This window comes from Alkalihalobacterium sp. TH-98 (assembly GCF_057473385.1).
The window spans coordinates 114482-172152 of sequence record NZ_JBYCKM010000005.1; the positions used below are offsets into that span (position 1 = coordinate 114482).

General features: G+C 36.9%; 65 protein-coding genes and 2 riboswitches (2 of these 67 running past the window's edge). Of the genes, 20 read left to right on the top strand and 45 right to left on the bottom strand.

All coding sequences use genetic code 11. From position 1 onward, the window contains the following. Both AC2VNP_RS02060 and AC2VNP_RS02065 read right to left on the bottom strand, forming a co-directional pair. Positions 1–99, bottom strand: the start of a protein-coding gene (locus AC2VNP_RS02060) for a CapA family protein (RefSeq protein ID WP_486915658.1). The gene continues 1032 nt to the left of window position 1, outside the view; 99 of the gene's 1131 nt are visible here — the first part of the coding sequence; its start codon is at positions 97–99; its stop codon lies beyond the left edge, outside the window. A gap of 272 nt (positions 100–371) precedes the next feature. After that, complete coding sequence (locus AC2VNP_RS02065) at positions 372–950, bottom strand: hypothetical protein (RefSeq protein ID WP_486915660.1); 579 nt, start codon at positions 948–950, stop codon at positions 372–374. A 203-nt stretch (positions 951–1153) separates the two neighbouring features. On the opposite strand from AC2VNP_RS02065, the gene AC2VNP_RS02070 reads away from it, so the two are divergent. From AC2VNP_RS02070 to AC2VNP_RS02080, 3 genes are all read left to right on the top strand, one after another. Beyond that, positions 1154–1591, top strand: a complete 438-nt coding sequence (locus AC2VNP_RS02070; RefSeq protein ID WP_486915662.1) for a MarR family winged helix-turn-helix transcriptional regulator — start codon at positions 1154–1156, stop codon at positions 1589–1591. A 247-nt stretch (positions 1592–1838) separates the two neighbouring features. Then, positions 1839–2465: an FMN-dependent NADH-azoreductase gene (locus AC2VNP_RS02075; RefSeq protein ID WP_486915664.1), complete on the top strand. Its 627-nt coding sequence runs from the start codon at positions 1839–1841 to the stop codon at positions 2463–2465. An 84-nt stretch (positions 2466–2549) separates the two neighbouring features. Beyond that, a complete protein-coding gene (locus AC2VNP_RS02080) occupies positions 2550–3116 on the top strand; it encodes an NAD(P)/FAD-dependent oxidoreductase (protein WP_486915666.1) in 567 nt (188 codons plus the stop codon). A gap of 60 nt (positions 3117–3176) precedes the next feature. Here the strand turns inward: AC2VNP_RS02080 and AC2VNP_RS02085 are convergent, their stop codons facing one another. The 4 genes from AC2VNP_RS02085 to AC2VNP_RS02100 all read right to left on the bottom strand — a co-directional run bounded on the left by AC2VNP_RS02085 (position 3177) and on the right by AC2VNP_RS02100 (position 5455). Further along, positions 3177–3329, bottom strand: a complete 153-nt coding sequence (locus tag AC2VNP_RS02085; protein WP_486915668.1) for a hypothetical protein — start codon at positions 3327–3329, stop codon at positions 3177–3179. A gap of 59 nt (positions 3330–3388) precedes the next feature. Beyond that, a complete protein-coding gene (locus AC2VNP_RS02090) occupies positions 3389–3679 on the bottom strand; it encodes a hypothetical protein (RefSeq protein WP_486915670.1) in 291 nt (96 codons plus the stop codon). Positions 3680–3934: 255 nt separating this feature from the next. After that, entirely contained in the window at positions 3935–4390 is a 456-nt protein-coding gene (locus AC2VNP_RS02095; RefSeq protein ID WP_486915672.1) for a hypothetical protein, read from the bottom strand. Positions 4391–4708: 318 nt separating this feature from the next. Then, positions 4709–5455 carry a class I SAM-dependent methyltransferase gene (locus AC2VNP_RS02100; protein ID WP_486915674.1) on the bottom strand — a complete coding sequence of 249 codons (747 nt, stop codon included), beginning with the start codon at positions 5453–5455 and terminating at the stop codon, positions 4709–4711. A 144-nt stretch (positions 5456–5599) separates the two neighbouring features. Between AC2VNP_RS02100 and AC2VNP_RS02105 the strand changes: the two genes are divergently transcribed. After that, positions 5600–6148, top strand: a complete 549-nt coding sequence (locus AC2VNP_RS02105; RefSeq protein WP_486915675.1) for a CBO0543 family protein — start codon at positions 5600–5602, stop codon at positions 6146–6148. 547 nt (positions 6149–6695) lie between these two features. Here the strand turns inward: AC2VNP_RS02105 and AC2VNP_RS02110 are convergent. Next, a complete protein-coding gene (locus AC2VNP_RS02110; RefSeq protein ID WP_486915677.1) occupies positions 6696–7151 on the bottom strand; it encodes a hypothetical protein in 456 nt (151 codons plus the stop codon). A 297-nt stretch (positions 7152–7448) separates the two neighbouring features. Between AC2VNP_RS02110 and AC2VNP_RS02115 the strand changes: the two genes are divergently transcribed. Beyond that, a complete protein-coding gene (locus tag AC2VNP_RS02115) occupies positions 7449–7616 on the top strand; it encodes a hypothetical protein (protein ID WP_486915679.1) in 168 nt (55 codons plus the stop codon). Between the two features lie 49 nt (positions 7617–7665). Here AC2VNP_RS02115 and AC2VNP_RS02120 read toward each other — a convergent pair whose 3' ends face one another. The 4 genes from AC2VNP_RS02120 to AC2VNP_RS02135 all read right to left on the bottom strand — a co-directional run bounded on the left by AC2VNP_RS02120 (position 7666) and on the right by AC2VNP_RS02135 (position 13063). Further along, on the bottom strand, positions 7666–8250 hold the full coding sequence (locus AC2VNP_RS02120) for a hypothetical protein (protein WP_486915681.1): 585 nt from the start codon (positions 8248–8250) through the stop codon (positions 7666–7668). A 190-nt stretch (positions 8251–8440) separates the two neighbouring features. After that, a riboswitch (cobalamin riboswitch) is annotated at positions 8441–8634 on the bottom strand. Between the two features lie 540 nt (positions 8635–9174). After that, complete coding sequence (locus AC2VNP_RS02125; protein WP_486915683.1) at positions 9175–9651, bottom strand: RrF2 family transcriptional regulator; 477 nt, start codon at positions 9649–9651, stop codon at positions 9175–9177. A 44-nt stretch (positions 9652–9695) separates the two neighbouring features. Then, positions 9696–11471 (bottom strand): SLC13 family permease, encoded by a 1776-nt coding sequence (locus tag AC2VNP_RS02130; RefSeq protein WP_486915685.1) that lies wholly within the window; start codon positions 11469–11471, stop codon positions 9696–9698. Positions 11472–11764: 293 nt separating this feature from the next. Then, on the bottom strand, positions 11765–13063 hold the full coding sequence (locus AC2VNP_RS02135) for an FAD-dependent oxidoreductase (protein WP_486915687.1): 1299 nt from the start codon (positions 13061–13063) through the stop codon (positions 11765–11767). Positions 13064–14344: 1281 nt separating this feature from the next. On the opposite strand from AC2VNP_RS02135, the gene AC2VNP_RS02140 reads away from it, so the two are divergent. Continuing rightward, positions 14345–14839 carry a hypothetical protein gene (locus AC2VNP_RS02140; protein ID WP_486915688.1) on the top strand — a complete coding sequence of 165 codons (495 nt, stop codon included), beginning with the start codon at positions 14345–14347 and terminating at the stop codon, positions 14837–14839. A gap of 145 nt (positions 14840–14984) precedes the next feature. After that, on the top strand, positions 14985–16004 hold the full coding sequence (locus AC2VNP_RS02145; RefSeq protein ID WP_486915690.1) for an ion channel: 1020 nt from the start codon (positions 14985–14987) through the stop codon (positions 16002–16004). Positions 16005–16123: 119 nt separating this feature from the next. Here the strand turns inward: AC2VNP_RS02145 and AC2VNP_RS02150 are convergent, their stop codons facing one another. The 5 genes from AC2VNP_RS02150 to AC2VNP_RS02170 all read right to left on the bottom strand — a co-directional run bounded on the left by AC2VNP_RS02150 (position 16124) and on the right by AC2VNP_RS02170 (position 22565). Then, a complete protein-coding gene (locus AC2VNP_RS02150; protein WP_486915803.1) occupies positions 16124–17470 on the bottom strand; it encodes a TrkH family potassium uptake protein in 1347 nt (448 codons plus the stop codon). 5 nt (positions 17471–17475) lie between these two features. Continuing rightward, a complete protein-coding gene (locus AC2VNP_RS02155; protein ID WP_486915692.1) occupies positions 17476–18132 on the bottom strand; it encodes a potassium channel family protein in 657 nt (218 codons plus the stop codon). Positions 18133–18224: 92 nt separating this feature from the next. Further along, positions 18225–18371: riboswitch (cyclic di-AMP (ydaO/yuaA leader) on the bottom strand. 299 nt (positions 18372–18670) lie between these two features. Further along, entirely contained in the window at positions 18671–20287 is a 1617-nt protein-coding gene (locus AC2VNP_RS02160; RefSeq protein ID WP_486915694.1) for a stalk domain-containing protein, read from the bottom strand. Positions 20288–20552: 265 nt separating this feature from the next. After that, complete coding sequence (locus AC2VNP_RS02165; protein WP_486915696.1) at positions 20553–21206, bottom strand: LptM family lipoprotein; 654 nt, start codon at positions 21204–21206, stop codon at positions 20553–20555. A gap of 132 nt (positions 21207–21338) precedes the next feature. Beyond that, positions 21339–22565 carry a catalase gene (locus AC2VNP_RS02170; protein WP_486915804.1) on the bottom strand — a complete coding sequence of 409 codons (1227 nt, stop codon included), beginning with the start codon at positions 22563–22565 and terminating at the stop codon, positions 21339–21341. A gap of 331 nt (positions 22566–22896) precedes the next feature. On the opposite strand from AC2VNP_RS02170, the gene AC2VNP_RS02175 reads away from it, so the two are divergent. From AC2VNP_RS02175 to AC2VNP_RS02185, 3 genes are all read left to right on the top strand, one after another. Further along, entirely contained in the window at positions 22897–23820 is a 924-nt protein-coding gene (locus AC2VNP_RS02175) for a S66 peptidase family protein (protein WP_486915698.1), read from the top strand. Positions 23821–24004: 184 nt separating this feature from the next. Continuing rightward, entirely contained in the window at positions 24005–24490 is a 486-nt protein-coding gene (locus AC2VNP_RS02180) for a YsnF/AvaK domain-containing protein (protein WP_486915700.1), read from the top strand. A 92-nt stretch (positions 24491–24582) separates the two neighbouring features. Beyond that, the gene (locus tag AC2VNP_RS02185) at positions 24583–25095 is read left to right on the top strand and encodes a YsnF/AvaK domain-containing protein (protein WP_486915702.1); all 513 of its coding nucleotides are present in this window, start codon (positions 24583–24585) and stop codon (positions 25093–25095) included. 127 nt (positions 25096–25222) lie between these two features. Here AC2VNP_RS02185 and AC2VNP_RS02190 read toward each other — a convergent pair whose 3' ends face one another. The 13 genes from AC2VNP_RS02190 to AC2VNP_RS02250 all read right to left on the bottom strand — a co-directional run bounded on the left by AC2VNP_RS02190 (position 25223) and on the right by AC2VNP_RS02250 (position 34106). Further along, a complete protein-coding gene (locus tag AC2VNP_RS02190; protein WP_486915704.1) occupies positions 25223–26488 on the bottom strand; it encodes a Na+/H+ antiporter NhaC family protein in 1266 nt (421 codons plus the stop codon). Positions 26489–26873: 385 nt separating this feature from the next. Continuing rightward, positions 26874–27038, bottom strand: coding sequence for a hypothetical protein (locus AC2VNP_RS02195; protein ID WP_486915706.1), 165 nt, complete (start codon positions 27036–27038; stop codon positions 26874–26876). After that, complete coding sequence (locus AC2VNP_RS02200) at positions 27013–27321, bottom strand: gas vesicle protein (RefSeq protein WP_486915708.1); 309 nt, start codon at positions 27319–27321, stop codon at positions 27013–27015. The genes AC2VNP_RS02195 and AC2VNP_RS02200 overlap by 26 nt, the downstream gene beginning before the upstream one ends. A gap of 15 nt (positions 27322–27336) precedes the next feature. Continuing rightward, on the bottom strand, positions 27337–27621 hold the full coding sequence (locus AC2VNP_RS02205) for a gas vesicle protein K (protein WP_486915710.1): 285 nt from the start codon (positions 27619–27621) through the stop codon (positions 27337–27339). 19 nt (positions 27622–27640) lie between these two features. Further along, entirely contained in the window at positions 27641–27850 is a 210-nt protein-coding gene (locus AC2VNP_RS02210; RefSeq protein WP_486915712.1) for a gas vesicle protein, read from the bottom strand. Then, positions 27843–28688: a GvpL/GvpF family gas vesicle protein gene (locus AC2VNP_RS02215; protein WP_486915713.1), complete on the bottom strand. Its 846-nt coding sequence runs from the start codon at positions 28686–28688 to the stop codon at positions 27843–27845. The genes AC2VNP_RS02210 and AC2VNP_RS02215 overlap by 8 nt, the downstream gene beginning before the upstream one ends. A gap of 10 nt (positions 28689–28698) precedes the next feature. Further along, positions 28699–28947: a gas vesicle protein GvpG gene (locus AC2VNP_RS02220; protein ID WP_486915715.1), complete on the bottom strand. Its 249-nt coding sequence runs from the start codon at positions 28945–28947 to the stop codon at positions 28699–28701. Between the two features lie 2 nt (positions 28948–28949). Continuing rightward, on the bottom strand, positions 28950–29705 hold the full coding sequence (locus AC2VNP_RS02225; RefSeq protein ID WP_486915717.1) for a GvpL/GvpF family gas vesicle protein: 756 nt from the start codon (positions 29703–29705) through the stop codon (positions 28950–28952). Then, positions 29695–30603, bottom strand: a complete 909-nt coding sequence (gvpN, locus tag AC2VNP_RS02230) for a gas vesicle protein GvpN (protein ID WP_486915719.1) — start codon at positions 30601–30603, stop codon at positions 29695–29697. Before gvpN ends, AC2VNP_RS02225 begins: the two co-directional genes overlap by 11 nt. Positions 30604–30616: 13 nt before the next feature. Further along, positions 30617–30916: a gas vesicle protein GvpO gene (gvpO, locus tag AC2VNP_RS02235; protein ID WP_486915721.1), complete on the bottom strand. Its 300-nt coding sequence runs from the start codon at positions 30914–30916 to the stop codon at positions 30617–30619. Positions 30917–30941: 25 nt separating this feature from the next. Further along, positions 30942–31160, bottom strand: a complete 219-nt coding sequence (gene gvpA, locus AC2VNP_RS02240; protein ID WP_486915723.1) for a gas vesicle structural protein GvpA — start codon at positions 31158–31160, stop codon at positions 30942–30944. 456 nt (positions 31161–31616) lie between these two features. Next, complete coding sequence (locus AC2VNP_RS02245; RefSeq protein WP_486915725.1) at positions 31617–32912, bottom strand: YheC/YheD family endospore coat-associated protein; 1296 nt, start codon at positions 32910–32912, stop codon at positions 31617–31619. Positions 32913–33032: 120 nt separating this feature from the next. Next, positions 33033–34106, bottom strand: a complete 1074-nt coding sequence (locus AC2VNP_RS02250; protein WP_486915727.1) for a YheC/YheD family protein — start codon at positions 34104–34106, stop codon at positions 33033–33035. A 288-nt stretch (positions 34107–34394) separates the two neighbouring features. Between AC2VNP_RS02250 and AC2VNP_RS02255 the strand changes: the two genes are divergently transcribed. From AC2VNP_RS02255 to AC2VNP_RS02265, 3 genes are all read left to right on the top strand, one after another. Further along, positions 34395–34676 (top strand): hypothetical protein, encoded by a 282-nt coding sequence (locus AC2VNP_RS02255; protein WP_486915729.1) that lies wholly within the window; start codon positions 34395–34397, stop codon positions 34674–34676. Between the two features lie 499 nt (positions 34677–35175). After that, complete coding sequence (locus AC2VNP_RS02260; protein WP_486915731.1) at positions 35176–35694, top strand: DUF2243 domain-containing protein; 519 nt, start codon at positions 35176–35178, stop codon at positions 35692–35694. After that, a complete protein-coding gene (locus tag AC2VNP_RS02265) occupies positions 35681–36514 on the top strand; it encodes a cytochrome c oxidase assembly protein (protein WP_486915732.1) in 834 nt (277 codons plus the stop codon). The genes AC2VNP_RS02260 and AC2VNP_RS02265 overlap by 14 nt, the downstream gene beginning before the upstream one ends. Before the next feature lie 94 nt (positions 36515–36608). Here the strand turns inward: AC2VNP_RS02265 and AC2VNP_RS02270 are convergent, their stop codons facing one another. From AC2VNP_RS02270 to AC2VNP_RS02280, 3 genes are all read right to left on the bottom strand, one after another. Further along, entirely contained in the window at positions 36609–37928 is a 1320-nt protein-coding gene (locus tag AC2VNP_RS02270) for an MFS transporter (protein WP_486915734.1), read from the bottom strand. Between the two features lie 201 nt (positions 37929–38129). Then, positions 38130–38729, bottom strand: a complete 600-nt coding sequence (locus AC2VNP_RS02275) for a hypothetical protein (protein ID WP_486915736.1) — start codon at positions 38727–38729, stop codon at positions 38130–38132. 206 nt (positions 38730–38935) lie between these two features. After that, complete coding sequence (locus AC2VNP_RS02280; protein WP_486915738.1) at positions 38936–39223, bottom strand: AbrB/MazE/SpoVT family DNA-binding domain-containing protein; 288 nt, start codon at positions 39221–39223, stop codon at positions 38936–38938. Positions 39224–39474: 251 nt separating this feature from the next. Here AC2VNP_RS02280 and AC2VNP_RS02285 point away from each other — a divergent pair, with 251 nt between their 5' ends. Both AC2VNP_RS02285 and AC2VNP_RS02290 read left to right on the top strand, forming a co-directional pair. Then, positions 39475–40866 (top strand): sensor histidine kinase, encoded by a 1392-nt coding sequence (locus tag AC2VNP_RS02285; protein WP_486915740.1) that lies wholly within the window; start codon positions 39475–39477, stop codon positions 40864–40866. Next, positions 40844–41521 carry a response regulator transcription factor gene (locus tag AC2VNP_RS02290; protein WP_486915742.1) on the top strand — a complete coding sequence of 226 codons (678 nt, stop codon included), beginning with the start codon at positions 40844–40846 and terminating at the stop codon, positions 41519–41521. Before AC2VNP_RS02285 ends, AC2VNP_RS02290 begins: the two co-directional genes overlap by 23 nt. Positions 41522–41671: 150 nt before the next feature. Here AC2VNP_RS02290 and AC2VNP_RS02295 read toward each other — a convergent pair whose 3' ends face one another. The 7 genes from AC2VNP_RS02295 to cls form a co-directional block, all read right to left on the bottom strand. Further along, positions 41672–43099, bottom strand: coding sequence for a YncE family protein (locus AC2VNP_RS02295; protein ID WP_486915744.1), 1428 nt, complete (start codon positions 43097–43099; stop codon positions 41672–41674). 51 nt (positions 43100–43150) lie between these two features. Continuing rightward, positions 43151–43357, bottom strand: a complete 207-nt coding sequence (copZ, locus tag AC2VNP_RS02300) for a copper chaperone CopZ (protein ID WP_486915745.1) — start codon at positions 43355–43357, stop codon at positions 43151–43153. Between the two features lie 214 nt (positions 43358–43571). Then, positions 43572–46034, bottom strand: coding sequence for a heavy metal translocating P-type ATPase (locus tag AC2VNP_RS02305; protein ID WP_486915747.1), 2463 nt, complete (start codon positions 46032–46034; stop codon positions 43572–43574). An 84-nt stretch (positions 46035–46118) separates the two neighbouring features. After that, positions 46119–46754, bottom strand: a complete 636-nt coding sequence (locus tag AC2VNP_RS02310; RefSeq protein WP_486915749.1) for a nitrite reductase — start codon at positions 46752–46754, stop codon at positions 46119–46121. 158 nt (positions 46755–46912) lie between these two features. Then, positions 46913–47173, bottom strand: a complete 261-nt coding sequence (locus AC2VNP_RS02315) for an SHOCT domain-containing protein (RefSeq protein WP_486915751.1) — start codon at positions 47171–47173, stop codon at positions 46913–46915. Positions 47174–47495: 322 nt separating this feature from the next. Then, entirely contained in the window at positions 47496–48194 is a 699-nt protein-coding gene (locus AC2VNP_RS02320) for a class I SAM-dependent methyltransferase (RefSeq protein WP_486915752.1), read from the bottom strand. Positions 48195–48345: 151 nt separating this feature from the next. Then, on the bottom strand, positions 48346–49794 hold the full coding sequence (cls, locus tag AC2VNP_RS02325) for a cardiolipin synthase (protein ID WP_486915754.1): 1449 nt from the start codon (positions 49792–49794) through the stop codon (positions 48346–48348). A gap of 409 nt (positions 49795–50203) precedes the next feature. On the opposite strand from cls, the gene AC2VNP_RS02330 reads away from it, so the two are divergent. After that, positions 50204–50428, top strand: coding sequence for a hypothetical protein (locus AC2VNP_RS02330; RefSeq protein ID WP_486915756.1), 225 nt, complete (start codon positions 50204–50206; stop codon positions 50426–50428). Between the two features lie 375 nt (positions 50429–50803). Here AC2VNP_RS02330 and AC2VNP_RS02335 read toward each other — a convergent pair whose 3' ends face one another. Beyond that, positions 50804–53242 (bottom strand): hypothetical protein, encoded by a 2439-nt coding sequence (locus AC2VNP_RS02335; RefSeq protein ID WP_486915758.1) that lies wholly within the window; start codon positions 53240–53242, stop codon positions 50804–50806. Positions 53243–53550: 308 nt separating this feature from the next. After that, positions 53551–54009, bottom strand: coding sequence for a hypothetical protein (locus tag AC2VNP_RS02340; protein ID WP_486915761.1), 459 nt, complete (start codon positions 54007–54009; stop codon positions 53551–53553). A gap of 286 nt (positions 54010–54295) precedes the next feature. On the opposite strand from AC2VNP_RS02340, the gene AC2VNP_RS02345 reads away from it, so the two are divergent. From AC2VNP_RS02345 to gerPC, 4 genes are all read left to right on the top strand, one after another. Further along, positions 54296–54619, top strand: coding sequence for a hypothetical protein (locus AC2VNP_RS02345; protein ID WP_486915763.1), 324 nt, complete (start codon positions 54296–54298; stop codon positions 54617–54619). 113 nt (positions 54620–54732) lie between these two features. Next, positions 54733–54954 carry a spore germination protein gene (locus AC2VNP_RS02350; protein WP_275118297.1) on the top strand — a complete coding sequence of 74 codons (222 nt, stop codon included), beginning with the start codon at positions 54733–54735 and terminating at the stop codon, positions 54952–54954. Between the two features lie 25 nt (positions 54955–54979). After that, positions 54980–55198, top strand: a complete 219-nt coding sequence (locus tag AC2VNP_RS02355) for a hypothetical protein (protein WP_486915765.1) — start codon at positions 54980–54982, stop codon at positions 55196–55198. 104 nt (positions 55199–55302) lie between these two features. Beyond that, positions 55303–55935: a spore germination protein GerPC gene (gene gerPC / locus AC2VNP_RS02360; RefSeq protein ID WP_486915767.1), complete on the top strand. Its 633-nt coding sequence runs from the start codon at positions 55303–55305 to the stop codon at positions 55933–55935. A 159-nt stretch (positions 55936–56094) separates the two neighbouring features. On the opposite strand, the gene AC2VNP_RS02365 is transcribed toward gerPC, so the two are convergent. From AC2VNP_RS02365 to AC2VNP_RS02380, 4 genes are all read right to left on the bottom strand, one after another. Continuing rightward, positions 56095–56184 (bottom strand): YjcZ family sporulation protein, encoded by a 90-nt coding sequence (locus tag AC2VNP_RS02365; protein WP_486915769.1) that lies wholly within the window; start codon positions 56182–56184, stop codon positions 56095–56097. Between the two features lie 186 nt (positions 56185–56370). Further along, positions 56371–56658, bottom strand: coding sequence for a hypothetical protein (locus AC2VNP_RS02370; RefSeq protein WP_486915771.1), 288 nt, complete (start codon positions 56656–56658; stop codon positions 56371–56373). A 67-nt stretch (positions 56659–56725) separates the two neighbouring features. After that, the gene (locus tag AC2VNP_RS02375; RefSeq protein ID WP_486915773.1) at positions 56726–57127 is read right to left on the bottom strand and encodes a hypothetical protein; all 402 of its coding nucleotides are present in this window, start codon (positions 57125–57127) and stop codon (positions 56726–56728) included. Positions 57128–57231: 104 nt separating this feature from the next. After that, positions 57232–57671: the 3' portion of a hypothetical protein gene (locus AC2VNP_RS02380; RefSeq protein ID WP_486915775.1), read on the bottom strand. It continues 268 nt past the right edge of the window; the window shows 440 of its 708 coding nt (coding positions 269–708); its start codon lies beyond the right edge, outside the window — the gene reads right to left on this strand; it ends in the stop codon at positions 57232–57234.

A 57671-nucleotide genomic window follows, 5' to 3' on the forward strand; every position in this document is an offset into this window, starting at 1 on the left:
AAGTACGGTAGGATGATCTTGAACTGATGGGTTCGGGTTCGATTGGCAGCTAACAAGTATTACCAAAATAATTAAAGGTATTAGCAGTTTTTTTGTCATTTAACTCACCTTGTGCAATTCCCGTGCTGTTGGGAAAGAATTCTGTGCTTTCATTTTTTACCATAATATGTTCTAAATCCACTAACCTCATCCATGATGGACATGAATTTATTAAAATAAATGAAATTTAACCTCACTAATATCAAAAGAACCATTCGGCAATTGAAAGGCTGAATGGTTCTTTTTGTTACATAGTTTTTTACTTAAATGACAAATTAATATTAAGACGACTGTACTGACTCCGATTTAACGAGTATACTCGCTAAATCCAACTATTGTTTACGAAATGGAAACTGCTGAAATTGTGTTTCATACACATCACCTGATGGAAATGGGTGCGTCATCGGACCTTCCATAAATTGATCGTCCATCAGTTGCGGCATCATCGCCTGCTGTTGTGTATGAGGCATCATGGCCTGATGTTGTGAGTGAGGCATCATATGAGATGGCATCATCGTCTGTTGATGCTGTGAGTGAGGCATCATATGAGATGGCATCATCGCCTGTTGATGCTGTGCATGAGGCATCATATGAGATGGCATCATCGCTTGCTGATGCTGTGCATGAGGCATCATATGAGATGGCATCATCTCTTGCTGATGTTGTGCATGCGGCATCATAGTGTGCTGGTGGTGAAATGGCATCATTTGCGGCATTCCTTGACATGATGGCATCATCATCTGGTGATGGTGAGCATGTGGCATCATAGGCTGCATATGGTGTTGATCCATTAATGGCATTGTCATTCCTGGCTGCCCCATCATTTCATGACCGTGCATACTTGGCATCATATTATCTAATCCTGCTGGTTTTGTCATACCCTTATTTTTACAGTTGCAATTTCTCTCCATGAAAAAAACCATCCTTTTTTAATTTACTTCTCTTCCTTTGTATGCAAATACCTAGAAAAGCGAGCGGGCTAATACCTAAAGTTAGGTAAATTTCCTAATTCGGATTAAAGAGCAAAGAATTTGACACCGTCTCTCCTCTTCTTTATAATTTGAAACTGTAAATAGTATGTATAGCAACTAAAATAAATAGTGAGGTAAATCTTTTGAAACTATCTTTGCATGACTACATTAGTATTAAAATTCATCAAACTGACTTACACTTAACGAGTTATATTAAAGCCAAACTTGAAGCCTTTAATTTAGCGCCTGAGCAAAATTTAGTTATGATGCTCCTTTGGGAACAAGACGGTTTAACACAAAATCAGATTTCCCAAAAGCTAAACAAAGATAAAACAAACATCGCACGAATGGCTTCAAACCTTGAAAAAAAAGGTTTCATTTCTAGAGTGAATTGTAATGATGACCGTCGTTCAGTGAAGTTATTTTTAACAACTGAGGGTGAGGCTTTGGGTGAAAAAGTCATTCCAATTACAGAGGAGTTTAATGATGTAGTTGTTAAAGATATTTCAAAAGAAGAATTAGAACAATTAGAAAAGACACTTGCTAAAATGAGTAAAAATGTAGACTGTTTTTATAAATGAAATGCTATCCAAACGGTTAGTCCCCTAACGATAAATGAACACTCGCTGTGTTTTCTGATCTCTTCAGGGGACTTTAGCCTATAATGTTGAGCTCAGCGCTTACACTTTTCTTGCTAAAAACAGTTATTTTTATAAATAATAGTTGATATAGCAACATCTCATATTAAAATTGTTGTTGTATCAACTTTATAGTACTTTAGTTGCTATACCAACATCTTAAATTAAACACATATTTGGAGGTTTTACCATGTCGAATGTATTATTTATTAAAGCGAATTCAAGACCAATTGACCAGGCGGTAAGTGTGAAGCTTTATCAAGCATTTCTAGACAGTTATAGAGAGTCTCACCCACTAGATCAAATTACTGAGCTGGATCTTTTTAATGAAAACCTACCTTATTACGATACAAATATGATCAATGGTATGTTTAAGCTGGCAAAAGGAATAGAACTAACTGCTGAAGAACAACGCTCAACTGAAATTGTTACTAAATATTTAAATCAATTTTTAGCAGCAGATAAAATTGTGATTGCCTTCCCTCTTTGGAATTTTACAGTTCCTGCAGTTCTGCACACGTACTTTGATTACTTATCTCAAGCGGGCCAAACTTTTAAATACACAGCTGAAGGTCCTGTTGGTTTAATTACAAATAAAAAGGTAGTTCTGTTGAATGCTCGTGGTGGAGTTTACTCAGAGGGCCCTGCTCAATCTGTAGAGATGGCTGTAAATTATGTACAAAATGTTCTAGGCTTCTGGGGGATCCAAGACCCAACTACGATTATCGTAGAAGGTCACAACCAGTTCCCGGATCAAGCGGAAGCGATCATTGCGGAAGGTATTGAAAAAGCGCAAAAAGCAGCAAGAGAATTTTAAGTGTAACTAATGTTTTACAACTAGAGACTTTATAACTAAAACTCTAGTATTTAATAAAAACTATAAATCTAGGGGGGAATAAATATGTATGAAGTAGCGATTATTGGAGCAGGTCCAGCGGGTTCTAGTGCTGCCCTTTTTACAGCAAAGGCAGGAAAGAAAACAGTTGTTTTTGAAAATGATAAAAGTATGACAAACCGTGCCTGGGTTGAGAACCACTATGGTGTAAACGGGATTGAAGGACCTGATCTTCTTGAATTAGGGAAAAATCAAGCGATTAAACAAGGTGCTGAAATTGTGAAGGATACGGTTATCACGATTGCTAAAGATGGCGAAGTTTTTACTATTGCAACAGAAGAAAATGGCCAATTTCAAGCGAAGCATGTATTGTTAGCAACTGGGGCATTAACAGACTTAGCTGGTAAAATTGGTGTCAAGCTAGTTGATGGTACAGAACCGAGAATTAAAACGATTGTCGAAGTCGATGCTAACGGCAGAACAAACGTAGACGGGATCTGGGCTGCTGGAACGATAGCTGGTGTAAGTGTTCACACGATTATTACAGCAGGTCATGGTGCTTCTGTAGCTATTAATATTGTTAGTGAATTAAATGGCGAACGTTACGTGGATCATGATATATTAAAATCATAATTAATGGCTTTAAAAAGGGTGATTCACTGAGTATGGGTCACCCTTTTTTTGTCTTACGATTTAGTTTTTCATATTTAAATTAGGAAATACAGGAAACTTTAGAAGCGTACCTGTTTGCGGTTTAGAAATGTTTTGGTTCTCATTCAATTGAATTTTTAGTTTTGAAACATCTCTTCCGTCATAATAATTTGGTTCTGTTTTGTTTACACTCATTGAAACCCCTCCAGTTTTTTTAGTCGTCCCTTCCCATTCCAATCAGTAAGAGGCAGATTTTATTGAAATTCATTTCTTCCTCTTTTGTTGATTAGTTCTAGTACCAAGGCAACGATTAAGGAAGTACAGCATGTAATGGCCAGAAAAATGATGATCATATCATTAATTCCTTCAAAGCCTTTTGAAATGTACTGTAATTTGATGAAGAAGAATGCGATACCTAGAGCTGAAACAATCGTCGGAACATATTTTAATAGTCTATTAGATTGACTCTGATCGATTATATACACCATCCAGGAAAAACATCCTATTAATATTAACGCTAAGAGTAATGCAAATTGATATGCCATATTTACACCTCTTTTACAAGAAATGTATAAAATAGAATACTATACTACCATTTCTATAGTATGAATGATTTTTCCTTTTAAATCCATAAAAATCTTGTAATTGGAATATATTTCATGGGATTAGGTCGTTTCGTGTAGATGGAGAAAACAAATGGGGAGTATTACGCTGTTGTTGTAGTAGTATGTTCATAAGTGCTTTCCTCCCATTTGTTTTGAGGTTTTAAGGGTGCGGTGTATATAAAGAAAAGATGTAATTTAGGCAGCCTGTATAGTTAGAATTGTTCTTCGGATGATATATCCTGTCAATAAACCAGGAATGACTGAGAGAATAGGCAGCCATACTGGTCCTGGTAATACACCGAAGATCATGACTTTCGGTGAATACATCGTTCCAACGGTGACAAAAAATGCGGCGAAGACGAGTGGTAAAAATGAATAGTCCCCTTTCCCCCCTCCTGCATCTTTATAGGCGTCCCACATCGCAAAGAAATAAAGACACGGATAAAATAAAAGCCATTGGAAATCTGCTCGTTCAATAGCTGCTTGCGTTTCACCGAGAAAGCTTAACATAATGATTTCGTTGAAATTCGCTTGTACATTTATAAGGAATTCCAAGAAAATAAATAAAACTCCTTTCAAATAGTTTTTGCTTAACATTTGAGCAAAGCCTGGAAGAGCGATACTCCACATAATTGCTTCGGTTTTTTTCATAAGTACACTACCTCGTTATGTAATTTCAGGCGTCGAGCAAATCTAGTATACCCTGTAAACTTACAGAATATGTAAGTTGTTAATCCTGCTTCTTATCCTATAATAAATGCCTGTATGACTTTTGTATTATTGTTGTTTAGGATAGTTTATTAATTGAAATAAAAAAGCGATTAGATATCTAATCGCTTTTCACACTATAGACTATTTTTTGAATAGGCATTTGTAAGGTACTTTACTTTTATAATGGGAAAGATTTCAATAGGTTCTAGAGTAGAATTGTTACCTCATAATACGCCTGCCTCATCTAGAAGTTTTTTTCTACTCTGTCTTTTTTGCGACCCAAACCATACAATCAGTTGAAAAGTGTTTAACCGGTTCTGGCTCATCAAATAAATCGCTTCTGTAAAATTGCTCCACGATTGTAAATGTAGCTGATTGCAAGGTGGTAATGACTTCCTCTTTGTCTGGAATATGGATATAGATGTCACGTTCTTTCTCGCTCGTTGTTATAAGGCGGTCACCAAATTCATATAGTCTTTGATCTTGTTTGCCTTCTTTCCAGCGTCGTTTTTCTTCAATCCAAAATTCTTGAAAATCATTATCGCCATTTCTGTCATGGGTTGTAAAAATAAAGTGTCCATCGGTTTTTAAAACGCGATTAATTTCCTTTAAGGCTTGGATGCGATTTTCTTTTTTCGGAATTTGCATAAATCCATTAAAAGAGAACAAAGCGTGATCAAAAGAGTTGTCATCGTAACTTAATTTCGTCGCATCTCCTTGAATAAAGTCAATGTTCATGCCGAACTGATCTCGGATACGTAATGCCTCATCGGTCATATGTGGTGATAAATCTAAGCCAACTAAATGTTTATAACCCAGCTCGTACAATCCAAATGTAGTTCGGCCTGTCCCGCAGCCAATATCTAAAATTTTATCTTCCTTTCTAAAGTACTTTGTAAATACATATTTCTCTGATTCCCATAGACCTACTTGGTGAGTCGCTTCACGGTAACTATGAACCGCGTGCTCAAACGATTGAATAATAAAGTTCTGATCAATCTTCAATGGAATTCCTCCTACGATTAATATTGTGAAAAAGTCTTTTAGTTCTTTGAAGCATGCACGGGTGCAGTATTAAATCAAAAGGAAATATAATCAAATAAATTTACAGTTACATGATTTTTGTTAAATTGAGGTAACCTATCCATTATGAAAACTAACGGTATTAAGAAAATATCCCAATTATTTAAACAACTTCATGAAATCAACAACGAGCATATTCAATTATGGACTGAGTATGTTTTATTTACTTGGCAGTGGTGGTTAGGTCTGGGACTTACAATCATTCCGTGGATTGTCTGGGTTATCTATAGAAAAAAAGACAGTACGTTGCGTTTATTGTCGGCTGGCTTTTTTATGATGTTCATCGCGTCTTGGTTAGATTCATTGGGAATCCAATTAGGTCTTTGGGAATATCATTATGAGGTCATCCCTTTTATCCCTGCATTCATACCTTGGGATTTGTCTTTAATCCCTGTTATGACAATGGTCGTTTTGCAAATAAAGCCTCATGTCAGCCGTTATATTAAAGGGTTCCTTTTTGCACTCATTTCCGCTTATGCCGCAGAACCTTTCTTTATCTGGATCGACCTTTATAACCCACTCACATGGGAACATATTTATTCACTCCCGATTTTCTTTATCTTGTATATCGTGGCTCATTTATTGTGTTACGGGAAGTCGTATCAGCCTCTTTAAAATTGGTACCGTTTATAAAAAGGCCTACCAATCACCTGCTTTAATCGAAGGATGATGGAACTACGTGAGGAAAGGAGTGCCTTGGGAAACGATGAGCTCTAGTCCACTTTTTTTAAGAGTAAAGTGAGATATATGACTCGTACAATCCCTTATCTCATATGAACATCCCCTGATCACGCTTTACTGTCTAAAACCCCTTTTTCCACATCATTCCATTAGTTCTATTGATGTATATCCGGTATTTTCCAGTTGTGTGTATATTGTTATAGAATGCTTCTTTAGGTGGTTTAGATGAACAGCCTGAAACAATAGTTGGGTAAAAATTGAAATCAAGGACAGAATTGGGTACATTGGACATGTAGATGATACGGGTGAAAACTTTCTGTACTAGATGGACGACCACGTTTTGTATCAAATTTATAGTTATATTTTAAGTAAAGATGAGATAATAAAAATAGCAGCATCCCTTTACTAGTTAGCCAGAGTAACAGCCGGCTCCACATCGCCCATTGCGTTGAAGAACCAATTGGGTTGAAGAGCCGATTTATCATTCGTTCATATCAGTGGATTTTGGTCTGAGGCTTCCAGATTGAATGGTTGCTTTAATATAGTTTTCGCGTTCTGTTGGTGAATCGGCAAGTCTCCTTAGCATGATCAACTGGCCAACATGAGTCATTGCATCTGCTAAAGGTCCTTGTAGAAGCTGTTCATTCGTTGCTTTCATCGGTTTGTGTTCAGTAAATACTCGGTCCAACTTTTCCAACAACTGGTAAAAACGCTCCGCTTCTTCTTCCCAGCTGCCGACATTTTTCTTTTTCTCGATGTCTTGAAACCAGGAATAAGCTAGTGTTAGTACGTCTGACGTATGGGATAAAATCTCGACTGGTGTGCGGACTCCCTTTCCTGCGTTAAACTCAGGGAAATGTGAAGGTGCATCTTTGATTGCTACAGTTGCCCGATAAGATAGAGTTGCAAGATAATGCCTAAAAAACTGTTCTCCCATATGAATACCTCCTTAGTAAGTAGTAAATAAAAAATAATTAACAGTAAATTAAGAAAATTGCTTAATTTATTTTAGCATATGTCAATACTATTGTTTAATAAAAGTAACTGTTTCTTTTTTAGGCTCTTTTCTATTTCTTTGTGAGCAGCATCCCTTTTCAGTAGTGTGATGTTTATTACAAATAAAGGCAACAAAGTTTACGAAGAATTCCCTTGACAAAGTTAATACTGCTTCTCCCCTATTATTCCTATGAAAATTGAGCTATAATAAAAGTATCCATCTAGAGAGGGTGATTTGATGAAGAAAAATCTGTTTACTAGCGGTGAACAAGTGATAATTAAAGCAACGGATGAAACAGTAACCGTCTCTAAATCCCAATATGTCAAGAACATGAAAAGATATTCATACACCGTCAAAGAACAGCCAGCCACTTTTTTCTTCGAGGAAGAATTGGAGAAAAAGTAAGTTGTGTAAGGATATGGTGAAAGAAAAACACCCCAAGGTCGGGTGTTTTTTAATATATGGAGTATATATTAGCCAGTCTCATAAACTGATTGATTTGATCACTAGATACCCCTTCCCCAAATCTTGACATCATAAAATTATGTTTGTACTGTGTGATATCTGGATCGTCGGTTACCGTTTCATTGAACCTTTGTGATTGCAATAAGCGTTTTAGTAAAGCTTTATATAATTGAAGGTCTCCATCTACCATTTGAAGATCCCAATGCCAAGCATATTCGATGGATAAAATAATAAATTGCTCTAATTGTGGTTCGTTGCAAATGCCGTGAAGTAATTTCTTAGCAATCCCTTCACTTCGATAGGTAGGTGCTACTTCAATTGCTCCAAGTACTTTAATGTACGATAAGGCACTCCAACGTTCGTTTTCTTCTGGATCAAGTATTAACGTGTAGCCAACTATCCAGTCCTCATCTGTTGCAATACAAATTCGACTCCCTCTTTCAAGAGTGGCTAGTAACGCATCTTGTTGTTCTGTTGCCTCTCGAAAACGATTTAATGCCGGATGGAAGGGATAATCGCTCATATATCTGTTAATTGACTGAAGGTCAGAAACCAATTGTATTTGATGTTTCATGTCATTGCTCCTTTTTGTTTTGAAAGTTGAATCACTGATAAGTTAAACCGCACACTCTATGTTTAGGACAATAAAAAAAACTCTCCCGATATCGGAAGAGTAATGACAAATTTAACGGTACTAAACCTATGATGAAAAGAAGATATAGATTGCCTGTACCGTCTCATCTTCTTACTCCCCGAAGAAATTGAAACTTTTGAAAGTAAAGGCAGGTCTCCTGACTTGTGCTTCATTTTACTTTGAGCCTTCCCATACAAGCAGCTAATGCGTTACTTATACAGTGGTTATCTCATTTCATCCACACTTACAGTTGCGGGGACAGTTCTGGACTTACACCAGATTCCCTATTAAGCCGTATTCGACACCTATACTTCCTGGATACAATATGTAGTTGTTGGCTAAAAACAGATTTACGATATGTTGTAATATTATATCTAGAGTTAGAATATTACAACAATCTTTTCTTGCAGGTTGAAAAGTTTGGAGTATGACACTAATCTTTTACTTTTACTTAATAAAATCTATAAAATAAGAAAATAGAGGTAGTAGTGCGATTAGAAGTCCAGCTTGAATAAATGAAAGCTTTAAATCTTTCTTCCAACTGTTTGTTGTACTTTTGCTCATAATTCTTGCGAGAACTAAAAAGAAGAGCCACCAAAATAATAAACTTGGTATTATTATTGTAAAGAAATAAGACATGTCATCACCTATATCTACTTGGAGTGGTTGCTATACCTCTCGTCATAATCTTAATAATTAGTATTTTCAATAAATCCCATGAGTGGCACTTTATAACTTTATTTTAGCTTAAGTATAGGTTCGTTGATAGTATAAAAATCAAAATAGTTTAGAAATCAGAAGAAAGAGTTGTTAACTACCTCTCTTCTTCAGTTGAGAAAAAAATTCTTATTTAGTTAAGTACATCTATTCAGTATCTATTCGAACATCCCTTCGATTACCCCATAATCCATTAAGAAGTTGTTCTTTTTCAATCACTTTATTTTTTAGGATGTCATCTAAAGTAATATTCTCTAATATGTGAGCAACCGTATCCCGAACGAGCCCCCATAATGGTTGGAGTCTACAATTTCCTTCTAGTTCACAAGGTTCATAGGATGTTACACTGACACAACTCATGGGTGCTATAGGCCCTTCCAGTTTTCGGATCACTTCACCGATACATATTTCACTAGGGTTTATTCTTAGTCGATAGCCCCCGCCGAAGCCACGGCGACTTGTAATATAGCTTAACTGCTTGAGTTGCATTAATATTTTTTCTAAATAAGGTGGCGGGACTTGTGTAATCGTACTGATCTCAGAAACGGTCATCACCTTTCCCGCATTTTCTCCTAATGCAATTAATGCTCGTAGTGAGTACTCACCTTTACTTGATATTTTCATTATCCACCTCTTTATTTTAAGACTAGTTTTCTTTCTATCTTGTATTAAATAATCCATACGACATACACAATAATAACTGTAACAATCATGTATAGAATGTTAAGTGGTATCCCGATTTTTAAAAAGTCAGAAAAGCGATAGCCGCCTGGGCCATAGACGATTAAGTTCGCCTGATAACCGATCGGTGTTGCAAAGCTTGCCGACGCTGCAATTGCAATGGTTACAAAGAATGCCATTGGATCCACCGCTAGTTGAGTGGCAATCGCAAGAGAGATTGGTACCATCAGTACGGCTGCTGCATTATTTGTAATCACCTCGGTAAAGACCGTTGTTAATAAGTAAACAACTGCAATCGCGCCTATGATACCTGCCCCTTTTGTGAGTTGAATAAAGTGGTCAGCAATCCAAGCTGCAGCCCCTGTTTGATCAAGTGCGGTACCAATACCAATGGCACACGCAATCAATAATAGGACATCGAATTGTATATATTTTTTAGCGCCGCTTATTGTAATGGTTTTAGTTAAAAATAAAACAATGACTGCTAATACCGCAGCTTTAAACATTGGTAAAATATTAAAAGACGCAAGTAAAATCATAGTTAACAAAGTAGTAAGGGCAATAATCGATTTTTTAGAGTCAACGATTTCGGGTTCTTCAAGCGATGATAACAAGTAAAAATCTTTAGAATTAGACCACCTCGGCTCGAAGTCTTTATTCGATAAAAGTAAGAGAGTATCTCCAGCTTTTAACTTAATATCCCCGACTTTGTCATTAATCCGTTCGTCATTTCGATGGACAGCCACTACCCCTGCCCCATAAAAACTGCGAAACTTGCTTTCTTTAATTGTCTTATGAACAAGAGAAGATCGGTGGGAAACGACAGCTTCAACTAAAGATGCACTGCCGTTTTGTAAATCTTCTAATTTTAGATCCGTTCCCGTTTCAACGTTTAGCCCTTTAATGTTTTGAATATCGACAATCGTTGTTAAAACTCCGGTGAAAATTAACCGATCTCCAGCCAATAATTTTTTATACGAAGGAACAGATGTTGTTCGTTCTCCATTCCGGATCAATTCAATTAAATATAAGCCGCTTAAATTACGTAAACCAGCTTGTTCAATTGACTTTCCAATAAGTGGTGAATTTGTTTCGACGGTCGCTTCTGACAAATACTTTTTCGCATCCTCTCCAAACGTATCTTCTGAAGATTTTCGATCCGGCAACAGTTTATAGCCAATGGTGGCCATAAATAAAATACCAAGCAGTCCTGCTGGCAAGCTGACTATCGCTAATTGAAACATCGAAAAACCAGCAAACCCTTTTTCAAGCATAAAACCATGAATAACTAAATTCGTCGAAGTTCCGATGAGTGTCAACGTTCCCCCAAAAATCGTTGCATAAGATAGCGGCATGAGAAATTTAGAAGGTGAAATGTTTCGTTCTTTACACCATTTTCGGATGACTGGCGTAAACATGACAACAATCGGTGTATTGTTTAGAAACGCAGATAAACTTGAGATCGGTACCATCATTTGCAGCAATGATTTTCGTTCACTTTTTCCAGAACCTAATGATTTTGTAACAATGTTATTTAATACCCCACTTTGCTTAATCGCACCAGCGACAATGAATAATAGGGCGACGGTTAACATCCCTTCATTGGAAAAACCTTTTAATGCATCGGCAGGTGATAAAATCCCGCTTAATAATAATACAGCTAAGGCGCATGCGACGATAAAGTCTGGCCGTGCCACTTCTCGGATCAGACACACCAACATTCCAAGTACAACAAAAATAACGAATGCAATTTCAAAAGTCATGTTCACGCCTCCAGTAGTAGCTGCCTGTTCCCCTATCTAATATTAAATCAATAAAACCTATTAGTTTAGTATGGATTAAAGATAAAAAAAAGGCTAATACTTCAATAATTTGAAAGTATTAGCCTTTGGTGTTTCCAATCAGCTTCTCGTATTTTATTTGTTAATTATTATATTATTCAAACTAAACATAGTTGTCAACTATGAATTAAAACTATTTTTTATAATAATTTTGTGGTTAGGATAAGAAATAAAAAAAAGAAAGCACTCAATGATGAATGCTTTCTAACCTAGACCTATTTATTTAATATTAATTTACATACATCATAAGCACTTGAGAATGATAATTCAGATAACTGGCCTTGTCCTTGGCACCAGTCTCCAGCAAAGAAGGTATTGCGATAATCTGGGAAGTAAATCGGCATCGCTTGTTGGTTCATATTCCATTTAATTTCTTGGACAACTGCATTCTTTGAAATACGTGGAACAGCTAAATTTTCCCGCCATCCGGAAAAATGTTTATCATACAACGCTTCGATTTGTTGCTTGTATTTTTCTAAAGCTTCGGTATTGCCGATGTCTTCATCTTTTAGGTAAGCAACTGCTTGTAGGAGTTGTCCGTCTTCCGGTATACATGTTTCATCGTAATACGATATATCTGTAATAAACATTTGATTTTTTCGATCGTAAATATACGTGAATGGACTTTCTACTCGTTTCGAAAGCCCAATATCATAAACGAATACGTTTGAAGATTTATATTTCGCATAATGACTGACCCAATCTTCAATCTCAGTATCTTTAAAAACTTTCAGTAATTCTTTCGGTGGAATTGCAAAGACAAACTCATCGGCTTCAAACTGCTCTTCACCAAACATAAGCTTCGTCACTTTATTTTTGGTCGTTTCAACTTGTTGAACTTTTGCTTTTTCATATATTTCCCCATCGTTCTCTTTAATGACGCGAACGAACTCATTAATTAACGCCTGCCACCCGCCGCCGATATACGCAACCGGTTTATTTGTAGTAAAGATCCTTTTATAGTATTGGAAAAACACCTCTGAAGGTATTTGTTCAGGTTCACTTGTAAAGAAATTGGATGATGCGAGTGTTAACATCATCTTTTTGACGTCTTCACCGATGTTCTGCTTTTCTAACCACTTTCCGATCGATTGGTGTGGTACACCCGAGTCGATACTCAACATCGTCTTAAAGACTTCCCAAGCAAAGACAATTTTACCAGGAGATGAAAGGATTTTCGTTTTAAAAAGACCGCGGACATTAGAAGGCACATGACTTAGTTCTTCACCTGAGTCGTATCTAGCTTTATATGGATTAAAATCTTTCCATTCAATATTAAGTTTAAGTTCGTTTTCAAAATTTTTAAGAATCGAAGTGTCTCTTCCATAAATGGCGTGTGCACCAAAGTTAAAATTAAACCCTTTAATGGGAAGAGTGACTGCTCTCCCTCCAAGCTTTCCACGTTCTAATAGTGCTACTTTTTTTCCGTTAAAGGATAAAAATGCAGCCGTAGCTAGACCCGCTAGACCTCCACCTACTACAACAACATCATAAGATTTCAATTGTTCCTCCATGATAACCTCCAATATGTAACCCATTACATATTCATTTTTCAGAATTATCTCTAATTCATTATACTTGGATAAAATTAGTTGCACCTTTATGATAGTACTCTGAATTAGAGAAATCAATGATTTACCACTATGAAAATAGTATAAATTTTAACTGGCTTGCCAAATATCATAAAGTAATTGACCTGACCACGATATAAGAAAAAGAAAACGACTGTCCGTGCTGACAGTCGTTGTGTATTATTATCATAAACTTGTTGCTCGTGAACTTTCTCATGATAAAGGAGAAAGAAATAGGTTTCTACTTGGTTAACGACAACTCATAAAAGTAATCATGCGAGGATAGCGTCTAATTAAAAATTTTAGAATACAAGGAATTAATAAAACTAATGTTTGTTATATTGAATGGCGGATCTTTTTTTGAGACTAGAAAGATTGGACCTTTGAGTAGTCGTTTTGTTAAAGGAATTTTAAATCTCAGTACATAAAAGATCGCTGTCCCTATCGACAAGATCCATGTTAAGGGTGCATTTTTGGTATGCAAATAACTGTATATATACATTTTTAAATAAATTAAGCCTGACCAATAAATATTCCATCCATGTTTAAATCGAATTAATTTTTGTTGAGCGACCACATGCTCTAAATAGGTAGATATAAAAGTCCACTTTAACACATGAACAAATTGATCCGTCGAGGTTTTAGGGAATTTAGCTAAACTTGATAAAACAACCAAAGGTGTAGTAACAAATGTATGAACGGCTCGAATGATACGCCAATCTATTCCTCTTGGTCGGAATTCCCATAAAAGATACCTCTTACAGATGTAGTAATAAAAAGCATTAAAAAAACTGATGAACCCTACCTCTTTATAGTGTCTGGGTAGATGTTTTAAGGATCCTGCTGTTGCAAGAATTAGTGTAAAGAGCATTAGTATAACCTGGTTCTTTTTCATGATGATCCTCGCTTTATCATTTCTCATTCGTAGCTCACTCATTACATATATAATTACCAATTAATTTACAAATCATGTGAAGAATTCTAAATACCGTTAATTACTATTTAAATCTTGTTTAGTTTAAGGTTCATTTTTAGCGTTGTCGGAATCGTTGTGAATAAATCTTTAAGAATAGTAAGGAGTGTTATTTTATATCTAGTCGGCTCAGGTTCATAAAAAGTCAATTCTGTGAATTATCTGTAAATAGTTAAAATCTTCTATACCCAAAAGGTGAAGATGTGGTATTATAATTCTTAATATTCTAAAAACATTAAGGGTGTGAAGACATGGACCATTATGATGATAAAACGAAGCGGATGCTGAAAGAAGTGAAGGAATATTATGGCACGATACCAATGACGTATTATGCTGTGGCAGACGCTGGACTTTTACCGAGACTTTGGGCATTAGCTGGAGAAACGTTCAAGTCCGGTGCAGCAACCCATGAAGATAAGCGAATTTGTGCTTCGGTTGTCGCTCACACTCTCGGGATTCAAGAGCTGCTCGTGGCACATTTGATGATACTAAAGCGCTATGGCTGGAACCGCCAACAATTTGATGAACTATTAGAAGAAAACTACCCGGCTCGGATGAGTGATAAGCAAATCCTATTGGCAAAACTGGCAAAAACGTTAGCTGTTAACCCGGCAAATGTCGATCGTGAGTCGCTTCGTTCCCTTCAAGAACAAGGAACGACTAAAGAAGAAATTGCAGAAATCATAGCACTCCATGGATTTGTCCGTTACATGGCAACGTTCGTGAGTGTTTATGAAATGGCTTAAACTGGTTAATTGCATTAAATTGGAAAGCTTATTGTACGAACCGCTCACCTTCTTTTTGAAGCGTGGGTGGTTTTTTTGTTGGTTGTTTAGGTTATTTGTTTTTTTAATTGGTAATAATTTCTGGTGAAAGGATGGTATAAGAAGAATGTTGATGATATTTGAACTAATGAAAGTGGTTGTAAGAATTCGCAAGCTTACTTTAATTATCATTACGATTATTTTTTTAATAGGTAGTTCTTACATCATTCATTGGATTGAGCCTGAAGTCTTCTCCACTCCCTTTATTGGGTTTTGGTATGTAATGACAACGGTAACGACTACTGGTTATGGAGATTTCGTTCCTGAAACAACTGTAGGTAAGGTTTTTGGGCTTTTTTTATATTTTTTTGGTATTGGTTTAATTGGTATCGTTATCGGAAAAATTGTTGAAGGCTTTGGGATTTATCGTAAATTAAAGGAGGAAGGTAAATTGAAGTATAAAGGGTCAGGACATTATGTCATTATTGGGTGGTCTAATAAAGCAAAGCATACGATGAAAGAAATACTTGCTATTGATGATCATTCAAAAATTGTTTTAATTGACCTTATGCCGAAATCTCCTATGGATGAGGAAACATTATTTTATATCCAAGGCGACCCTACTGACAAGGAGGTGTTGGAGAAAGCAAATGTACTGAATGCCAAGGCGGTATTAATTTTCACGAAAGATAATGTAATGGACTCGATTGCTGCGGATGGAAAGTCATTAATCATTGTCTCCTCAATTGAAAGTTATGCGAAGGAAAAGAACAAAGAAATCTATACATTAGTTGAAATACTGAAGGAGAAGCATATTCCAACGTTTGAACATGCTAATGTAGATGAGTTTATACTCGCTGACGAGGCACTATCAGATTTAATGGCAAAATCAGCTGTACATAGAGGATCAGGCAAGCTTGTGATGAAATTATTGAGCCGAAAAAGCGGTGTTGATCTGTGGAAAATCAATAAACACCAAGAGTGGAAAACTTATAATGATGCTTTCGAAGACTTAAAGAAAGCGGGCGCAAACCTCATATCGGATCGAAATGATTTTAATATACTAACAAAATTGGGAGAACCGATACCCGCTGAAGCAGAACTATATATCATCTGTAATAAAGCAACCTATCAAAAAATCAAATAAGTCATACATCACTAGAATAAGAAATATTAAAGCATATAAAGTCAATAAATAATGAATAAATCGGTAGCAGGTACCTTTAATGCGCTGCTGCGCTAAAGGTACCTGCTACCGATTTTAATTTAGCCTGTGAAGACTTCTTCGTCTGGGTATCGGATATTCGACTTTTTCGGTCTTGCTAGTGTAAATGCTAGTGTAAGTGGTCCTATTCGTCCGATGAACATCAACAGGATGATGACTTGCTTCCCAACCGGTGATAATTCACCAGTAAGTCCCATCGAAAGTCCGACCGTTCCGAAGGCTGAAAATACTTCGAAGACGATCATCAGGAATGATGCGTTTTCAGTAATGGTTAAGATGAACAACGTCAGGAAGATAAACAAAATACTGATAACGATAATCGCAAGTGCTCGGATTTTTGTTTGTTGTTTAATGGTTCGGTCGAACACAACGGTTTCGCTTCTTCCTCTTAAAAAAGTAATAGTTGCTAATATCATGACTAAAAACGTTGTTAATTTGATACCGCTCGCTGTTGATGCGCTTCCTGCTCCGATAAACATCAGTAACAATATGAGCAAGATTGAGGCGGTTGTCATATCGCCGATTTCAAGTGTGTTAAATCCTGCTGTTCGAGGGGTCACAGCTTGGAAATAAGCTCCCCATAACTTATCTGAAAGTGGCAAGCTCCCTAAAGTGGCTGGGTTTGCATATTCTAAAGCAAAAATGACAAGCATCGCAATGATGTTCGTAGCAAATGTTCCAACAATCATAAGCTTTGAATGTAACGATAATCGCCGAAAATTCTTTTTATACCACAGATCAGCTAGTACGGTAAATCCAATCCCACCTGTAATGAATAAAGCTGTAATTACCAGGTTAACAACAGGATCACCAACATAACCTGAAAGACTATCGGACCATAATGAAAACCCAGCGTTATTAAAAGCGGAAATCGTATGGAATAGACTTTGGTACATCCCCTCTTGCCACCCATACTCGGGTACCCATCGGATCGAGAGTATAGCAAAAGCAATAATTTCTATAATTAGTGTAAATATGACTAAGATTTTAATTAAACGAACTAATCCCCCAATGGACGTTTGGTTAAAAGCTTCTTGAATTAAGATCCGCTGTTGTAATCCAACCTTTTTTCCGAGCATCATTATTATAAGCACAGCAAAAGTCATAAGCCCAAGACCACCGAGTTGAATGAGGCCCATGATGACAACCTGACCGAAAACCGTGTAATCAGTTCCTGTATCCACGACGACCAATCCTGTAACGGTAATTGCAGACGTTGCTGTGAATAAGGCATCTAACCACGAGATGTAGGTGGTAGATGCAATGGGTAATTTTAATAAGATGGTTCCAATTGCAATAAAAACGAGAAAGCTTAATGCTAAAATTTGTGGAGGTGAAAGATGTATAACTTTCCCTCTCATTTGGTTTGAAGAAAATAAGTTCGACATTTTCATTACAGTCCCTCTTCTTCAAACCTCTTGAGATCGTTTTTATGACCTATAACAATTAATATATCGTTTTTGTCAATTAGGTCTTGAGGGAAAGGCGATATATTAATATCTTTATCTCGTTTTATTGCAAGTATCGTACAGCCATATTTCGCACGGATATCTAGCTGAGCAAGTGATTTACCTGCTACTTTTTCACTAGCTATTAATTCCACAATACTGTATTCATCTGACAGTTCAATATAGTCAATTATTTTTTCTGAGACGAGATGTTGAGCAATTCGAATACCCATATCCTGCTCTGGGTGAACGATCCGATCTGCACCGATTTTTTCAAGTACACGTTGATGATAATAATTTTGAGCTTTTACCCAGACGTTTTTCACACCCATCTCTTTGAGAATTAATGTACATAGAATACTAGATTGAATGTTGTCCCCGATCGCGACAATGACAAAGTCGAAATTACGAATTCCTAATGATTGTAAAGCGTGTTCGTCTGTACCATTTGCGATTACACTGTGGGTTGAGAATTGTGTCATGTTGTTCACTTTCTCCTCATTCATGTCTATCGCAAGGACTTCATGGCCTAGCTTATACAATTCTTTGCAAACACTACTCCCAAACCTGCCAAGGCCAATAACTGCAAACTGTTTTCTCATATTTCTCTTCTCTCCTTTTACCACCGTACCCCATACAAAAAAAGACCATCACAAATAGAATGGTCTTTGGCTTATCCATAGACCCTTCTCTCTAACAAGAAAAGTAACGCTTACGAGGTTAGCTGTCGGATTAGGGACTGAGAGTATCCCCTCTTATTTCACAAATAAGATTCACCCCAAGACATATTGCTATGTCAAAATTGGTTCCCCCGCTCATATAGATTCAGCGAATAAAAGGTACTAGGTATTTAATTATTTTTATTATGGAGATTAATTTACTCCTCCAAATCAAAGTTGTCAATATCATTTTGAAAAAATTAACGTTCACAACAGCCTCTTTTAGTCACGCTCCTAGTAGCATAATATCATTCATTTTCATCATACGGTGTCTTTGTTAATTTTTTACAAAAAATGACCATGTAGATCGTTTCTACTTGGTCACTATTGTATGTTCGAACCTATTTGGCTCTAAAAAAAACAATTTATCCTTCATAGAACGATCTCCTATTTGGGTTCAAAATATAAATGTTTCTTTACTTTATTGATGAATCCAGACAATCCTGTTTTTTGAGTCCCAATGTGATTTTGACGAAAGTGTTTCATTTAGAGTTCGAATTGAAACATAGACTCTGGAATGAAGGATTTCGGGATGACGAGTAAGTGTAATGTTTTTTCTGTTTAATTTGGCTTGTTTACTATTTACTGTCATATTTATCGTTTTTTTCGTGTCTCTTACAGTAATTGCGTTTGTTGTTTTGTTCCATCTATAAGTCATCTTCAGATTTTCAACTGCCCCTTTGAGTGGAACATAAACGGTTTTGTTTCGTGTTAGTGGATTACCTTGTACATTAGCAACTTTACCGTTAATTACTACAGCAATTTGACCATTAGCAGAAAGAGTTTGATTTATTGTGAGTAGGTTGGCATGGATAAACCCACGCGTTGATCCTGACTGTATTCTATAGAAGTTACCAGTACGTCCAAGAATATTAACGTTTTGACCTGAGCGAACTTTTCCAACTATAGCAGAATTCGTTGTTGCACTTCTTCGAATATTTGCGACACTAACATTGACCCTTGCTGTCACTTGTGTACCAACTCTTGCTGGTTTAACGGTATTACTTGCTGGGATTGGTTGAGTTGTTGGTTGCTGTATAGTGGGTTGAGTAGCGACAGGTTGGGGTATTGCGTTCGCTTCTTTCTTCACTGAATCGGTAACGGGTTGTTGAGACACTGGGATGAATAAAACTTGTCCTACAAGAAGGACATCCGTAGTCAAGTTGTTAGCCGATGTAATAGCCTGAGCAGTAGTTCCATATGCAAGAGACAGTTTCCATATTGTATCCCCCGATACAACTGTGTGGTAAATCCCGTAAATTGGTTTTTGATCTGTTTCATTTACCGTTGCCGTTTTATCATGTCGATGTAAGTCCCATTGATCCATAATTCTTCCGACAACGTCCCTGTAATAATTTCCACCTAGGTGGTTATATCCTGCATTCGCAATTTCAAATAGATATTGTCTCGATGCTTCACGAGGATCCCAACCGTTGTTAATCCTAGATTGATAGTTTTGTATAGCAAATCGATAACGTTGATTAACTAGTAATGTACCCGTTAAAAAATCTACGGAATGTTGGTATGAAGTAAATTTCCGATACCAGTTATCCCGTCTTTTCGTTTCATCAAAAACAATACGATCTGACCCGTAATTAGCGATTACGGGGATCGGTTCGAAATCCTCATCAGGTTGCCCTTTTAATTGCCATGCGTTTGGAGGATTATATCCCCACACTTTAATCCCATAAAGATTATTTGCAAAGTGGGCTGTTCTTGTTGTGCCGTAACCACTTTCAATGATGGACATTCCGATAATTGCACTAGCTGGAATGCCACTTGTTTCACTTGCTTTAATCCCATATGTGGTAATTTCGTTAACAAAATTTATTCTTTCTTGCTGTGTAGTTGTTTGAATTCTCCCCATATATGCATGAGAGTTTCTACCTAACTCTGTATTTTCAAAAGGAAGTGGTCGAAACATGGTAGAAGCTTCTACCTGTTGTGATTTTCCAGGTAAGATAAAAGTAGGATGAAAAACTCCTAAAGTAAGAACCATTGCCATTAAAACGGCTAACCCCTTTTTCTTGAAAAACATGTAAAAGTCCCCCTAATACTAGTAAGTAAAATAGTTTTATTTCTTGGATGAAAAAGAGGTAAAAAATAATAACTAAGATTGATAATAAGACTATACTCACAAAAATAATAGTAGAAAAGTTTGGTAGAGTTTTAGAGTGGGGGGGGAGGGGTGATAAAATAAATTCCAAATGTTGATGGATGTATACAAAAACAGCGCCAAAAAAAAGAAAACAACCCCTTCTAAGAGGTTGTTTTCATTCATCGGTTTATGTGATTGGGTTTTCTTATTCTCCAGCAGAAATCGTTTCTAGCATAGCCCAGAAGCTTGGTGCTGCTCCTTCAGCTGCTTCTTTATTCGGTAAGAATATCGTGAATTTAAATAAGTTTCCATTGAAATCTTTCGCAGTATGAATGATAGCTGTTGCTCCATCTTCGACTACCTCTAACACCGCGTACTCAACATTAGCTAATGGAACAGTATGTTCTTCTTCTACTGTTCCTTGGGCATACTCGATAATATGGTTCTTAGTTTCCTCAGCATTAACACCATTTCCTTGAGGTTCAATTCTTACAAAAAATTCATTATCATAGTCCATTAAAAGTACATCTTTACCTGGCTCTTCCGCTTCTAATGAATATCCCTCAAGTACAAACATTGAATAATTTAAGTCGCTTACTTCTAAATGAGCAATTCTCTTTTCGACTTGTCCTTCGACTTCTATTTCTAGCTCCTTCATTTCAGGTATTAGGATCATTTCTTCGTCATCGTTTACAGGTTCCTCAGTATCATTTGGTTCTTCTGCTTCTCCTTCACCTGGTGTCTCTACAACTTCACCGTCAGTTGGTGCTTGAGCCTCTTCTTCTGGTGTACTAGTTCCACATGCTGCTAGTGCTCCAATAAGTAGTGTTGCTGCAACGAATAATTTTATTTTTTTCATTGTTAATTCCTCCACTGTTTTTTATTTTTTAGTCTATATCTTAAAGCTTACTAGTTGGGAGTCTTTGGTGAACTAAATGACATTGGTGATAATTCTACCGTTTCTTGGAGAGTAAAAATCAAGGATTAGCATTTAAACCTGTTGTAAGATGGACAAGCCTAACCCATCTGCTACTTTGGTTCCGTATTCTTGGTCTGCTTTCAAAAAGTAATGGACTTGACGAAGTTTAATTTCTTCATTTCTTATGAGTTTCATTGACGCAACGATTGTGTTCACAAGACGATTTCGTTTCTCCTCCTTCATCAGTCGGTACAAATCACCTGCTTGACTGAACTCATCACTGTGATAAGGAGATGGATTTACCCACCACTCTTTATTATTAGAAATGTCAACACCAGGAACTACAGCGTGAGTTGAAAACACGGCATGGCCTACTTCTGAAAAATAATTTTGCGGATTTCTATTTAGCATCATTTGGCCGACTTCAATTAGCGGGTAATCGGTAGCTGACCAAACTTTTGTCATATCCAATGGATCAAAACCATTTGTTTTAGCTTTTTCAAGTGGCATAAGTTGAACAAAAAGTTTCCATGACGGGAAATCTTGCTTATTAATCGCATAATATAAGTCTTCTGCAAAATAATTGGGCCTTTTGGCAGCAAGATCATTTGCTATCTTTTCTGACATGTTTTTAACACCTTGCTCCGTTCTAAAATGATACCTTACCAAAGTCTGATCGCCATTACCATTCGTCCACTTGTATGTACTGCTTCCATATCCGTTCATGTGCCGATAAGTAATGGGTAGGCCGTGATCGCCCATTAGATAAGTTATTTGATGAAGTGCATCAGGTGACGAAGACCAATATTCCCAAACAGCAGTAGGATCTTCAAATAGGGTCTTTAGGTGGGATTGCTCGTTGTCCAACCAATTGGAGCAGTTCATAGCATCTCGAACAGAAAGCACAGGTAAATTATATCCAACCAGATCGTAATTACCTTCTTCGGTATAAAATTTCATGGAAAGTTGATGAATATTACGTGTAGTATCAGCAGAGTTGCTATTCTTCCCCGTTGAAGATAATCGAACAAATAAAGGGGTTTGCTTTCCTACTTCTGAAAGAAAATTTGCTTTTGTATAATGTGACACATCGTTTGTCACTTGAAAATAACCATGTGCACCCGCACCTTTTGAACAAATCATATCTCTAGGAGTTCCTTGTTTATTTATATGTGTTATTTTTTTTAACAAATGAACATCTTGAACAAAAGAAGTTTCGTTATGACTAACTATCGTGTGGCTTAAATTATTTTCAACTGGAGTTCCTGAGATTGCTAATTTATTAATATCTCCTCTCATCATTCACTCTCCTAGTCTAGTTATATTCGTTACTCCCCTATACAAAAGGTAACATTTTTCCTATTTATAACCAATCAGGTTAAACCCTGATCTCGACGTTCAAAAACCACCAATTAAGTTAAGGGTAAATATACTTGATGTTTATTCCTAGACATTTTTACTTATCAACCCTAAAAAGCAAAGGTGAGTATTCCTTGGAGGAAAGATCAATAATTTGTAATTATAAGATTATCCATTTCATAAAATAGGAGAAAAATGGAACGGTTTTTCTTGGAGACGTTTTAGACGTGTGATGGATTGATTTTCATAAGAAAGACAAGGAGCGGATCATATGCCTATATACCCGCCTCGGTTAGAAAGCGGCGATACGATTGGTTTAGTTACACTAGGAAGTCCTCTGGATGCGAATATTACGAATGCGAGAATACAAATGCTTCAGAATATGGGTTTTAATATTGCGTATGGTCGACACGTATATTCTTGGCAAGGAATTGCAGCTGCTCCTGCCCAAGAGCGAGCCGAAGACTTGATGACGATGTTTAGAGATCCAACGGTTAAAATGATCCTACCGACTCGAGGAGGAACTTCTGTTCAAACAATTCTCCCCTATCTCGATTTTGAAGAAATTAGTGCAAATCCTAAAATCATTACAGGTTACAGTGATATAACCGTTCTTCTAAATACATTGTATCAATTTAGTGACTTAACGACGTTTCATAGTTTAATGTTGATTGACTTTAGACCGGACACCCCGACATATAATTATAATCAGTTTTTTGCAGCTACTTCTACCCTTATATCTCCTAGGGTAATCGAGGATCCTCCAAATATGTCTCAAGTGAGTGTAGTTTCAGGAAATGTAACAGGCCCAATCGTAGGTGGCAACATGGCTTCTTTAGTCAATACGCTTGGAACGCCTTATGAAATTGATACAGCTGGTAAGATATTGTTTCTAGAAGAAATTAATGCACCAACAACGATGATACTTCGGTACTTGGTCCAATTATTGATGGCAGGAAAATTCGACGATTGTATCGGAATTGTGATGGGAGAATGTACGAATTGTCTCGTTTCTTACGGAACTTCCTACGAGGATCTAATAAATGAATGGTTAGTACCTTTAGGGAAACCATTAATGACAAACGTTGCTACGGGACACGGTTTATATAAAGCCACCGTTCCGATTGGGGCGAAAGTTAATTTAAATACAACTGAAAATACGCTAACGGTTATCGAGCCGACAGTGTCCCCTTAAGTGAATGAAAACAACGTGTGAGTAACGCGTTGTTTTTTTATGGGAAGGTTCATGCCTCCATCCTAAGTGATCTGCAATGATTGTATAATTCCTCCATCCCTCAGACCGTATAGTTTGCTTTTTTGTCGGATAAAATACTACGTGTAAGTTGGTCTAACACACATTTTCCTAGGAGGGTTTAAACATGGGATTTTTTGATTGGTTAAACGAAGAAGAAAACACTCAGAAGGAAAAACGTAAAGAAGTACGTAATGTAGACCGCGTTACAGATACAGAATTTGCTAGTGAAAATGCGCATATGGATCTTCGCGAGGAAGAATTAGACATTGACAAGTACCGTGTTGAAACGGGAGATGTGACGCTTCACAAAGATATCGTCGAAGAAGAACAGACAGTCAATGTTCCAGTTGCTCATGATCAAGTAGTTGTTGAAAGAAAAGCAGTTGATCGCGAACCAACAGATGAGCCGATCACAAATGAAGAAACGGTTCATATTCCAGTAACTGCTGAACAGATCGATGTCGATAAGCATACGGTCGTAACAGGTGAAGTTTCTGCTCATAAACGTTCAGTTGAAGAAACACAACAAGTTCGTGATGTCCTTCATAAAGAAGTGGCAGACGTTGAAACTCATGGTACTGCTGACGTTATTAATGAAGACCGCAAATAATTAAGATAGGTGGCTGGCTTAAGGGGCAGCCTCCTATACATACTCTTTCCTAAACTGTGCAATCTAAAATAAAAATATATTCAGGAGGTCCTATGGGAAAGTCAATTCTGATTGGAGCTATTCTGGGAAGCTTGTTAGGATGGGTCATGGGATTTACAGTATTTTCTGGGATGATTGTCGGTGCAATTGCTGGGGGGATTATCTTTTCATTACTTACAAAGAGAACAACCACACAATTGGATGAAATAAATGAGCAGGAAGAACAGACCATACAAATTCGTGAAGAAGAGCTCGACATAGAAAAAGAACGAGTACAAACAGGTGAAGTAAAAATTCATAAAGAAGTCGTTGAAGATGTGAAAACGATTACCGTTCCGATCCGGAGACAAGAAATGGTCATTGAAGCTGGCGATGAGGAACAATATCGTATCCCTTTAAAAGAAGAAGAAATTGAAATTCTTAAACACCCTGTTAAACTTAACGATGTTTCGATTTCCAAACAAGAAGTTACAGAAATGCAACAAGTAAAGGCAACTGTTAAGAAAGAAACCGCTGATATTGATGTCGATGGTACAGTAGATGTTGCTAAGAAAAACGAACAATAATAAATCTTTTAGATTAAATCGTGATCCTAATCTGGCGCCTGTCGCCCAGTGTGAACATCAAGAAAAGAAAACCGAGTCTAAACCCGGTTTTCTATGTTTTTTGTCGTATTATTATTACTATGTTCCCTTATGAAATATTGGTCTTATTTTTCTTAGCTGACTCGCTCTTTACCTGTTGAAGTTGTTTTAATGCAGATACGAAAATCGTTAACAGAGGTAAAATCCATAGAAAAATTGCATATGGTAAATATGAAATTATAGGCACCCCTATAATTGTGCTGCACATAATTGCCAACACACTCCACGGAATCATTCCGGGGAAAATCATCGTTGAGTCAGCCATCACTCTCGCTAACTCTTGTTTCGATTGCTTTTTAGACCAATGAGGTAAGAACGTTCGACCTGTTAGGATGATAGGGAGCGTCTGGTTTGCAGAGATTAAAGAAATCCCAAGTGTGGCGACAATGGTTTTAAGTGAATCCTCCACTAATGTTTTAGATTTTTCAAGCCACCCATCTAATATCGGTTGGATAATTTGATACTCCTCTAATAAACCATTATAGGCACCTGCTAACGCAAGAAATAGTAAGAGTAAGTACATATTAATAAGACCACCACCCATATCATCAACGCCTAATACTAATACACTGAAAAGCTCAGAAATGCTTTTCCCTTGGACTAATGCAATGGTACCAGCTGTTAAGATACTTGCTAAAAATGCATAAATAATTCCTTTCCGCATCATCACAATAGCTATTAAAATCAACGGTGGAAGAAATTGAATGATGGATAATTCATTCCAGGAAAATTCAATGAAATACTCCGCCTTTATTTCCTTTTGATAATCCAATAGTCCATAAAAACCAATCCCGATAATAATGGCAATAATTGTGGTAATAGACATCGCGCGAAGTTGTTTTCTTTCTGGAAGCTCCACTGTATGTGATAACAATTGATGAGAGCTTGAAAATGGAGAGGTTCTGTCCCCTACGAAAGCTCCAGATATAAGAGCACCAGCTACAATCCCTGGCGAAAGATCAATAGCTAAGGCACTGCTCATGATTGGAATTCCGACAGCACTTAACGTTCCTACAGACGTCCCTAGTATCATAGAGAAAGTTAACGCGATGAAAAAAGTAAATAAGTAAAAGTATTCAGGTGTAATAATATGCAGTGATATCGATACTAATTGGGTAATCGTTCCTGCCATATACCAAGACGGTAATACAAAACTGACTAACAACAAGATGAAAACGACGGTTTGTGTTTTCTTAATCCCTTTTTTACAAATAGTCCCGATAGCATGAAACGGGACGCCCTTACGCTTTACAATAAGAACTAAACTGATAAAGCCTGGTAAAAATCCAAAAACTAAAGGCTTATCAAAGCTCACGGATAGTAAAACTCCTAGTAGAGTAATAAGAATTAGACTAAAAACTTGTATGTTCGAAAACTTATATGTATGCAGCTTTTTTCACTCCTATTTATATTAAAAAGGCTCTTCCACATAACCTTTTTACTTAACAATTTCGACCTACTAATACTAACATGAATAGTCCATTTATGTATTAGATCACATAGTTTAGTAATGTTAATATATATTAAAAGCGTCTCCACGATTTTTGTAGAAACGCTCCTTCTCAACTTTTTAATGGTTATAATTCCCTTGTTTTTCTAAAATCGTAATTTAAACACTTAATCCCCTTTAAATGAAAGCGAAAAATACGAAAGATGCACTCATTTTACAGCCAATTATTAAACAATATCGAGCCTATTAGCTAATCTTCGTCATCAAGTCCTAGCTTAGCTTTGATGTAATATTGTCCTTTAACTCCCTTCTCGTCGTCTTGGATTTCTCCAACAGAAATAGATTTACCGTGTTCGATTAAATCATTAACGATATGTTTCAAGTCCTTCTCAATCCACTTCAGTATTTCTCTCAAATTCTGCACCTTCTTTCAACTGATCGAGCTCTTCTTTTAATAAACGATTTTCTTCTTCCAACGATTTTGCTTTTGTCGATAAGTAAGGATCACTTTCCCACCAATCTAAGCCAATCTCTTTGGCTTTATCTACAGATGCAACAATTAACCGAATCTTGATCGACAGTAGCTCAACATCTGCTAAGGAAATCTTAATATCCCCGGCAATCACAACACCTTTATCTAATATTTTTTCTAAAATTTCTAGGACATTACTCGATTGAGCGGAATGTTGAATAGCCATATGCTCCTCCTTTAGTTAAAGCAAGTTCCCAAGCGGTCCAAGGTCAATGTTTAGTTCCTCGCCCTCTAAATTAAAGGCCTGTTTTAATTCTTCCATCTTTTCTTCAAGTTGCATCAATGTAACTCCTAACTCCTCAATTTGTTGGTCAGATAATGATCCTCCTTCTACCCTTCTAAGTGCTTGCCGTTCGACTAGTTGTCTCAAGAGCTCGATAACAGTCAATACAAGCTTTGCTAAACCTTGTTCAACATTTTCAGAGTTGAAGTTCAATTTTTCACTAGGTAGTATGGACTCCGTCATGTTTGATACCTCCGTAGCCTTACATAGTCTGTTCTTCTCCTCTTATTGATTTTTTACGATTTAAAGACTCCACAGCTGTAACGAGAAGTCGTAAATCGACGTAAACGAGATCGATGTTAGCAACAGATATGAGGATTTCACCACGTATCGCTACTCCCTTATCGAGTACAGCATCTAAAATATCCAGTAAACTAATATCCTTATTTGGATTTAATCGTAACTCATCCAATAGCAATCCCCTCACGATCTATATCGAGAAAATCATAGGGTGGCCAGGGGCCGGTTAAATCGACCTTTATCCCGTACTGTCCAAGGTCTAATTGAACGTTCTCAATGATCCTTCTAAAGTTTTCAATAGCTTCCTCGTTATGAACTAAGTAAACCCCATTCCAAACCATTTCTTCTGGTTTACCAGTCACTTGTTTATTCCATAATTTTTTAGGGCTATAATGATCAGAGTTCTTAAGTAATAAATCGTGAATTTTCTGAACCTCTTGTTCTACATGATGATCAACTGAATCGATTAATGTTTGCTTTAATTTTTTCTTCATTAAAAATTGAGTGCCAGGTGGCATTTTTGCGATCTTTTCTTTCTGCTTTAGTATCGTAGGGTCTTGTTCTTCTAAGAACGAGAGCCACTTTTCTTTTTGGTAGTAGATTTTCACATTCCAGCCAGCTCGGTTTTTAAATCGTGTAAGTAATTGCATAAGTTCATCTTGCTTTTGCTCCAGTTCTTGTCTCAAACGGTCCATATTTGAGTAAATGGTACAAAACTTTAAAGGAACGACTGTACAATCAGTATGAAGAAGAGAGACGATCTCATGGTGATGGGTTGCTTTTACGGAAAGCCATTTTGGATCTTGTGAATTTTTTTCTATGTGATTAATGGAGAGTTCTTCACTCTCTAATTCACAAATTACAGCTGTCAAATGTCCCAATTCTTTAAGAGAAATGTAGTTTTTACTATCTATTCCTACCTGTTCATTTAAATGAATTAAGTTGGTTTCAGACGTTGGAACTAATGCATAGACATAAATCAATCCATCTTTTTTTGTTTCAGCTGTCATAGGAGCCCTCCTATTCTTCTATTTCTTCCGCGTTACTTTGTTCTCTTTCCATCGCGATTTCATAGCGTAGAAGTAACTCTTCTTCTTTTGCTTCGTATTCTTCTTCAGTGATTTCATCCATTTCTAATAACATTTGCAACTGAACCAATTGCTGTTGGATAAATTCAAGATCATAAAGTTCTCGATCAGCCTCCTCTTTAATTTTTTCTCCTACTTTGATAACTGCTTTTAACGGTAGAGTAAAAAGTTTATGAAGCATCGCTATCCCTCCACCTTTAACTTAATATTAATAAAGTTATACGGGGGCCATGGCCCGGTATATTTAAACTCTACTTTCCCAACCCATTTTTGGTAGAGCTGATTGACTTTTTTATCGAATTCACTTTCGACCCCAGAATCTATGAGAAATGCAGCATTTAAGAGCATTCTTTCGTTAATAATGTCATTTTCTTTGGAGGATTCAGCTAGCACCGATAATGGCAAATAGACTTCTTCTACTATTTGTTCCTGAAGCGAGAGGAAAAAATTTCTAGTGAGCTCCCCTAGCCTGATCCGATCATAATAAGCAGCGTTCTTTGATTTTTGTTCAATCGTTTCTTTTAATTTTTTTATTTCAGAGTTTCGTTCAACTTCTTGTTTAAGCCATTCTTTGTTCCCTATAATTTTTAATCCGACTTCGAATTTGTTTTCAATTTTCGGAAAAATTTCTGTAAATTCCTGATAAAGCTTTTTTAATAGAACCAATACATCTTCTTCAGATTTAAAAACGTTACCAAAACTAATTGGAATAACAGAGTGATCTTTCATAACGGTTGAGATGACAGATTGATGAGCAAGGAGGTTTTCTTTTTTCGGTGTATAAATTTTTAGTGGAACTTTGGCAACAACCATGGCAATGTCTTTATAGTGTAGTGTATAGACTTTCGTTTCTTTTAAATCGAACTTGACGGATTGAAAAGTAGTCGGGTCTTCCGTTTTTATCGAACAGAACGTATAGATTCCTGTTTTATTTTTCAAGATCCCACCTCCTTAGAGTGTCCATCAACTCTATAAGGGCTTGTTCTGTTTCTTCTGTATTATAATTAAAAATTGGTTTAAATAAGACATCCTTACAGAGCATTAGAAAGCTTTTGTTGTTAGGATCTATTGTCATTTTCGTTTTTTGTGCAATTGTTGCGATTATAATAGATGATCGAATACTAGGAATTTGGATATTTTTTGTTTCTAATACGGTTCTCGCATAATTTACGATTTTTGCAATTATTTGAGCGTCCTTTTGGGCTACACCTGTTTTCTTTGTAAGAATTAATACCTCGGTTTCCATGTCGTAGCTTTGAAGTTGAAAAGTAATCATTCGGTCTAAGAGTGCGTCTTGGGTTGGGTTTACACCGGTATATTCTTTTGGATTACTAGTAAATATGACTGAAAAGTTGGGATGAACAGAGATTAATTTTTCCTTTGTTTTCTTACCATATAAAGGTAAATATCGTTCTTGAAGTACAGATAATAATAGGTTATTTGTCTCTGGCTTTGAGCGATTGAATTCATCATATATAAAAATCGCCCCTTTTTTAACAGCTTCTAGTAATGGTCCATCCACCCATAATTCTTTTTCTTCTTCGTTTGATTTATAAACGGTATGGATATAGTTATCTATTACTTTCTTTTTCTTAAATCCGGCGACCCCTCCTATCAAGTCTAAATTTCTTAGTTCATGATTTCCTTGAATATACGTATAAGGTCGGTTTAATTTGTTTGAAAGATAAAAGGCTAGTTCAGTCTTTCCGACACCAGTAGGGCCAATCAAATGTACAGGAAATCCTGCTTCAATATAGGTTGTTGCCCTATGGACGATACTTTTTAAATGAGGGGAAAGGATGATAGGGCTTAATCGTTTATCCTCTTTTTGATCCAATTCATTTCCCTCCTTAACCATCAGTAGGTATCGCGCTGCGCGGCCTCATACTTTGTCTTTTAAAAGTAGTGATGTCCAATTGTTTATCTAATTGGACATGGTACACACCAAGCATTTGGTCTTTGGCATGAGATTTCATGTATTCGTTTTCTTCAATAATTTCAACGACAACTTTCCACCCTTTTTCTGTTTCCTCTATGGCTGTAATTTTGTGGACTGGTAGTAGATATTCTTTAAAAAAAGATTTTACTACTTCCAACACTTTAATAATTTCCATCGTCCCACCTACCTTCCAAATATCAAACCAAGGCATAGGCCTTGGTTATTTGGTAATCGTTTTACTCTTCGGGGTCATCATCTTTCAATAATCCGACCGCTTCTGCATATCGTAACCATGTATCTACACTAGCAATGACAACACGTGCTTCGATGGCAAGTAATTCAATACCGACTAATGAAACCCTTGCATACACATCGATAACTACCCCTTTATCAAGTATTCGATCAATTACTTCAGCTAAGCTTGAACTGTCTACACTCTTTTGAACAGTAGCCATGTTCACCCTCCTTTACTTTTGATTAAAGGAATATCCGCTCATACTTTTAGTTACATTTTATGGGCGCAATCAAAATTGGTTACAATGAATATTTCTAGCATTTCCTATTGTTTTATCTTATGTTTTGAGATGTATGAACGTATGGTTGTCTCCCCTCGTTATTACAAATAATGAGGAGATTGCACGTGGATTGTTGTCATTTGTAGAAAGGTTGTGTAGTACTAAAAAGGACCCTTGAAAAAGGGTCCTTAATTTCACTATACATCATCTTTTTTATTAATATCGGATTTACTGTTAATTACGGGTTTATTACGCTCATTAATATCAGTCATGTTCATGACATTGTCGAGGTTGAACTTGTTCTTCGAATGTCGGTTTTACTTCTGGAGACTTGATAGGTTGCCTATTTGTAGCTGTTTACTCACGTTCTCATTTTTATCAAGTAATATATATTTTTCATCCTGTTTCAAAGCCGGCTAGTGCACTAGCATATAGAAATGGATTTTGTATGATTTCCCCTCTTATTAGTGGAAAGCTCTCATATCCATACCTTTTGTTCATTTCCAAAATCCATACGTGGAATTGGTGGTTTAATATAAAGTCAATGGCAATATCACCAAAACATCCGTGTTCATCAAGAAGCTTGCAAGCATTAATACCTACATCTGCTACTTTTTGCTCTAGAAGCGCTGCTTCTTGTTCATCTAAATCAAAAAGCTGTTGGAATGCAACTTTTCCTTGTACGAGGTAGTTAAGGTGGTGTAAATTGGTCGTAATGCTCCCTGGTTTACTGATTCTGGCGACCATCCCTGAAAACTTCCATTGTTTGGTTCCATCTTTTTGAACATACATACGGAAGTCAACATGTCTTGAGTTGTGCTTCACTGAAACTCCTTGTTGGATAAGGTATTTCTTTTTACCTGTAACAATTTTCTGAATTAAGGGATGATCCTCTATTTTTTCTACTCTGGTCATTTGATTATTATTATCAATCACTTGAAAGTCGAAATCATTCCTTTTTACTTCGATGATTCCTTTCCCTTTTGATCCCCTTTTAGGCTTAAGGTATACGGACGAAAATTTAACTAACATTTCCTTCAATTTTGCCATACTATAAAATTCTTGCGTTTCAGGTAAATGCTTTCGAATTTGCTCATTTGGAGATAGCCATTCCCACATTTCCCATTTATTAAAGTAGTGAGAATTAAATATTCGACCGTTCATTTGTTCAAAGAGGTGTTGATTGATCTTTTGAGGAACGGTTACTCTTTTAAAGATGACATCCGGGTAATGAAAAGTTCCAGACTTCCATTTTGCTTCTGTTGCTTCTGTACGCGGTTGAAAATAATATCCTTTAATTTGCTGTATTGCGGTATCAATTTTGGAAACAGTGCTAATTATAATTATTCCGTTTAAAGAAACATATTGCTCTATACGTCTTTTTAATTCGTCTAAACGTTTCATCGATCGTCTAGGCAATAAATATAAAATAACGGGTCCTAGACTGACGCTATTTTCTGATACATTTATTTGATATGAGAGCTCTGTAGGAATAAATACTTCAGACCGCAAACTTTCTGAAAGACCAATAGTTTCGTTAGGGAGGTCTTCATTAAATTGAATTGAAACTTCTTTTTGCCAGGACCCGAAGCTGAAATTTACTTTTCTATTAAAACCTAGTCCATCTTTTTGAAAATGGATAGGCAAATAAATTACATTTTTTTCTTTGGTCTGTACCCAAGATATAAACAAATGATCCCCTCCTTCTAACTTGTGTAAACCATAATATGCAATTCGTATAAAGCCTAACTAGGCTAATAGAGGGGATAATAAGTAAGATTGAACAAAATGAGAGGAAATAACTAGTCCTTTTCAAGTTCTAGACAAGTAACAGGCGTAATCCATGAGCAGGTCATTAGATTTATAATAGATACCACTATCTCCAGCATCGATCCCCATGCGGTGTCGTGGGTTTCGATGATTCATTTCGATTATCCATATTTTTCGGTTACGATCAATGGCTATATCCATTCCTAGGTTCCCTAAGTTAGCACCTAATCCTGCATTTTCTTCTAAATAATTGGCAGCTTCAATTGAGAGTTGTGTGATGGTTTTTCTAAGATCGATTGCAACGGACCTAGGTAAGGAAAGTAAGTTTTGTAATGCCGAATTACCCAGTTTTAAGATTCCATCATTCGTAATAATTCCATTTTTTATCCCTTTTCGTGCGATTAACCCTATATCCTCCCACTCTCCTAATCCGTTCTTTACTAAAATGAGTCTAAAGTCGATCGGATAATCGTTAACATATAAATTAATGACTTCTTGAATGATATATTTACGGTTAAATCTTTTATCTCTAAAGAAATCAAGGAACTCTTCTTTATTTAAATACTTATTTATAGTTTGGTTTTTCGCTTGAGACGTTATGAGAAAGAGGTTTTCTTGCTTTTTCATTTTATAAATTCCTATCCCGTAGCTTTTGTTCATCGGTTTTACTATCGCTTGTTCATGGTCTTCTAGAAACTGCAGTATGTCATCCACAGTGTTAACCTTCTTCGTTAGAGGGATATGATTACACAATCTATGGTGGGTGGATAACCATCTATACACCTTCCACTTTGAAACGGTAAAATTGTTAATCATCTTTCCCCCTACCCTTTTATTAAAAAAGCGTTGCCATTTCGGATTTAGTGAAATTTGATTGATGATAGCATGTGGCATTCGACAGGTGACTTTTATCCAATTTCCTAGTTTGAGACAGTATAAAAATCCATAGATAAGGGTTTGCTGACGTTTGATTCCTTCTAGCGAGAAGGCAACAACCTGTCCAGCTTGAGATGTTCCGGCAAGGTCGATAAGACAGCTTAGTCTTTTCTTTAATGTTTGATTCGTTTTCGCTGCTAAAATTCCAATCATCATCGTTCGATTTTCCTCGTTTCCCATAATGCTCCCTCCTGGTGTTGATCATGCTTTTGTTTCACAGCAAGAACCCCCTTATTCTTCATGTGCTAGCTAAATCAGAGGGAATTTAGCACCATTGGTATATTAATTTCCTCTCTTTATATAACATATGTCACTTCAATAACTAAGGTTTAGACAAAGACTTCTACTACATTTGACTTATTTTGATTAATTCAAACGAACATCTAGTATTTTCTAGGTACTAGAACAAGCGACAGTAGAAAGAAATCATATAGATGGAACTATGTTAAGAGAAAGGAGGTTACGTCAATGGGAAATAACAATAATAACAATAATAACAATAATAACAATAACGGTTGTCCAGACAGCTGTTGTACAGGAAATGAAATTCTATGTATTGGAATTCCATGTCCGATCGATATTGTGTTACTAGGGATTGAACTTCAATTAGAATTACCTTGTGTACGATTAAGTTCTCCTGCTGGTGAATTAACACAAGATCAAATCCAACAATTACTTGGAGTTCTGACTGGAATTCTAGACGCTATCGGAAATATTGGTTTGGGCAACGCTTTAGAGGCAGAAGAGTAATAGGATAGTTAGCAACCTTAAAGGTCAGTCCCTAGTACTAATTTGTAATAAGGTTATAGTTCTAGTAACTATTTACTTTGTTGCAGTGCTAGGGGCTGGCCCTTCTTTTTTGAGACAGTGTTATGTTAGGGATAATTGATAGATTTTAGGTCTATAGTGCTTGGCAAAATAGGATTTTGGTACAAGTATTATATGTAAATATACAGTATTCTTGTGCATCGTTGTTTACATGAAAAAATTCACTAGGTTTCTAGTGGGGGTATATAAGAGTTTAGCGAAACGTCTCTAATCTTTGAGTTTCGTCGTAAATTTGTGTTCCGCCGATATATCCGGAATTGCGCCAATATATTGATTAATATAAAAAAGTTGCGTTAACTTCCTATTAGGCTGTTCTCAAAACAACATGAGACCTGACTATTTTCTTAAAACATGGAGAAAATAGGTAGATGATGTGAAGATGACCTATTTTTTAAGGAACTACACAGCATTGGAGGATGTTATGGAAAAAGATATAGCCAATTCTCATCAAGCCTCGAAGCAAATAAATAGACACCTTTATTCTAGGCGTAATCTTTGGTCAGGTATTTTGTTCGGGCTCGGCTTAATTGCGTTTTTCGATGAAGTCGTGTTTCATCAACTGCTGCATTGGCATCATTTTTATGATTTATCAACAACAAGTGTTGGTTTAATTTCCGATGGTTTATTTCATGCGTTTAGTTGGTTTGCGACAATTGCTGGATTATTTTTGTTTGCCGATCTCAGGCGACGTAATGCATTATGGGTGACTAGATGGTGGGGTGGCGTGTTTCTTGGCGCCGGTGTATTTCAGCTATACGATGGAATTATTCAACATAAGATCATGCGAATTCATCAAATCCGTTATGTAGAAAATGTCATTATTTATGATATCATTTGGAACATTTTTGCTGTTGCTCTTATCATCGTTGGTGTTATTCTCACCTTTAAAACAAGACGAAAAGAAACGGTAGGAGGAACAGTATCAAATGACCCATCATAATCATAATTATCATACGGATGCGAGTCATCTGCACCATACGATTGGTCTTGCACCACAAGTTGTCTTGGCGCTCCCTTTTATCATTGGATTAGTCGTGTATTTAATGGCGGTGTTTGTCTCTAGTCGTAGAGGTAAACCTTGGCCTGTTTATCGAACGGCTCTTTGGGTTACTGGTGCAGTTTGTTCGATAGTAGCTGTAGCGGGGCCATTAGCGGAACAGGCGCATCTGGATTTTAGTGTACATATGGTAGGACATTTACTACTCGGGATGCTCGCTCCCCTTTTAATGGTTCTTGCGGCACCGATGACGCTTATTTTAAGAACACTTCCTGTTCCTTTTGCTAGACGGGTTTCTCGTTTGTTAAAAAGTCGATACGTCCGCTTTGTCACAGATCCGATCGTCGCTTCTTTACTCAATGTCGGCGGGCTATGGATTTTATATACAACCCATTTATATACTGCCATGCATGAATATAGTTGGCTCCATGTTTTGATCCATTTTCATGTCTTTCTGGCGGGGTATGTTTTTACAATTGCTATGATTTACATTGATCCGACTCCCCATCGAACCAGCTTTATTTACCGCTCGATTGTGTTAATTATTGCACTTGCAGCTCACGGTATATTGTCCAAGTTTATTTACGCGAACCCTCCTGCTGGTATCGCTACAGCCGAAGCTCAAACCGGCGGAATGCTGATGTATTACGGTGGAGATGCGGTGGATATCCTGGTTATTTTCATTTTATGTTATCAATGGTACAAAGCGGCTCGGCCGAGGCCGGCAGTTGAAGGGCCTACCTATTCACTTCAGAACAATTGAGAGGCATTTTGGACAGCGCTTGTCATTTCGTAACACATCTAATTAAAGAAGCCGATTTCCTTAACCTAGGAAACCGGCTTCTTTTGAATGAACATTAAGTTGGAGCTTTCTCATTCTCTCGTTTCGTATGGCGTGACCAAATAACGACTGGAATAAGAATGAGGGACAGGATTCCTCCTGCTAACGATAAAAAAGTAAAGCTAGTGTGAGCCATAACCATACCGGATAGGGCCCCACCTGATGCTCCGGATAAGGCGATTAAAACATCCACCGATCCTTGTGTTTTAGCGCGGTTGGACGTGTTCGTCGAGTCAACAATCAGTGCGGTACCACTTATTAAGCCAAAATTCCAACCAAGGCCAAGTAAAGCGAGAGCAATAATCATGACATACAGTGAATCACCTGGAGCTAAAGCATTCACAACACCTGCAGCAAGTAAAGTAGCACCTGAGGCAACGGCCATTGTCATTCTTCCAAACTTATCAACCAGAATTCCTGTAACGAGCGAAGGTAAATACATCGCACCGATATGAATGCTAATGACTAGACCAATTTCACTTAACCCATGACCATGATGTCCCATATGAACAGGGGTCATTGTCATAATGGCCACCATGACAATTTGAGTTAAGACCATGATCGTAGCTCCAACAATGACGCCGCGGTTTTTTCGTATGCTTTCCTCCTCCCTAATTTCAGGGACATCCAGAGTATCCCTTTCTGCCGACTCTGCTAGTGCCTTTGCAACAATCAGCGGATCTGGACGAAGGGAAAACAAAATGACTAAACCAGCTACAATGTAGGCCGAAGCAGCTAAAATAAATGGACCAGCTAATGGAGGTATACCGATCGAAATCGCAAACTCCCCCATCACATGAACTAAGTTCGGTCCAGCAACTGCACCGAATGTAGTAGCAACTAAAGCGATACTTACAGCAGTCGCTCGTTGCTTCGGTGTGGCTAGATCAGTTCCTGCATAACGCGCTTGTAAATTAGTAGCGGTACCGGCACCGTAGATAAATAATGATGCAAAAAGGAGAATTAAATCGCCAAATACTGCTGCAATTAAAACACCAATCGCCCCAATACCACCGACTATAAATCCTGATGCTAACCCATAACGGCGGCCAAAACGTTGCGAAAACCGTCCAACGAGCAGTGCGGCAACAGCGGAACCTAGGGTGAACAAAGCGACGGGAACACCGGCATAGCTGTCAGTTCCGAGCATGTCTTGCACAAGAAGTGCCCCAACTGTAATACCCGCCGCAAGTCCTGCTCCACCAAAAATCTGTGAAATCACAATGATGATTAATGTTCTTTTATATAATTGTCGCTGTTTTTCAGGCGAATGTATGTATGGTTCTACCCGAGGAGAGAGTTTCTTTTCTAATGTTTGTTCTTTGTTATTAGACATCGCTTTTGATACTTTCCCTTACATATTAGAAGTTTAAAATCTTGCCTGATATCGATCTTCATGTTGCCCTCCAAATTTTTCAAGTTTAATAGTTTTAGTTTAAACTGTTAATATTTTTCGGGCAACAGAAATGTCTTCAGTTCTCTCTCCTTAACAGTTAAGGTTGGAGGAAAACCAGGGGTGTTCATGATGGTATCGATGTCAATGATTTCGTTGTAGATGGTCATGTTGGTGTCCTTCGTGGTGGTGTTCTGAATGATTTTCCGTACGAGCATTATCTTTACTTAATTCAAAGCCAAATAGTAAATAACTACCTAGCCCAATTATCACTAGGCTTGGAGTTAATAGTAACGAGATCTTATTCGATTTTCGTCCTTCATTTTCATTGGGACTTAGTACAAAGAATAATAGAATCGAACAAGCTAAAAACGTTAACAAGATCATTAACATCGTTGAGGCTTGAGGTACAGAGATCATTTCCCCGAGCATGGCTCCCATCATACTTCCCATTAAACCAGCCATTGCTCCTTCAATCGATGACACGATTCCAAAACATATTCCGCATAATACGCCTATCGTTATACCAATAAAAATCGAAAGCACAGTAGATAGAAATAAGTTTCCTTGATAGAGGACACCAAATAGGACACCAACGGTTAAGCCGATGTTCATCGCAAAAGTCATGGCTAGAACCATTTTGTACATCGGGAGCAGTCTGTCCTTTAGCATAAATGAGATGATGATAATAAGCACTGTTATAAGTAAGAGGCTGATTGAAATGTAAATATAAAATGGGTTCAAGATACCCCCTCCTTGCTTATACTTATGACAGAAAATCGGTGTACATGCAGTGGGAGTTTTAAAATAAATAGTAAATAATTAGATTAGCGTCAGTATAAATAAAGCGAAAACACGTGGGAATTATTCTCACGTGTTCCATAGCAAATTTTATTATGTCAATTGTCGCCGAGTTATTTTGTTTGTCAAACGGCTCTAAGGTTATTTGCCTAACGATCTCTTCGTAAATACACCTTTTCCCCTATTCCTTCAATGATAAAGTGTTCATTTGCATTTATTTTTAATAGATTTCGAATTTCCTTTGGGATCGTGATTTTTCCTTGGTGAAAAACGCACTGATTATGTGTGGTCTCATCTTTGGATGGCTCGATTATAATTGATCTATCTTTATGATGAATATAAACGGAGTATAATTTTCCGTTCATCAAATTGAGTTGGTCTCGAATCTTCTTTGAAAAGTTAATGATACCTCGGTTCGATATTTTACAAATATTCATTTTAAATCACCTTTAATACTAAAAATATTTATAATAAGCTTAACAATAATCCTTGAAGAAAATGTGCAGATTAAGTAGTAAAATTATAGTATTTTATATATTGGTTCTGTCTTTTCGGTTTGCTGCATATTTTCTTGACATTTTCCAGCTAAAATTAGTCTTAGTCGTCTTATTAAGAGGATGATGGTGCTAAATCGTGCATCTGTTGATCATACTCAATGAAAACTAAGCCATTGGTAAAGGTGAATAATATGAAATTCTCGATTAAATTAGGTTTATGGTTCTTTGTTTGTATTCTCATTATTGAGTCTGTTTCCATGTTATTTCTACATAACACGGTCGTTCAATCCCTCGTAGACGAAGAGCTTCACTCATTACAGGCAAGAGGAAATAGCCATCGTGATGTATTAGAAATGTCGTTTAATTATGAGACGCTTCATCACATCGCGATGATGGAAGATCAAACAGATACCGAAGTAGTGATTACTAGCTTAACTGGGGAAGTTGTGGAAGCTTCTAGTAAAATTGATGATGGAATTCAATTTATCTTGCAACAAGAATTCGTTAATCTACCTAGAGATGGACAAGTACTTCAAGCCGACTGGAAAGATCAAAAATATATTGCAACAGTATCACCATTTGATGATTCTCAAGGAAATCAAGGGTATGTATACATGTTAAAAAGCAATAATCTGATTCAAGCTTTTATCGGGAAGTTAAATGATCACTTTTTAGTAGCTGTTGCACTCATTCTCTTTTTCCTTTTAGTAACGATTATTTTGTTACTAAAGGTGTTAACTCGACCACTTATTTCGATGAAAGAAGCAACCAAGAAATTAAGTACCGGTGATTTTTCAGTAACACTCCCAGTGAAGTCTAATGATGAGATTGGTGAATTATCGAAGTCGATCCAGACTCTAGCGAATGATCTAAGTTACTTAAAAAAAGAGCGAAATGAATTTTTAGCTAGTATCTCTCATGAGCTTCGGACACCACTAACGTACATTAAAGGTTATGCAGACATCGGAAGAAGAAAAACGTTATCAGAAGACGAACGAATGCACTACCTTACCATCATTCATGAAGAATCAGAACATGTTCATCAGTTGTTACAAGAATTGTTTGAACTAGCTAAAATGGATGAAAATATGTTTACTATTCAGAAACAATTAGTCCGTGTTAACGATTTTGTATCTATGATCTATGATAAAGCTCGTCACGTGTTTTTAGCTCAAGGTCACCAACTTGAATTATATTGTCGAGGTGACTGGACGGTCGAAGTCGATCCTCGTCGATTTGAACAAATTATTTTAAATTTATTAGATAATGCGCTTAAATACTCAGAGGAACATTCTGTTACGAAAATCAACGTGAAGAAACACAACGATGATATTCTAATTTCAATTAAAGACGAAGGTCAAGGAATTCCTAGTGAAGACTTACCTTATATTTTTAATAGATTATATCGAGTTGATAAATCACGGTCTCGTTTAACAGGTGGATTTGGATTAGGATTGTCTATTGTAAAAGAATTAGTCGAAGCCCATAATGGTACGATTTCTGTAGAAAGTCAATTAGGTGCAGGCACTTGTTTTACTATTCGTTTGAAGGAGAGTTTTGATGAAGACAGTTTTACTCATTGATGATGAAAAGAGGATGCTTGATCTCTTAGAATTATATATTACCCCTTATGGGTATAAGTGTATTAAAAAAACGTCAGGAAAAGAAGCCATTTCGGTAGTACAGGAACAAAGTGTAGATCTTATTTTATTGGATATCATGATGCCTGAAATGGATGGTTGGACTACGTTAAAACATATTCGTGATTTTTCCCATGTTCCGATCATTATGCTAACGGCTCGAAATGATAAAGGTGATATTGTAAAAGGTTTAAAGACTGGTGCAGATGACTATGTATCCAAACCTTTTGATGAAGAAGAACTACTTGCTAGAATGGAAGCAGTTATTCGACGAACGAGTCGTGACACCGAGGATGATACCTTATCTTTCCTTGGTTTAACCTTTGATCCTACAACCGTCGAAGTTCACTATAAAAACATAAAAATACCGATGACACCGAAAGAGTTTGCACTTCTTGAATTATTTTTAAAGTACCAAAATAAAGTCTTTTCTAGAGAGCATCTCCTGTCAACACTTTGGGGTCTAAAAGTAGATACAGAAGACCGAACGATTGATTCGCATATTCGAAATTTAAGGGAGAAATTACGTAAACAAGGATTTCCTGTTGATGATCATTTAAAAACGGTATGGGGAATTGGTTATAAATGGAGTTCATGATCCTTGAGGGGGTGTTTACTTCTTGTCCATCGTAATTGTAACTTTAAAAGAATGACCTGGGATTGGAATGACTTGAAAAACATTAGCTTAATGTCTGATAAAATAAAACCCTCTAAAAACAGAGGGTTCTATTTAGTAAGTAGTAATTCATTATTCAAATAAAGGAATCTCAACTTTTTCTGTTTTAATAAATGAAGAAATTTCTAGATATAAGCGTTCATCAGCGGTAGTGAGTAATGGTGTATGATCCATCGTTTTCTCAAAGATGGCTAAAAAAATAGGATGATGTGAATCGTTATTTAAAACGAACCATTCAAATACAGCCAAGTTCTTATCGCTCCCATTTGTAAGGGAAATCATCTCCGTCCACGGTAACGTAGTTAAATCACCAGAATGTGTTGTTAAATTAATCTGGATAGCATAATAATCAAACAAATCTAGAGTTGTCTGATCTAGTATCTTTAAGACATCGTCATCTATATAAGGTGAAAGTAGGTTTACTTCAAGATCAACACCATCGATATGTTGTTTGGTTTCATGTGAAAATGTATCTTTTCTTACTTCTATATCTATGTCACTCTTTACAAGTCCTTTTAATGTCATTTCATGAGGTTCCTTTCCTAATGGAAGGCTATTCTTAACTTGACGTTTTTTGGTGTCGATAACAGAAAGGTCGTTGGACTGTCGGTGTGTTACAAATGCCCACGTACCATCTACTGAAAAAGAGATATGATTAGGGTAACTACCTGTATCGATTGTTTCTAAAATAGTAAAAGAATCACTATCGATTACGGTCACATTATTAGAGTCATTATTAGCAGTCCATACTTGTTTACCGTCATGGGAAACGTTCACTCCATGTACTCCTTCACCAGCAAGTAGTTCATCAACGACTTCAAATGTAGACATATTTATCTTTGAAATGCTATTTGAACGTACATTGGCAGAATACGCATAGTCCAGGGTCGGGCTTAGTGCTACTTCATTTGGAACTTCTCCTACATCAATCGTAGCTAGATTTTGGAAAGTATAAGCATCGATCACACTTACTGTATTTGAATTTACATTTGCAACCCACACTTGGGAACCATCAACGGAGACAGAAACGTGCGCTGGCCCATTATCTGTACTAATAAAAGCCGTAGTTTCAAACGTGTCAGTATCAATTACAGCTAAAGACCCACCTTCTTCTCCTAATCCAGCCATTAATGAGATATATAAGTAGTTTCCGGAAGGATGGATATCAATACCGTGAACTCCTTCTTCAAATCTCGCTTCACTTATAATCTTATGACTTTCAGCATCAATTGCTAAAACACTTTTTCCTGAAAAACCTGTACCTGTGTAAATGGTTTTTTCATCTGGTGAAATGGCAATCCCATGAGAAAGTTGCTCATAGTCTAAATCGATCACTTTTTGTGTATCCTCATTATTGATGTCGACTACGGAAATAGTACCATCTCCAGCATTGGCTACATAAAAAACAGGTACATCTGCTGTAGAGGATGAAGTAGCACATCCTATAAGTATTGTACTGCTTAAAAATAGACTCCCTAAAACATATCCAATTTTTCTCATCACAAATCCCCCAGTAGCTCTCATGTCTTTTTACAATACGATCTTCTTACCTTAAAGAACTTCATAACCTAGATCTTCAATTTCTTCTTTCAGTTTTTGAATGGTTACATCGTTAGTCGCAAATTGAACGGTTACCATTTTATTTGCTAAATGGACTTGTACTCTTTGGACTCCCTTAATCTGTGTTAAGGCTTCTTCAATTGTTGAAACACAATGCCCACAACTCATTCCCTCAACTGGTATAGTTACATCCTTCATAATAAATTCCTCTCCTTCACTTTTATATGATAAATTAATTCCTTACCTACAAATTACCAACAAAATATGGAGAAATTATCGAGGTGGTCCTGTATTTCATGAATGACACAAAGTATTAATATTTATCGTGGGCATTAGCTCCAGTGAGTTCATTAACTGGACCATCCATCAAAAAAATGGTACTTTATCAATAAGATAAAGTACCATCTTCCTATTACACAGTGCTTGATTTAAACTTTCTTAGTCGTAAAGTATTTAATACGACTGATACGGAACTAAATGCCATGGCAGCCCCAGCTAACATAGGGTTAAGTAGTATCCCGAAGAAAGGATATAATAGCCCAGCGGCAACTGGAATGAGAACGATGTTATAGCCAAACGCCCAACCGAGGTTTTGCCAAATCATTTTCATCGTTTCTTTAGATAGGCGCAATGCAGTAACAACACCTAAAATATCTCCGCGCATTAAGGTAATATTTGCAGTTTCCATCGCCACATCGGTTCCGGTCCCTATTGCAATCCCAACATCAGCTTGAGCTAGAGCTGGAGCATCATTAATCCCGTCACCAACCATGGCGACGACTTTCCCTTGATCTTGCAGCTTTTTAACTTCTGCAGCTTTATGTTCAGGAAGTACCTCAGCAATGTAATGATCGATCCCTGCTTCTTTGGCTATTGCTCTTGCGGTACGTTTATGATCACCCGTTAACATGATTACTTCAATACCCATACCTTTAAGCGCTGTGATCGCAGGTTGGCTTCCTTTTTTCAATGTATCTGCGACAGCAATGATCCCAGCAAATTGGCCGTTTACCGCAACATACATTGGTGTTTTTCCTTGATCAGCTAAAGTAATTGCTGTTTGTTCATAAGACTCGAGCTCAATGTTAAACTTCTGCATTAACTTAATATTCCCGATTAACACTTCTTGACTGTTTAAGGAAGCGATCAGTCCATGACCGACAATGGCTTCAAACGAATCAGGTTCAGCCATCTTTATTCCCTTTTCTTTTGCTGATTCAACGATTGCTTCCCCTAATGGATGCTCAGAAGCTGTTTCAACGGATGCTGCCATAGTCAATAATTCATGCTCAGATAAATGGCCTGCTGTAATTAAATCGGTTAATTTTGGTTTACCTTCTGTAATGGTTCCGGTTTTATCTAAGATAATCGTGTTAATTTTATGAGCTCTTTCTAAACTCGTAGCATCCTTGATTAAAATCCCGTTTTCTGCTCCCTTTTCTGTCCCAACCATGATGGCTGTTGGGGTCGCTAACCCTAAGGCACAGGGACAAGCTATAATAAGCACGGCGATAAAGGTTGTTAGAGCGAAAATAAGACTTGGATCTGGACCAACAAAATACCAAACGATAAATGAAAGAAGAGCAATGATGACAACAGTTGGTACAAAATAAGCGGAAATTAAATCGACAACTCGTTGAATCGGTGCTTTTGATCCTTGAGCTTCATTTACCATTCGAATGATTTGAGCTAAAGCCGTTTCTCTTCCTACTTTGGTGGCCTGAAAGGTAAAACTTCCAGATTTATTAATGGTTGCACCAATCACATGATCTCCCACTGTTTTCTCTACTGGAATCGATTCTCCTGTTAGCATTGATTCATCGACCGCAGATTTTCCTTTTAAGACGACACCATCAACTGGAATTCGCTCCCCAGGTCTAACGAGCACGTGATCCCCAATCTTCACTTCTTCTACCGAAATTTCAAGTTCATTTCCATTACGAACCACTCTAGCCGTTTTAGCTTGTAAGCTCATTAGTTTTTTAATAGCTGTCGATGTTTTCCCTTTTGCTTTTGCTTCAAAATACCGGCCAAGTAGAATTAACGTAGTGATTACGGTTGTAACATCGTAATATAGTTGATAAGGAAACCCCATTTCCGTTAATTGGGCTGGAAACAAGGTCATCGCGCCACTGTAAAGCCAAGCCGCAGTTGTACCCATGGCTACTAGAACGTTCATGTCTGCTGATTTATTTTTCAACACTTTGTAGCTGTTTTTGTAAAAACGCCAACCTGGTACTAATTGGATATAAGTCGTTAAGACTAGGAGGAAAATGGGATTTGCTAAAAAGTCCGGTACCCACGTACCCCAACCGTGCATCATGTGAGGAATACTTCCAATTAAAACGATCGTAGTTAAAACAGCGGCTATTGAAAAATCTTTAAATAATGTTTTTGTTTCTTCTTCGTTATCATCTCTTTCATCCATTTCATTACGCTCATCAAGTAACGCTGCTTCGTAGCCGATTTTTTCAATTGCTTGAATAATTGCGTCCGCCTCAAGAACTCCTTTTTCTCCTTCGACTTGAGCTTGATGAGCAGCTAAATTTACATTTACCTTCGTAACTCCATTGACCTTAGAGATCATTTTTTCGACTCGATTGACACAAGATGCACACGTCATTCCTTTTATAGAAAACAGTAACTTTCTTTGTGGCTCTTCGTCATCTATTCTTTTCGCATCGTAGCCTAGCTTCTCAATAGCTGTAAGGATTTGCTCGGCTGTTACTTGATCATTCACATCCACTTGAGCTTGGTTAGAGGCTAGGTTTACATTGACTGCATCGACTCCGTCTACCTTAGCTATGACTTTTTCTACGCGGTTCACGCAAGACGCGCAGGTCATTCCTTTTATAGTAAAAAGCATTTTGCCCATTAAAATTCCCTCCTTTACATGTTGATTTTCAATTTTAGATACCTCTTAAGGGTATTTGTAAAAAGCAATTGATTAATGCTAAAATTACTGTTCGAATATTTGGTTTCGTAAATGATCAAAACCATAACGATGAACAAATTTATAAAAAGGTTCTCGCTTTTTGCCGTGTTCAGCATAAATGTCTAATAATTGATCAACAACTTTATAAAGCTGATCGGGTACCAGTTCCATTTCAAATAATTTTCCTGTTTCGGCATCAGCACCTTTTGTCTTTCCGCCAATATAGAGGTCGTATTCGTTCTTGCCAACTTTCATTACACCAATATCATTGATCAGCGGTTCACCACAGCCAACCTCACAGCCTGTATAAGCAGGACGCAAAGTAAATGGTACGGGCTTCCCTGCGATTCGTTTGTTTAATTCAATTGCTACAGGCATACCTTCCTCTTCAGCGCCTTTACAAAAATTACACGTTCGTAAACTTTTTACGAAATTTCCGACAGGATAACAGACTAAGCCTACCTCATTAAATTTCTGTTCGATTGTCGTTTTTTTGCTTTCTGGCACTTCAATGTATAGTTGTTGAAATGTAGTTAGTTCGATTTCAGAATGATCATCCATATATTCAGCGATCACTAGCAATTGTTTCGCATTCAATTTGGCCCCAAAGGAAACTCCGGCATTGACAGCCAGCTTTATCATTTTTTCTTCTTTTACCATATAATACCCCACCTTGATTTGGTTATAGTTGTTATGTCGTGTTGCTTCAAACTTACTATACCCCAGTATGGTATGTCAATAAAAACTAGAATACCTGTTTGTTACAGGTGAAGTAACATATAAAGTTTATTGTAACGTGGGTGGGGTAATATTTGGACTTAAACACCAGTTTCTAATGTTTTTTTCATTCGTTTGTATTCTTCTTCATTTATCTCACCTTTAGCAAACCGTTCATTTAGAATAGATACCCCACTTATTTCTTTCTCTATCGGTTTATCTTTTGAGAATGTCTTGACTAGATAGATAATAAAATAGATACCCCCGACTAAAACGGCAATGTGAAACAACATCATCATGATCATAGATGTTGTACCTATTCCACTCATCATCCAATTGAAATGTTCCCCATAATTCATCATTTTCAAGCTCCCCTAACTTCGTCGTTTTTTATTTATCCTTTACTGAATTTAGCAAAAAAGTATCGAGAAAGTATGGAGAGAAAATTTATCCATAATTTAGTCACAAAATCTGTAAATCTAATGTTGGTTTATATGAATTGAATCCAGAGGTGATTAAGTACCAACATTTTTGCAAAAACGAAAAAGATCCGCTCAACATTTGTCGGATCTATTTTTCAATGTATGTTTTGAAACTGCCTTATGTCTTCTCAGATCTTTAATTACTTACAATCGGTGGAATCCACGATCTATTGTTGAAGACTTGAATGAGAAGATCCTTACTTTACTTTTTAGCTTTTATAATGCTAGGAAAGATGCTGGATTGATGGAAGATCATTAACTTTTCATGCTCTGTAAAAATTTGATGGACTTCTTTATCAATCGAAGGTGATGGTTGAAAGTCGGTCGTATTTTTTGCATTGCTTTCGTCCATTTTAAAACGATCAATTTGTATGGCTGAGAACTGAACATCTTTAAGTGCTTTCTTCCAATCTTCCTTTGTCATTACTTTTTTTAGTAGATAAAATTTTTTAATTTCCTTTAAGTCATAAGTCGCTAATGTACCATCATGTGTCATCTCAATCGCAAGCAGCTTTCCGCCTTTTTTCAACACACGATAAAATTCTTTTAGCGATTGCTCAATGTTCGTAAAAGCAGTAACGGATTCAGAGATCACAAAATCAAAGTGTTGATCTGGAAAAGGTAAAGCTTCTGAGTTAGCCATGACCGCTTGAAGAGGTAGTTCTAATTGTTTAAACCGCTCATTAGCTTTTTCGATCATTAGCGGATGAATGTCGCATGCTGTTATGTGACATTGAAATTTCTTATAAAAGTAAGCTGAAGTTTGACCTGTCCCACAACCTATATCTAACACATGAGAATGGGCATCGACTTTTTCGGCTTTTATTAAATTTTCCGTTAAGGACAACCCACCTGGATGGGCTCCTCCCACCCCTAATTTCGCCAGTGCATCCATGTACATTTCGATAACTCCTTTTACTACGTTTGCTTACTTATATGAATGGGAGGTTGCGTAAGTTCCTGTACATCAACTGAGAATTTTCGTATTAAAAAAGGCGCCTACCTCCTACGGAAAGAGCGCCTTATACTCATGTGTTTAATATGAGGTTTTACTATAGAATTGGTGACAACAATCTTGAAATCGACTCTTTAAAACGGATCACTTTCGAACGCTGATCATATAGTTGCTGCGTTAACTCGGTACACAATTCCATATCTTTTTCAAACTGATCGGCTAATTGTTCGGATGTCTCCTTGTCATAGATAAAAGCATTTACTTCAAAGTTCAACTTAAAACTTCTCATGTCAATGTTTGCTGTACCGACGGAGTTAATTTTACGGTCAACGACTAACATTTTTGCATGGATAAATCCTTCTTCATAAATAAATACTTTCGCACCGGTTTTTAAAAGTTCACCCACATGGGAGTATGTGGCCCAATAAACAAACGGGTGATCGGGACGGTCTGGGATCATTATACGGACATCTTTCCCTGATAAAACAGCGATTCGTAAGGCATCAAGAAGGCTTGGATCAGGTATAAAATAAGGCGTCTGAATATAGATTGAATGTTTGGCGGACATAATCATATAAATATAGCCGTTTTTTACTTGCTCCCATTCAGAATCTGGTCCGCTGGAGACGATTTGCATCGCTGCTCTCCCGGTACCGATTTTCTTTGGAAAATAATGAGGGTCATAATTGATAAAATATTGCTTGGATGCTTGGTTCCAATCTAAAATAAATCTTTTTTGAATCGAGTCAACAGCCGGTCCAGTAATTCGTAAATGTGTGTCTCTCCAATATCCGAACCTTTCGTTCAACCCTAAATACTCATCGCCGACGTTAAAACCGCCAATATAGCCGACATACCCATCGATGTTTACTAATTTCCGGTGGTTTCGATAGTTAAGACGTAAGTTAATGGGTGCGAGCTTCGATGGAAAAAAGACACCGATCTCTCCCCCAGCTGCTATTAATTCCGAAAAATGTTTTCGCTTTAATTTACGTGAACCGAGTTCATCATATAGCACTCTAACTTTCACACCTTCTTTGGCTTTTTCCACGAGTGCTTGAATGACTTGTTTTCCTAGACCATCATTTTTAATAATATAGTATTGGATATGGATAAAGTCCTTTGCTTGCTGAATATCTTCCAATAATGTATCGAACTTCTTACGTCCATCAACAAGAATTTCAATGTCATTTCCCTTTGTTAACATTGAGTCATTATTATTTAAGTGCATATAAATTAAATCTTTATATGCCTCTGTCGTTTCGTTATCAAATGGAAACTCCGAATGTTTAATTTGACTGATTTGTTCTGCAATCACACGATCTATACCGATCTTCTTTGTTCCATCTGTATCAAACAATCGTTTTCGTGTTAGATTTTGCCCGAGAAACAGATAAATAATAAATCCGAGAAAAGGAATAAAAAATAAAATTAAAATCCATGCCCACGTCGCACTAGCATCCTTCCGCTCAATGAAGATAATGACTCCCGCAAAGAGCATATTGATGATAAACATGACAGCGACTAATATCGAATAAATTCCCATGTGTCATTTCCTGCCTTACCATAAATTTCTTCATTTCCATTCTACCATGTTTACACAGAAAGTTCTCCCTAATTAAAGATCTGGTATGTGAACCACACGTATTCTCTCCTCTCTTTCCCTTTAGTTATCGCTTTTTTAAATTTTTGTTTTGGCCATTAGGTAATTAGTTATAGCTTTCCATTAAACGTTTTTACTACATATCCCTTCCAATTAAAACCCATGCTACTACTATATTCTCAATTATTAACGATCTTTCCTTTTACCCCCTAAAATCATTTTTTCTATTCGAATAGTTATGTAAAAGACCTGCATTTCTTCAAGTTTTTTTAAGTTGGAATGCTGAAAAGAGATCTCAAAAATAGGCATATGAATTACATAAAAAAATCCACAATCGATAGGAGAAAAAACGATGATATCAAACCTGATGTTTACCCCAAGACAACCATTAGTGAGAAAACCGAAGCACACATTAGCTGCATTTGATAAGCGTCAACGTCGTCAACAGAAACAACAACCGAGTGTTCTTGAAAAAGCAGACAAGCAAGCTACAACATACACAGCGAAAGTGGAATTTACTAATTATGGCATTCAACCACTTCGTCAGGAAAGCAGATTTTTGGATGTAAAAGTGTAAGTGGTAGATTAAACTGGTCATTATTGTAAGATGTAGTGCTATTGTTTTCTACTAGCAGGATAGATAGTCCAAAACTTGTTGTGGACACAGTTTGGCAAATAAATAGGTGAAATCGGACAATAAATCTTTCAAACCGGACAATAAAATTAAAAAACGGACAATAAACTAGCGAATTCCGACAATATACTGGTGGTTGCAGACAATAGACTACTGTGATTAACTGAATAAACTCTAATAGCATATCCAAGTGATACTAGATTACAGCTAAAGAGGTTCACTCGGGACGAAATCGCTGAAATCTCCGTTAAAACATTCATTTCCGGAATAAAAAAAGGTATGTACGCTAAAGCTTGTACATACCTTTTCCTATTTTACTTAAGCTGCATTTTTTTGCTCGCTTTCTGAAATTCCGTCTAACAATTGAATATCAAGAACATCAATTGGTACTCCATCGACCTGTAATCGCCCTTCTAAAATGGTAAAAAGCTTGTTAAAGTAAATGATATCCCCGAATGTGTCAACGTAGTATAATTGATAATCACCATCAGGAAGACGGAACTTGTAAGTACCATTATCATAAATCCAACTATCATACCAATTCATCTGTTCACCTAGATCATTTACAGACAGGACAGCTACATATCCATCTTTAACAATTTTATCCCCTGAAAAAATGGTACCCGTCAATGTCACTGGTGCAACTGTAATCTCAAGCTGATCTACCCTCTCACCGCCGATGTATAATTGTCCATTTACAATACTAAACTGGATTGCAGGCCAATCCGTTGTTCCATCTGATATATAAACAAATATGGCTTCATACTCGCCATCAGGTAAACGGAATTTAAATGCACCGTCTTCTGCCCAACTCCAGTAAAAGTTCACTTCATCAGCATCTCCGATCGACATGACCTCGACTCCACCTGAAACCGGCTCACCTTCATCCAAAAGCAGACCTGTTAACGTAATAGGTGGAACATTGACTACTAGTTTTTCTTGTAAGTTATTGTTTTGATAAAGCTTTCCGTCACGGATGGTAAATGGTACATTTAAATGTGCACTTGTGTCATCATACAGGTAAACCGATTCAACTAAATAGTCTCCGTCGGCCAAGCGCATCGAAAACGTGCCATCTGCTTCGAGCCATTTCCAATAATGTTGAGTACGATCCTTTGTAGCAATGACTAAATCACCGAAGTTTACAGGTACACCGCCATCGAGGACAACGCCATGTAAACTCATTGGCGGTACATATAGTTCGTACATCGATTGTTCTTTTCCATCAACATATAACTTGCCGTCTCTGATTTCAAAAGGTGCGTAAACGGCAAAGTCCCCATTTTCCTCATAAAGATAGCCGCCATTGATTGAGTAGAAACCATCCGATAGACGTAAAGAAAACAAACCTTTACTGTCCGTAGAAGCAAAGAAGGACTCGTAATAATCATCGTCCTCTTCTAATTTTCGTTCCACATACACATGTCCCTCGAGTGTTTGGCCATTTTCAATTAGCTTCCCAGTAAAAGTAACAGGTGGTAGTGTAATATTGAGTGATGGTTTTCCGTTTCCATCTTGAATGAGTTTCCCATTTCGGATTTCAAACGGAATAGTCAAATAATTATTTCTTGTTGCTTCATCTACTGAGATCACTTGGTAGAAGCCATCATTTAAGCGGTATTTAAATTGCCCGTTTTCATCGACTGGAGCACCATACCATTCGATATACTCTTCCCCATCATATTCAGCAAAAGTTACATAAGCATTTGTAACTGGTTTTTTTCCATCTAGGAGGGTTCCCTTTAAGCTTAAATCAGGTACTGTAATTTCAAGTGAAGGAACTGCATTACCTTCAATAATTATTTCACCGTTAACTATTTCGAATTTTAAGAATTCCCATGCTGAGTAAGTTTGGTGATAAATACTAATCGTATAAAGACCATCTGATAATTGCCTAAGGTGGAAGTTACCTTTGTTATCAGTAACTACATATTCAATAAATTCATAATCGTAGTGTTGCTCGTCTAGTACTTGTTCAAGAATAATGGAAGCTTGAGAGATTGGTTTCGTGCTATCCTTTACACTTCCCTTATATATGCTTTTAGGTAGTTGAATATCTAGAGATGATACGATTTCATCATAAATATAAGTATCCTTACCTTCTACGGTAAAAGGAAGATCATATGGGTAGTATCCTTTGTCGATACTAACCCCGAAGAGCAAGTAGTTTCCATCTGGTAATGAAGCTGCAAAAGTTCCATTTCCTTTACTTGAAACGGTATAAAATTCCTCATATTCACTTTCCATGTTAAAGATTAAGAGGTCACCTTTTAATCCTTTTTCCCCATCATTTAACTGACCTTGAACGTTTAGTCCTGACTTAGACTGAGGAGATGATAGCTTCTTTTTGTTTGGAATTTGAATTTCATTTTTCTTTGATGAAGTTATTGCCCCCTCTTCAACAGAAAACGTAGCTTCGGTATTAAACCAAGTTTGGTCGTCCGTCTGTATGGCTCTAACAGCATAGTTCCCGTCTGTCAGTTTCGTTTGAAAGTTTCCATTTGTATCAGTCATAACATACTTCCAATTTGAGTTTTTATCTTTAGATTGAATTAGAAGCCTAGCATTTTTCGTTGCATGAATGCCTTCTCTTACCTTACCTATAATCTCCTTGTCATCTTGTTTCATTTCCATGGGTGACATGTGGCTGTTTAGTAATTTGGAATTTGATTTCGCATATCCACTTCCTCCAAATGATACGCTTAGAAAAATAGCTACTAGCAACATAATGAATATTCTTTGTTTTGGACTATTCACTTTTCGTCTCTTCCCTTCAAGGATATTAAAATATAAAACTACAAGATCCTCCTATCCACTTGACTCAAACGCAAGGTAAATAATTCCACTATCAGGAATACTTATCCTTTTAATTTTTTGCTAATTTATCAAAAAACAAAAAAATGAGGAAGGAGTAACGGTTCTAAATGTTAGTGGTAAGCTACTAATGATCTATATGGAAAGAAGTGCTAAAATAAATATCCTACAAAACGACTGAAGTTTTGACATTTTACGCAGATGGAAGATGGTGATGAACAAAAAAAGAGCTGCTAAGAGCAACTCTTCCATCACTTTTTCTTTTTCTTCTTACATATGATTTTTAATTTATCTAAGTGTTGATCCATATCGGGTTCAAACTCTTTCCATTTTACTTTACATTTTTCTTTAGGTGGTTTTTTCATTTTATATTTTTTCTTATCCTCTTTTTCAGGATCTTCATCTTCATCTTCATTTTCGTCCTCATCTTCATCTTCATCTTCAAATTTATTGATGACATATTTGTTCATTTCAAATTTAGGGCATTCCTCATTCTCTTCGTTATTTTCATTTTCGTCTTCGTTTTCTTCTCCGTTCCCTTTACTGAAGTCGAACACAATTTCATCACCAATAATATATTCGGCTGCTTGAAACTTTGAATTTGCTTGAAGTCCTTTATGAATGCTTGGACCGAAGTTAATTGAGGCTCCTTTGGACACTTCATTAATCTTAAAGCTGCCGATTTTTGTATAAGGGCCATACCTCCTCATCTTATGATCGCCTCCTCCTACTTGTCTCTTGTATAAGATATGTATACACGGACAACCATGTGTAGGTAAAGCCCCCTAAATCCTAGCAAAATAGATTGTTGTCCTACTAAAACGAAGCGAGAAAAAGAATTTTACTTTCAGCAGATTTTTATACATTTTATGTGAAAGCGTACTCTATTTTTAAATGAGTGTTATAACCCTTCACTTACTAGGTTCAATGAATAATAGGCTTTTCCTAATCATACATCATTAAAAAGAAGACATCTGTATAATGGAGGTTATTTTAATGTCTGATACATGTTTGGCAAATCTAGAAAAGCGTGTTGAACAACTTGAAAAACTGTATATTAAAGATAAAGAATTCTTAATCGAACAATTAGATCAAACGCACTTAGCCATCCAACAATTACAACATACACAAACTCTACCGACTGGAGCAGGTGAAATTGATTCATCGAGTTCATATCAAAAAAAAATCGAATATTTAACAGCGGCTAATGAACAAATGTTTAAACAAAACAGGCGGTTAAGGGAATATATTGAATTAGTATTAGAAAAAAATGAACCTCTTAATTATGAAGGTTATTACAAGGCGCTACGAGGCGAGTAGTAATAATCAGTTTGGTCTGCTACAATTCTTCCACTTTACACTTGTACACTGTGACATTCACCTAATTTTGGGCATAGGATTAGAGTAAAGACAAAATTCAGGAGGGCGTCAGTGTGCCACATGTAAATAATATCGTGGGTATTCGAATTAATAAGGCCTCTAGTAATGCATCCATTAACTTCGGAAATACAGTCCATAAAGGCCACCAAGCAAACATCAAAATGTTTGTAGGTTACTATCAGGCGGGTGATGCCAACTTCAGTCCTCTTCAATTTAATAATGCCAATATAACGAATGATCCAGACGTAAAAGATCAACCACAGGCACAAATCTAATCATGTCAAGAAAGGACTGAAAAACATGCAAATTAATATAAGGAACATACGGATTAATTCGATGAGTACCATTGGTTCACTTAATATTGGCAAACAAATCTTTTCAGATAACCGCGCCAGTACCTTCAAATTACCGAAGCCTTATTATGAAGAAGTTGAACCGAATAATGAGGAAGAGGAAGAAGAGGAAAATAACCCTATTGAAATTGTTGGTCTTCCCCCGATCAACTTACCTCCAGGCTAAATTTGGTCTTATGAAAACAAACGAAACGAAAACTATATCGAAAATTGTTTGGCAAATTTATCACCCCTTGAACATACTCTTAGGTAAGGAGTTCTTATAAAGGGGTGATATTTATTTACTATTTTTATCAACGGCCTTATTACTACTGCCAACGGAACTATTCTCCATACGCTTCCTATTACTGTCCTAAACAGTTGTGGGCGCAGCAACAAACCTACTTACAAAACTATAATCTACCTCAGATGAATAATATGGCGTATCCAATGGTTCAATCAACCGGGATGAATGAATGGTCGGGAATGAATGAAATGTATCATATGAGTGATGAAATCCATCATAATGAAGAAGAAAATAACGATCAAAACGAAGTGAAACCTAATCTTCAAGTGAAGCCCCAGCTGCCTAACTTTTATCAAATGTTAGAAGAGCTGAAAGAAAAAGTCGAAAAGGTCGAGGAAGAAAACGAAGAATTAAAGGAAAAGTTAGAAGACCTTCAACCGATTAACATCGAAAATATCAATTATAAAATTCAGGAATTAGCTGTTGAAGATTTATCAGGGACATTGAATATTGGGATAACAGCACTAACGGATCCGGAAAACTTAAAGAAATTATTGAAGGATTTTGATGGCATCAATGTAAATGATGTCGAAGAAAACGAAATGGAAATGGAAGAGCTAGAAAAATTGGATAACTTTGAAATCCAACCGAAACCTCCAAATCAGCCACCGCAATAATTTTTAATGTAAAAGCTAATGTTAATTCCTTTAGATTTACATATTTATAGAACGTCGGTGGTAATGAGTAAAAGTGGTTATACATTAAAACGCTAAGAGCATCATTATGATGTCTTAGCGTTTTGGTGTTTTTAACTTGTAGTCAAATTTTCTAGTTTATTACCAGCCCCAAGAAGCTCCGACGATAACAAGCAAGATGAAAAGCACGACGATTAAAGTAAAGCCGCCTACGCCATGTCCGTAACCCATTCTTAACACCACCCTTCCGTTTTACTACTAACACCCTATGCAAAAACACCAAAAATGGTTTAGACAAATGAACAGGTTTCTTAAGCGTTTCAGTTAAGACGAGTAAATTTCTCCTCGAAAACTGCAAAATGTATTGCCATATAAGACAATACATTTGCTGTAGTTTTTTTACTTTTATCTCGTTTCTTATTCCATGTCTAACATATCTTCTACAAACTGTGGGTCAGCAAGTAATGAACCCAATAAGGATCGACAACCATGTAGACACTGTGTCCACCCTATCATTCCGGGTTGAAAGCCAAACGCAAGGCATTGCTGATAACAATGTTGTATCGTATGGTTTTGTTGGTGAAACTTTGGCAGCTCTACGTCGTGTGGGTTAAAAGGATGCCAAGGGATTGCATACAAACCGATAGATTGGTTAGGAATTCTTCTTTTTGTTGGAAACGGCGCGATATATGGATGGAAAGACATTCAGCATAAACTCCTCTTTAAAGGTCTTATGCGATAGTCTATGTGATCTCGTACACTTTGTTACCAGTCATGCTCTCTGTTCATTCTTTTTGTCTTTTCTCGTCCGTCTGTAAAAGTAAAACGAAATGGCAGAAAACATAATGAACACTGCCCCGCCAATCAGCCACCGGTGTGGGTCTGATCGAACAACAACGTCTTCCCCAACGGTCCATTCGGTACGGTGACCTAAACCATCTGTTGCGACAAAAAAGTGCGCATCATTAGGATCAAAATAGAATGCACCTTGTTCGTCTAAAGGGCCACTATCTATCTCATTGCCTTTTTCATCGTAAATGGTAACGACTGTTCGAGTCGAGAAGCTCCCGTCTTCATAGAGGACCTTCAGTGCCCCATCCTCCTCTTCAGGAATGATGATCATTTTATGAGCAGATACGGTATGAAAACCAATAAACAGGAAGAAAAATAACATTAACGTACAGGTCCAAATAGGTCTAATAACGTACCCCTTCTTTCTTTGTAAGGTAAAAGATGAAAAGGAGGCTGTCATTAGAAGCAGCCTCGTGGTGAATAACTTTAATGGTCGTGATCATGTTCATCTTCTTCATGCTCATGTTCGTGGCCATCGTGATCGTGGCTATGATCATGGTCATGGCTGTGATCATGCCCCTCGTACTGCCTTACATTTTCTACAGCAACTATATTGCCATTATCATTAAGTATTTTCAGGTCGAATTCTTCAGCATCGTGTTCTAAGTAAAGAGCATATTGGCCGCTTGTTGATATCGTAAACGTAAATGTGGTTTCGTCTTCGTTTAATGGCAATAGATACACGTACTCATGTTTTGCTTCAAACGTTTCCTCCTCGTTCACCTCTTCTGCTGCTGCCTCCATCAAGTGGGCTGCATGATGATCTAAATCATGAATATTGCTATTCTCCATAATGAATGCAACCAGCATGGTTTCATCCCCATACTCATTTTTATTTAGCTGTAAAGTATATGTACCCTCTGCTA

Excerpts from the sequence above, each read along its gene's own strand:
- AC2VNP_RS02065 (WP_486915660.1), bottom strand. The coding sequence starts at position 950 with ATGGAGAGAAATTGCAACTGTAAAAATAAGGGTATGACAAAACCAGCA.
- AC2VNP_RS02075 (WP_486915664.1), top strand. The coding sequence starts at position 1,839 with ATGTCGAATGTATTATTTATTAAAGCGAATTCAAGACCAATTGACCAG.
- AC2VNP_RS02080 (WP_486915666.1), top strand. The coding sequence starts at position 2,550 with ATGTATGAAGTAGCGATTATTGGAGCAGGTCCAGCGGGTTCTAGTGCT.
- AC2VNP_RS02085 (WP_486915668.1), bottom strand. The coding sequence starts at position 3,329 with ATGAGTGTAAACAAAACAGAACCAAATTATTATGACGGAAGAGATGTT.
- AC2VNP_RS02090 (WP_486915670.1), bottom strand. The coding sequence starts at position 3,679 with ATGGCATATCAATTTGCATTACTCTTAGCGTTAATATTAATAGGATGT.
- AC2VNP_RS02095 (WP_486915672.1), bottom strand. The coding sequence starts at position 4,390 with ATGAAAAAAACCGAAGCAATTATGTGGAGTATCGCTCTTCCAGGCTTT.
- AC2VNP_RS02105 (WP_486915675.1), top strand. The coding sequence starts at position 5,600 with ATGAAAACTAACGGTATTAAGAAAATATCCCAATTATTTAAACAACTT.
- AC2VNP_RS02110 (WP_486915677.1), bottom strand. The coding sequence starts at position 7,151 with ATGGGAGAACAGTTTTTTAGGCATTATCTTGCAACTCTATCTTATCGG.
- AC2VNP_RS02115 (WP_486915679.1), top strand. The coding sequence starts at position 7,449 with ATGAAGAAAAATCTGTTTACTAGCGGTGAACAAGTGATAATTAAAGCA.
- AC2VNP_RS02120 (WP_486915681.1), bottom strand. The coding sequence starts at position 8,250 with ATGAAACATCAAATACAATTGGTTTCTGACCTTCAGTCAATTAACAGA.
- AC2VNP_RS02125 (WP_486915683.1), bottom strand. The coding sequence starts at position 9,651 with ATGAAAATATCAAGTAAAGGTGAGTACTCACTACGAGCATTAATTGCA.
- AC2VNP_RS02130 (WP_486915685.1), bottom strand. The coding sequence starts at position 11,471 with ATGACTTTTGAAATTGCATTCGTTATTTTTGTTGTACTTGGAATGTTG.
- AC2VNP_RS02135 (WP_486915687.1), bottom strand. The coding sequence starts at position 13,063 with ATGGAGGAACAATTGAAATCTTATGATGTTGTTGTAGTAGGTGGAGGT.
- AC2VNP_RS02140 (WP_486915688.1), top strand. The coding sequence starts at position 14,345 with ATGGACCATTATGATGATAAAACGAAGCGGATGCTGAAAGAAGTGAAG.
- AC2VNP_RS02145 (WP_486915690.1), top strand. The coding sequence starts at position 14,985 with ATGTTGATGATATTTGAACTAATGAAAGTGGTTGTAAGAATTCGCAAG.
- AC2VNP_RS02150 (WP_486915803.1), bottom strand. The coding sequence starts at position 17,470 with ATGTCGAACTTATTTTCTTCAAACCAAATGAGAGGGAAAGTTATACAT.
- AC2VNP_RS02155 (WP_486915692.1), bottom strand. The coding sequence starts at position 18,132 with ATGAGAAAACAGTTTGCAGTTATTGGCCTTGGCAGGTTTGGGAGTAGT.
- AC2VNP_RS02160 (WP_486915694.1), bottom strand. The coding sequence starts at position 20,287 with ATGTTTTTCAAGAAAAAGGGGTTAGCCGTTTTAATGGCAATGGTTCTT.
- AC2VNP_RS02165 (WP_486915696.1), bottom strand. The coding sequence starts at position 21,206 with ATGAAAAAAATAAAATTATTCGTTGCAGCAACACTACTTATTGGAGCA.
- AC2VNP_RS02170 (WP_486915804.1), bottom strand. The coding sequence starts at position 22,565 with ATGAGAGGAGATATTAATAAATTAGCAATCTCAGGAACTCCAGTTGAA.
- AC2VNP_RS02175 (WP_486915698.1), top strand. The coding sequence starts at position 22,897 with ATGCCTATATACCCGCCTCGGTTAGAAAGCGGCGATACGATTGGTTTA.
- AC2VNP_RS02180 (WP_486915700.1), top strand. The coding sequence starts at position 24,005 with ATGGGATTTTTTGATTGGTTAAACGAAGAAGAAAACACTCAGAAGGAA.
- AC2VNP_RS02185 (WP_486915702.1), top strand. The coding sequence starts at position 24,583 with ATGGGAAAGTCAATTCTGATTGGAGCTATTCTGGGAAGCTTGTTAGGA.
- AC2VNP_RS02200 (WP_486915708.1), bottom strand. The coding sequence starts at position 27,321 with ATGGCTATTCAACATTCCGCTCAATCGAGTAATGTCCTAGAAATTTTA.
- AC2VNP_RS02205 (WP_486915710.1), bottom strand. The coding sequence starts at position 27,621 with ATGACGGAGTCCATACTACCTAGTGAAAAATTGAACTTCAACTCTGAA.
- AC2VNP_RS02215 (WP_486915713.1), bottom strand. The coding sequence starts at position 28,688 with ATGACAGCTGAAACAAAAAAAGATGGATTGATTTATGTCTATGCATTA.
- AC2VNP_RS02220 (WP_486915715.1), bottom strand. The coding sequence starts at position 28,947 with ATGCTTCATAAACTTTTTACTCTACCGTTAAAAGCAGTTATCAAAGTA.
- gvpO (WP_486915721.1), bottom strand. The coding sequence starts at position 30,916 with ATGCCTTGGTTTGATATTTGGAAGGTAGGTGGGACGATGGAAATTATT.
- gvpA (WP_486915723.1), bottom strand. The coding sequence starts at position 31,160 with ATGGCTACTGTTCAAAAGAGTGTAGACAGTTCAAGCTTAGCTGAAGTA.
- AC2VNP_RS02250 (WP_486915727.1), bottom strand. The coding sequence starts at position 34,106 with ATGGGAAACGAGGAAAATCGAACGATGATGATTGGAATTTTAGCAGCG.
- AC2VNP_RS02255 (WP_486915729.1), top strand. The coding sequence starts at position 34,395 with ATGGGAAATAACAATAATAACAATAATAACAATAATAACAATAACGGT.
- AC2VNP_RS02260 (WP_486915731.1), top strand. The coding sequence starts at position 35,176 with ATGGAAAAAGATATAGCCAATTCTCATCAAGCCTCGAAGCAAATAAAT.
- AC2VNP_RS02265 (WP_486915732.1), top strand. The coding sequence starts at position 35,681 with ATGACCCATCATAATCATAATTATCATACGGATGCGAGTCATCTGCAC.
- AC2VNP_RS02270 (WP_486915734.1), bottom strand. The coding sequence starts at position 37,928 with ATGTCTAATAACAAAGAACAAACATTAGAAAAGAAACTCTCTCCTCGG.
- AC2VNP_RS02280 (WP_486915738.1), bottom strand. The coding sequence starts at position 39,223 with ATGAATATTTGTAAAATATCGAACCGAGGTATCATTAACTTTTCAAAG.
- AC2VNP_RS02285 (WP_486915740.1), top strand. The coding sequence starts at position 39,475 with ATGAAATTCTCGATTAAATTAGGTTTATGGTTCTTTGTTTGTATTCTC.
- AC2VNP_RS02290 (WP_486915742.1), top strand. The coding sequence starts at position 40,844 with ATGAAGACAGTTTTACTCATTGATGATGAAAAGAGGATGCTTGATCTC.
- AC2VNP_RS02295 (WP_486915744.1), bottom strand. The coding sequence starts at position 43,099 with ATGAGAAAAATTGGATATGTTTTAGGGAGTCTATTTTTAAGCAGTACA.
- copZ (WP_486915745.1), bottom strand. The coding sequence starts at position 43,357 with ATGAAGGATGTAACTATACCAGTTGAGGGAATGAGTTGTGGGCATTGT.
- AC2VNP_RS02305 (WP_486915747.1), bottom strand. The coding sequence starts at position 46,034 with ATGGGCAAAATGCTTTTTACTATAAAAGGAATGACCTGCGCGTCTTGC.
- AC2VNP_RS02310 (WP_486915749.1), bottom strand. The coding sequence starts at position 46,754 with ATGGTAAAAGAAGAAAAAATGATAAAGCTGGCTGTCAATGCCGGAGTT.
- AC2VNP_RS02315 (WP_486915751.1), bottom strand. The coding sequence starts at position 47,173 with ATGATGAATTATGGGGAACATTTCAATTGGATGATGAGTGGAATAGGT.
- AC2VNP_RS02320 (WP_486915752.1), bottom strand. The coding sequence starts at position 48,194 with ATGTACATGGATGCACTGGCGAAATTAGGGGTGGGAGGAGCCCATCCA.
- cls (WP_486915754.1), bottom strand. The coding sequence starts at position 49,794 with ATGGGAATTTATTCGATATTAGTCGCTGTCATGTTTATCATCAATATG.
- AC2VNP_RS02330 (WP_486915756.1), top strand. The coding sequence starts at position 50,204 with ATGATATCAAACCTGATGTTTACCCCAAGACAACCATTAGTGAGAAAA.
- AC2VNP_RS02340 (WP_486915761.1), bottom strand. The coding sequence starts at position 54,009 with ATGAGGAGGTATGGCCCTTATACAAAAATCGGCAGCTTTAAGATTAAT.
- AC2VNP_RS02345 (WP_486915763.1), top strand. The coding sequence starts at position 54,296 with ATGTCTGATACATGTTTGGCAAATCTAGAAAAGCGTGTTGAACAACTT.
- AC2VNP_RS02355 (WP_486915765.1), top strand. The coding sequence starts at position 54,980 with ATGCAAATTAATATAAGGAACATACGGATTAATTCGATGAGTACCATT.
- AC2VNP_RS02365 (WP_486915769.1), bottom strand. The coding sequence starts at position 56,184 with ATGGGTTACGGACATGGCGTAGGCGGCTTTACTTTAATCGTCGTGCTT.
- AC2VNP_RS02370 (WP_486915771.1), bottom strand. The coding sequence starts at position 56,658 with ATGTCTTTCCATCCATATATCGCGCCGTTTCCAACAAAAAGAAGAATT.
- AC2VNP_RS02375 (WP_486915773.1), bottom strand. The coding sequence starts at position 57,127 with ATGTTATTTTTCTTCCTGTTTATTGGTTTTCATACCGTATCTGCTCAT.